Below are 57,671 nucleotides of genomic sequence, written 5' to 3'. Positions count from 1 at the left end.
GCCAAAGCTGGCCTAGATGTCTTCTCAAAATGTGTTGGGAAAGAGCAAGGAGATGGTGCCTTTGCAGTTAAAGTACTATCTGTTTGGCCGGGGATGATTGACACTTCCTTACAGGAAGAAGCACGAAGTGCCAATAAAAATGTTTTTGCCGCCTCTGAACTATTTAATAGGGTAAAGGATAAAGGGATGCTCGCCTCACCTGCGACTATTGCCGAGAAGTTAGTGGATTTATTACTTAGTGACCAATTTGCCCAAGGTATTGTCGTTGAAGAGCTTTGAAAATCCAAAATGAAAGAAGATGTAAATTTGGAAATTACCTCTCGCCGTAAGAAGCTTCTAGCTGTTTATGCTGTCGTTATCATCATTTTTTGCTTTCTTGCCGTTCCTGTTGATTATTTCCAAATATCGAATAGTCCGTTTCCTTTTCCTGAAAAACAAGGTTATGTACAAAGTACAACTTTACACAGATGTGTAAACGAATGTTTCAACATTTCGTCGGGAATTATCATTATAATCCAATATTTTCTTTCACTTTGCTCCAATAATAACTCAATGCATTAACAAATGTTTAAAAAACCACGATGTAGTAAGAGAATGGTAGTAAATCAATGAATCGTATGATTGTAAGCGAATTATTGAGTGAATGTGGTGGTTGGAGTTATATTTTTAAGTTTTTTCAATCCTTTACTATGCTGCAAGAAGAGAGTAGTATTCAACTCGTACGTTATAGTTGAATATTTCGCTTAATTTTCTTATTAGAAAAGCGGGGGAACCACAAGTTTCATGGGGTGAGTAAAGGTGCTTAAGTGTATGGCACCATTTAGGGCAGATTCTCGCGGCCCGAACCCGACAGCTAACCTCGTAAGCGACCGTGGGAAGGAGAACATGTGTATAAACACAAGGTCTATCCTTGTGTTTTTTTGCGTCCTAAAACGCAAGTTTATGTCAGATATTAGGTTTAATTGGGGGAACTAGCACGAATGACAAGCGACTCATTGAAAAAAATTATGTTTGGCAAACCGCTTAAATCCAGCGAAATTGAATCTGAAAAAATGCAGGTTTGGAAAGGACTGCCGATCCTATCCTCGGATGCCTTATCGTCAGTTGCCTACGGGACTGAGCAGATTCTTTTAGAACTCGCGACTGTTGGGATTGCCGCTTTTGCGTTCTCTTTGCCCATTGCGATATCCATTATCGCTCTCATTATGCTGCTAGTTTTGAGCTATAGACAAGTGATAGAGGCCTATCCGCAAGGTGGCGGAGCCTATATGGTTTCCAAAGAAAACCTAGGTATGGTGTGGGGGAGGCTGACTGGGGTTTCGCTGCTTATTGACTACACACTCACCGTTGCCGTTTCGATCTCTGCCGGTGTGCAGGCGATTACTTCAGCTTTTCCCTCGGCGGTGCCATATATTGTTCCGATTACTTTAGTTCTTGTGTGGATCATGGTTTGGCTTAATTTGCGAGGAACTTCGGAATCAGGTACGATTTTCGCTATTCCAACGTACTTTTTTATTCTTTGTATTTTGCTGCTAGTGGGCAAAGGCATATACGATATGCTGACGGGATCCATTAATACGCATCCCATTGCATTTGCTCCGAGTTCAATGACGAGCTCATTAACGTTATTCGTCCTTTTAAAAGCATTTTCCTCCGGGTGTTCAGCCGTGACAGGAATCGAGGCCATCTCCGATGCCGTGCCGCATTTCCGCTCACCGTCCGTGCAGAACGCGAAGCGCACGTTAGTATCCTTAGGGACACTTTTGGCTATCGTGTTTGGAGGCGTAACGGTGTTAGCTTTGGGTTATGGTATTGTACCTGATCCTAATGGCCATACATCCGTATTATCGATGGTGACAGAGCAGGCTTTTGGTCGTGGGGCGATGTACTACGCAACTCAAATTGGTACCATGCTCATTCTGGTTTTGGCTGCTAATACTAGCTTCAACGGGTTTCCAATCTTAGCATCCATTATGGCACAGGATAAAAACTTCCCGCGTATGTTCTCATTCCGAGGAGACCGTCTTTCGTTTCATTATGGTATTATCACACTTGGTGTGCTTGCCAGTATTCTTCTGATTGGTTTCAAAGGTAAGACCGATGCACTCATTCCTCTATATGCGATAGGCGTGTTTTTATCTTTTACACTTGCGCAAGGCGGCTTGGTTCGTAAATGGTTGAGAGAGCGAGTGAAAGGTTGGATCGGAAAGCTGCTCATCAATGGTTTAGGCGGGATCGTTTCTCTAGCTGTTTTACTTATATTTTCTATAACTAAATTTACCGAAGGTGCATGGATTGTTATTATTATAACCCCGCTGCTGCTTTGGTTAATTACGAAAATTAGTCATCACTACGATGATGTAGCGAAGCAATTGCGTATTGATATAACGATTGAGCGGGTTTGCACGAAGGAACCTTTGATTATTGTGCCTGTGGCGGGCATTCATCGGGTTGTGGCACAGTCCTTGAACTATGCGAAATCGTTGTCGCCAAATGTGATTGCCTTCTACGTATCATTCTCAGATGAAGATGAAGAATTGATGCAGGAGAAGTGGGATAAGTGGGATCCCGGCGTTCGATTGGTTGTTTTTAAATCACGTTATCGGACGATACTGAAGCCTCTGGCTGAATTTATTGAGAGAATTGACACGCATGTTTCGGAAAAACAAAACATTATGGTCATTTTACCGCAATTTATGCCGAAAAAATGGTGGCATCGATTGCTCCATAACCAGTCTGCTGCACGCATTCGTTCGAAGCTGCAAGCCGATAAAGATATCGTCGTGGCGACGGTACCGTATCATTTGCATGAGTAGAAGTGGTACAATAAAGGGGAGAAACTGAACTGAGGTGAACCCATTATGGCTAAGAAAAAATGGTCGTCTACTCCTGCTGTAACCAGCGTGCAAGATAAACCTGCAACACTTAAGGATTTACTGCGTCCGGAAATACTTGAAGGACTCAAAGCGCAGGCTGATGCCATGAAAGCAGAGGAACAAGCGAAGAAAGATGCAGAGAGAGCGAAGGCGGAAGCTGCTCGCAAAGCAGAAGAAAAGCGGCTTGAGAATGATTTTGGACATCTGCTCAGTAAGAGCAGTCTGGATTGGCGTAAGCACAAATGAGGGAGCGCACAGTGTGCCTCCTTTTCTTTCTTTTTGCAATGATAGCGCTGTCATCCTGTGAGGTGGGCAATAGAGAGGCAGCTCAAGGGACTGCTGAGGTAAGTGGTGCACCGGTAGCGACAACAATACCACCACCAATTTCAACACCAATAGAAACACCAATGACAACAAATATATCAAAAGAAATATCAAAAGAAATATCAAAAGAGACACCAATACCAACAGCAATAGAAACACCAAAAGAGACCACGGCGGTATCTGCAACAGCCCCAACAGCAATGGATACACTGACGATTCCATCGTCGGAGCCAAGCGACCCAAGTTCATTGGCTATTCCGGCTTTTTTGTCTTTGGAAAAGACCTTGATCGAGCGTTACGGAAACGCTAAACCAAAGAAATGGGGCGAAAATGTCCCTGGTGTTCGGACACATCTTACTACGAAGGAACAAGTGATTGCGCTGACTTTTGACGCATGTGGGGGGAAGGAGGGCAGTGGGTACGATGAGAAGTTGATCAACTATTTGATCAAGGAGAACATCCCGGCTACCTTATTTATCAATGCGAGATGGATAACGGCCAATAAGGACATATTTGCCAAATTAGCCGCAAACCCACTGTTTGAGATTGAAAATCATGGGACTGAGCATAGGCCCTTGTCCGTAAATGGCAAGTTGGCGTATGGCATCGCGGGAACCAAGAATGTGAATGAAGTTATTCATGAAGTGAAAGACAATGCTGACCAGATCGAGAAGCTGACTGGACGGCGTCCTTTATTTTTTCGTTCGGGCACAGCCTATTATGATGATATTGCAGCAGGAGTTGTTCATGATTTAGGCTTTCAGTTGGCTGGTTACAATGTACTCGGAGACGCTGGAGCGACTTATAACACGGAGCAGGTCTACAAAGCGCTGCTAAAAGCCCGAAGCGGTTCTATCGTACTAGCTCATATGAATCACCCAGAGAAAGATACGGCAGAAGGTATTATGAAAGCTATTCCTGAGCTTCAAAAAGCGGGCTACCGCTTCGTTCTTTTAACTTCCTATACATTAAACTAAGCGATAGCTGCAGCAGCTATCGTTTTTTCATTTCAAAAAATTCACAAACCTCTCGATCATAATACGTCAAATCACTAACACGAGTTTGTACGACAACCGTTTTTTCACTGAAACGCAATACAACCGCATTCGAATCTACAATGTGATCATCTTTGAAAACACGGACGACAGCCTGTCTTTCAACAGCATCTTGAAAATCTGTATCCGTTACTAAGCGTTCATTTCTAGCCATCCTCGGCATTCCCCTAACTTGGTTAAAATAGTTCTTCTATTGTACCACAAGGTGTCGCTCAACCCGAATTCACACGAACTCCTCCGCCCAGCCTAGCATACAATGTAGCACCAAATGCTGTATGGGCAGAGAGGATGCGTGATCTAGGGTGGACATTCAATTATTGCCGATTCATTGGGTCTATTTAGTATTTATCGGTTTTATTCTTACCCTTTTAATCAAGCGCAGAGATACAACGATGATTTGCGTGGTTGGTATTTTCGCGCTTGGCTTGCTGGCAACGGAAACGTTGAGCGGCTCCGTTTCCGGTATTTTCAACAGCTTCATTTATGCGACCAAAGAGCTGATGGGTACCATCATGATCATCTCTATAATTGTAGCAATGAGCCGCGTGCTCATTCGAACAGGCATTAATGAAATCATGGTCGCTCCGCTAACCCGCTTTCTGCGAACGCCTGCTTTAGCTTTCTGGGGTATCGGTATCATTATGATGGTGACGTCATGGTTTTTCTGGCCGTCTCCCGGTGTTGCGCTCATTGGTGCTGTTCTGTTGCCTGTGGCCGTCCGCGTTGGTCTGCCAGCGCTAGGTGCGGCTATGGCAATGAACTTATTCGGACATGGGATTGCGCTTTCGGGGGATTACATTATACAGGGAGCTCCTAAATTAACAGCAGATGCAGCTGGATTACCGGTGACTGCCGTCATGGAGGCAAGCATTCCGCTGGTTATCGTGATGGGGCTTGTCACGACGATCACCGCTTTTTGGATGATGCGGCGGGACATGAAGAACGGGACGTGGCGAAATGGCCTCGTGGCGAGTGGTCCAGGGGATAGCGGTTCACTTATTTCGGCTACTTGGCAGGCCAAGGTCAATTTAGCGCCACGTCTGAAAAAGACTTTGGCAATTATGATTCCTCTACTCTTCGCCTTAGACGTAATTGCGATGTTCGTGCTTGATCTGCAAGGGGGAGATGCGACAGCGCTCGTTGGGGGCACCGCCGTATTCATTCTCATTGCGGTGACGCTGCTCGCGCATCGGAATCAAGGACTAGAACAAACGACCTCCTACCTCATCGAAGGTTTTGTATTCGGTTTCAAAGTATTCGGCCCCGTGATCCCGATCGCCGCTTTCTTCTACCTAGGCGACTCCGCGTTCGCGGAGCTGTTTGGCAAAGTACTTCCGCAAGGCTCGCACGGGATCGTGAACGATCTGGGTGTGGCACTCGCGGGGCAAGTGCCGCTGAACGGCGCGGTCGGTGCCGTGACGCTTACCGTCGTAGGCGCCATAACGGGCCTCGACGGCTCCGGCTTCTCCGGAATCTCCCTCGCGGGCTCGATTGCGCAGCTCTTCGCAACCGCCATTGGCTCCGGCGCGGCTGTGCTCACAGCGCTCGGCCAAGTGGCCGCCATCTGGGTCGGCGGCGGCACGTTGATTCCGTGGGCGCTGATTCCAGCAGCAGCCATCTGCGGCGTGAGTCCGTTCGAGCTGGCGCGACGGAATCTGCTGCCTGTGCTCATCGGCCTCGCGGTGACGACGGTCGTGGCGATGTTTTTGGTGTAGACTAGGCATAGGCATCTAACCCGTTACATCTGTGGAAGTGTCCATGGGTGTGGCGGGTTTTTATGTCTTGGGTGGTACCCAAACCACCCAAACCGTCAAAACTATCAAAACTATCAAAACCATCAAAACCATCAAAACCCGTCAACCCCATCAACCCCGTCAAAACTGTCAAACTCACCCGGCATTAGCACTTTTGAAGCAAAATTGTATGTCTGTAAACAAGAAGATGTAAAAAGTGCAGCAAAATACAGTAATTTTCCGCTTTGAGTAATAATAATGTATTTTGTGCGTTTGAGGAGCCGAAAAGCGAGCCGAAAGCGCCTTTGTGGCGCTCTCAGGCGGTGGTGAGGTTTGTTATAGCGCTGAGAGCGCCGAAAGGCGCTTAAAGCTGTAGGTTTTGAAGTTTTGTGAGTTTGGTGGCGGATGGCGGCGCCTGAGAGAACTTGTATGGGACGAGTTTGCAGCAACTTTGATCTGGCCCCCAAATCTTTCTTGGGATGTCTAATTCAGCGATATCGCAAGACAAGCGCAGGAAGTATCGCCAATTTCCTATACAATGAACGGAAAACGTACGGGATCGGAGTTGCCTATTGCCCACTTTAAGCAGTAAGCTTACATACAGTGAACTCGAATGGAAGTTGGAATTGAGAAATAGGAAGTTGGAGATGAGATAGATGGAAGCCAAGTTTTGTATGACCTGCGGAGCCGCTATGGAGTCGCGCGATGTGGATGGCACGATAAGAAGAGCTTGTACGGAGTGCAGCTTTGTTCATTGGGGTAATTATAGCATCGGTGTAGGCGCACTCGTGATGAAGGATGAGAAGATGCTGCTTGTACGCAGGGCTCAGGAGCCAGGGAAAGGCCGATGGACCAACCCGGGCGGTTATATTGAGCAGCATGAGCTGATCCAAGATACGATTGAGCGCGAAGTGATGGAGGAAAGCGGAGTTAAAGCGGTTGTAACCCGCCTTGTAGCCGTGCGTGATTTGCCTAGAAGCATACATAATGTATACATTGCTTTTGAAATGGATTACATAAGCGGTGAGCCTCAGCCAGACGGCGTGGAGGTCGATGCAGCAGGGTTTTATAGTTTGGCCGAGATGGAATCGATGAATGTGGCAGATTTTACACGCTGGCTCATTGATGTTGCCCTGCATTCCGAAACGACCGGACTAGTTGAAGATAAAGATCCAATCATCAAAATGGATGGATACGGATTGTACCGTGCACCTAAAATATGACCAAGGCGATCCAGCTTCGGGGACATCACTTAATTTGTCTGCTAGGATACAGAGGAATGGGTTATTCGAAAGAGTTTTGCGAAAATATGACGAACGTCTACGAGGAATTGCGTCAAAAGCCCGAAACGATGATCCGCATTGTTCTTGGACCTGATGATCTTTGCGCAGCTTTCCCGAAGGATCAAGAAGCGCATTGTGAAAATAGGACGGTCTATCAGCGCGATGCAGAAATCGTCACCAAGCTTGGCTTGCAAGTGGAGATGGAGCTAAGCTGGTCGGAAATTTGTGGGCAAGTGGCTGATCGTGTGAGACCGGACGACATTGGTCACCTATGTGCCACATGCCGTTGGGAGCCTTACGGTGTTTGTGCGGAAGGTGTACGATTGATCGGGGAGGGTGGCGACTTGCCGCCCGTCATTACCAAATAAGAGGGCTTGCGTGTAGACGCAGCCCTCTTATTTTTATACAAAAACACTTACATCCGAGCCGCTTTCCAGCTTCTCCGCAGGAGAAGACAATACATTTGCAACCATGAGCAAATCATCTACAGGTCGAAGGATGGATCTGAGGAGTCTGCTGTCTTTCATCTCTGGCTGCAGCCACATCTCGCCCTGATCTTGGTCGAGTATCGCAGGCATTCTGCGTTGATAAGGAGAGACGAGTGAGTTCGCTTCTGTCATCAGCATCATACACGTACGAAGCTCCTCTTCACCAGATGGAGCCCGCCAGACATCATACAGTCCCGCGATGCCAAAGGTGCCGCTGCGCATTTTGAACTTAATCCACTCTGTCTCTTTTCCCTCTGTCACGCTAATATAAAATCCACTGCAAGGAATAATACAGCGCTGCTTTCTGACGATACGCTCGAAGACTACATTGGTGAAGATTGAATCGCGGTCCCCGCATACGGCATCTTTTGCCCAGAACGGCATCAGACCCCAACGGAATTCATCAAGGATGCGCTCTCCCTTTTTGTTCATCATCACAGCGGAAACAGACTCTGTCGGCCGCACCTCATAACGATTGGAGCTATACGATAGCAGCCGATCAATGCGGAATTGTTTAACCAGTTCGTTGACATCAGCAAGAATAGATATGGAATGACACATTTTTTTTACCACCTCATTTTGGTTTTGGCTATTATTTGCCTAATTAACCAAATACATGTATGAGGCCTATCTTTTTATTAACCTGTATTAACCCTGCTTCCTCACCTTACACAATCAACAGCTTCTGCATCGTTTCGGAAGAGGCGACTCATTTCATGAGGGTTTTCGTTTGGTAAGTAATGACATGGTAATCGGCAGCCAAAAAAAGCTAGAAGCTTTAGGGCTCCTAGCTGAAATAACCTATTCGGAAATATGCGAATGAATGCGATTTTTCCCATTTCTCTTGGCGGTATACAAACATTCATCAACAAGCTGGAACCAGGCTTTTTTCATCGTATTGCGATTATAGCTAGCGAGTCCGATACTCATCGTTAACGGTTGATCCGGCATCTCAGGAATTTCGGTATTCCGGATGACATCCATTAATTTTTCGCAAATATGTAAAACTTCCTCGTGTGATTTGCCTGCAAACAGAACGGCGAATTCCTCACCACCATATCGAAAAGACATATCGTCAGGGCCGAGCACGTCTTTCAGAATGGAGCCAATCGTTTTGAGAACCATGTCACCGACCCAATGCCCGTAGGTATCATTAATCCTTTTGAAATTATCGATATCGATAAGAGCAAGCTCAAGCGGTGTATCATGGGGCATATGTGAAATCAGATGATCGGTATGTTCTTGAAATGAACGATGATTAAACAGCTCGGTGAGCGCATCCACTTTGGAGAGTCGATCAATCATCACATTTCGAATAAGGAGATCCTGTTCGCGGACGACCGAATCTTTTAACTCTGTAATGAGAACGAGCCCTTTATTCATGATTGCAAAGCACACAAGCGCGGTTAAGGTGATGACTGTAATGGATACGATCACATCAGAGGGCGTTAGGGCATACCTTTGATATACCTGGCAAACTAGTATTGAAATTAAATATATAATCCCTAAACTATAAGCGTAAATAATATATTTCTTTTGGAAATAGGTAGAGGCTAAAATAATAGGGATACTAATTAATTCGTAGCTGCTCATCAGCTCGGGAATACAGATAATAAAGATACTAACCATGGTCATGGTCCATGTAATCATGATAAAATCGCTGTATCGTTTCAGAAAGTGAATAGCCAAATAACCGGCTCCCATTAAGATGAGCTGTAGACAAGTCGTAATGATTTGAACATGCAGGAACCTGTTAAACCATTGCGGAGGCTGATCATACAAATTAAAGAAGAATCCAAGGATAGCAACTACTCCATAGATGAATAGGATCCACCATAAAATATGTATAAGTTTTCGATTCCATATATGATCATTAGCCGGAAGTTGTTCCATGTAGAGGAGGCCACTTTCCTTTCGGGTTGGCAATTATTGGAAAAACATTTTGTGCCTTATCAAATCATTGTAAAGAATAACACCCCTTTTAGGCAAGCTGTTTACGAAGGGGAGGGTTGTATTTTTTTGTAAATATAGATCAGGGTTATCAGGAGGGGCTATGACAGCTCAAGGTTACGTACATGCATGGGAACATTATAAGGATGAGCTTACCTTGTTGGATAAAAAGCTTGAGCTTTTATATAAGCGTCGTCAAAAGCTAACGCCCGATCCGCAAACGGATTCGTTTCGCGGGATGTTCGTGTCCGAAGATGAGTTCATCCGTCTCATAGGCGGGGAAAATGAAGATGAGGAGCTTGACGGGGAAGAACTCGGGCTCTTGGCTAGTATTCGGAATTCGGAGGCGTTCATTGCCCTGCGACGTGAAGAAAGCCGCAAGGCAGGTGTGTTCTTGCCTCTGTCGTATGTATCTTCTGTGTTTGGGTTGTCCCTCGTAGAAGAGCGGTTCGTTATGCTAGGGCTCGCGGTAGAACTGGATCGCAAATATGAACGCATCTTCGGCTTTCTGCAAGATGATCTAACCAGCAAAACGCCTAATATTAGTCTGGCGCTGCAAATTGCTTGCAGCAGCCCTGAGGATATGCGGGCAGCACGGACGACATTCATGGCGCCTGAGGGTAAACTGGCGCGCTATGCGCTTCACCGCGAAGCGCAGGAAATTAGCGGCCAGACGTTATTGTCTAGGCCGCTGCTTCTCGATAAGCGAATCATCTCATTCATGCTGGATTCCGGTGAAATGGACCCGAAGCTGAAGCCGGCAGTCCGGATGGTTTACCCAGATGACGAGCTGGCCCCTCTGCTCGTCCATGAGGATTTTCAGCAGCGGCTGCGGGGCTTCATCCAAGCTGCGTTCCAGGCTCCGACGGCTGAGCGCAAACGGCTCGCCTTCCACTTGTGGGGGAATGCGGGCGCAGGCAAGAAGCTGCAGGTGGAGCACCTCAGCAGCCATTTCAATAAGCCGCTGCTGCTTGTTGATCTTGCTGATGTGCTTCTGCACGCAGCGAGTTTTGAAGAGCAGCTGAGCGCGATTGTTCGTGAAGCGATCCTGCACCAAGCCGTGCTGTGCTTTACACGGCTGGAGGCGCTCTATCCGGAGGAGCCGGATCTTGCGGCGCAGCGGCGACTCGGGTGGTTTCACGAGCTGCTGGAAGGCTACGGCGGCATGGTGTTTCTGCTGGCCGGGCGGTTCAACCGGCTAACGTGGAAGCCCAAGGAGCGGCTGCTCCTTGAGCACGAACTGCATGTGCCGGACGAAGGCGGGCGTGAGCGCCTTTGGGCGGCATTCGCGCGCGAGCTCAGCGTGAGCGCGGACGTGGACTGGCGGGTGATGAGCGGGAAATTCCGCTTCACCCCAGGGCAAATTCGCCGCGCGCTGACGCTGGCGCGCGGGTACTCCGCCTGGCAGCGTGAGACGCAGGCTGCTGTGGAGGGTTTCGGCGACGTGGCTGCGTCGAATACGCTGCGGGCCGATGCGCTCTACAAGGCGTGCTACCAGCAGGTGCAGCACAAGCTCGAGCGCAAGGCGACGCGCATTGAGCCTCGCTATGGGTGGGGGGATGTGATCCTCCCGCCTGAGCAGAAGGATCAGCTCCGCAATGCGTGCAATCAAGTGAAATACCGTGGCGTTGTCTACGGCGACTGGGGGTTCGAGAAGAAGCTGGCCTACGGCAAGGGGCTAAGTATGCTGTTTGCCGGTCCACCGGGTACGGGGAAGACGATGTCTGCACAGGTTGTCGCCGGTGAGCTTCAGCTGGAGCTATACAAGGTCGACCTCTCGCAGGTGATCAGCAAATATATTGGCGAGACCGAGAAGAATTTGCACGAAATCTTCGAGGAAGCGCAGCTCAGCAATGCGGTATTGTTCTTCGACGAAACCGATGCGCTATTCGGAAAGCGTTCGGAAGTCAAAGATTCGCATGATAAATATGCGAACATCGAAACCGCCTACCTGCTTCAGAAGATGGAGGAGTATCAAGGAATCACGGTGCTGGCAACGAATCTATTAAATAATATTGATGAAGCCTTCCTCAGGCGAATCAATTACGTCATTAAATTTCCGTTTCCGGATAGTGAATATCGTGAAAAGATTTGGCATTCCATGTTTCCATCTGCCGCCCCGCTTAGCGGTGATGTCGATTTCAAATATTTAGCTCAGCGCTATGAGATCGCCGGGGGGAATATCAAGAACGTCGTCCTTTCTTCGGCATTCCTAGCTGCTGAGGCTGGCGAACCCATCCGGATGCAGCATATTATCAAGTCGATTCGGCATGAGCTGCAGAAATCAGGTAAAATCCTTGCCCGCCAGGAGTGGGAAGAGTACTAATAATAGCTCCGAGAGACATATCGGAATTCATTGGACCGGATAGCCCGATCCCCCGAGTGCATCTTTCCTGTCTGGCACTGCATAACGATGATAAACATCGTTATGTATCCCTATTTATCAATGAAGCCCTCGCTAATGATGAAAAGCATCCTTAAGGTGAGAGCTTTTGAGTTTTGGCGCGAATTTTTTTGTCTGAAATGATGAAAAACACCGTTATAGCGACTAGTCTCTCACTATTCTCAAACTTAACGATGATAAACATCGTAAACGCTCAGCACAAGCTAGCCACCCAAATTGTTGACCAGCAGAATTATAAATAAATAATTTTTATCCCTATAGTCATCCTAGTAAATTGCAATTATAATAGAAAAAGATACACAATATGACATAATCCTTACCATCTTCATTACATTACATAGGTATTTTGAGGCAGGAAGTGACTCCTATTGGCGATTATTCTGTAATTGCAGATGTAAGCGCATCTTTAATCAAGCTTCTCAGAGAAAATATGACACCTGATCCCATTCCTCAACCAGAGATGATTGGGCTTGCTTCGCCTGTCGATAAAGGGGATTTCTACTTATCTCTTTATTTGTACAGCGTCCGCGAAAGCGGCGATAATCGTCGTACCCACATGATTGCCAGAGGGACGAATGAAATTCAGTATCCGCCTATGGTTGTAGATCTTAGCTACATGCTGACGGTACAATCACCAGCAGAGCTGCAATCCAGAGCGCTGGATGAGCATAGGATACTAGGAAGAGCGATGCAAGTGCTCTACGATCATTCTATACTTCGAGGTTCTATGACCCTCGGAACTCTAGCAGAGCAAGATGAAGAAGTGCGCATTGTCATGGAGCCTCTTAAAGGAGAAAGCATCCTGAATATGTGGAACTTTGCTGATACCCCTTACAGACTCTCTGTTAGCTATTCAGTTGGGCCAATAAATATCGATTCAACCCGCATCAAGACAACCAAAAGAGTTTCGGAAACCGATTTTCGTATACAGGGTTAGGGGGCTTAGGTTGTGGATCACATTCGCGTATCGCAATTGAAAACCCGCGTATCTTTGGTTGTATGCGTCATCGATGCAATTACCTCACAAACTCCTCTTGGCAACACGACCACTGTTTATCTGGAAGGCACCCGTTCGAAAGCAATTCGTAAATCGAATGGTTCCTATATATTCAACGATTTACCGCCCGGTGATTACCGTCTTATAGTAAGCAACGAGCACTATTTTCAGGAACAAACTCTCATCACAGTAGGAACCGGTAATTTTATAGAGGTTGTTCAGTTAAAGCCGCTGCCTTCTTATCCTTTTTCGCAAGGAACAGGACTTATCCGAGTCATGCTGCAGGATGCAGCCGGAGCTCCTTTGAGGGATGCCCAGCTGCAAGCGATGATACTATCGGAAGAGTGTGCCCGCGCTCGAATTATGGCAGATCAAGCCGACAAGGGAGCACTTGAAGTAACACTGGGTTCGTTTACAGGTGTTATCGCAGTTGGAGATTCTTACTTGCTTCGAGGACGCGGATCTAAAGCTGCCGAAGAGCAAATTCGAATTGTTGAGGTATTGGAGCATCAAAAGCGTTTTCGTCTAGAGAAAAAGCTGACTAAAGTATTCACTCGTGGTGCACTGCTGCTGCCCATCCAAGAAAGCCGAGTTACAGAAAAAGGAGAGGCTGTTGTAGCTTTTCGTGGCAATCGGATTCCGTCCTTTCAGACAGAGTTGGCTATTACATACGGCGAAGATCGGCGGCATATTATGAAGGAAGTAATAGTAGCAGAAGGAACAACGACGAACCTTGGCATCATTCGGCTCACTTAACCCTAATTAGTAGAATGGACACGTCCATCTTCTATACAAAAATGACAAGCAGAAAGGAGAGAACTGGTTTCATGTCTGTGGCCGTATTGATTTGCAAGAAGTGCCATCTGACTGAACTGGGGAACAATGGCTGACTATTTATCACCTGGAGTCTATGTGGAAGAGTTTGACAGCGGGGCGCAACCGCTTGAAGGTGCAAGCACAAGTACGGCCGGGTTTATAGGGCTTGCGCAAAGAGGGGAAATTGAAGGTGTCCCTCAACTGGTTACGAGCGTAGCTGATTTCCATCGTTTATTCGGCAGCTACTTGTCCGAGAATGAATTCGGTGAGTATCGTTTCCTTTCTTATGCGGTTGAGCATTTCTATTTAAACGGAGGTTCTCGCTGTTATGTCATGCGTGTAGCGCCAACTGACGCTAAGGTAGCAACGAACAAAGCGGCAACGAACAAAGAATCTGCGATTCTGGAGATTGCTTCCAAGAACCCAGGGACATGGGGTAACCAAGTTCGTATCGTGGTTGTTCCGTCAAGTAAAGCTAAGACGCAAATCTATGAAGTGCTGAGCGAGACCCAATATCGCGTGAAAAATAATGCTGGTTTCAATGTCGGCGATGTTGTTGCCTTCGAAGCCGCTGGCCAGAAGCAGTACAACAAAGTCGTTTCTTCCCAAGACAACATTATTGAGCTTGCTGAAGCGCTTGATGGGGATGTTGTGGATAGCGGTCTGCTTCCATCCAAAGTGTTAACAACTAGCGAATTCACGTTGCATGTATTCTACGGCGATGAAGCAGAGACTTATGAGAAAGTGTCCCTAAATATCTCTGCAGCGAACCACATTGAGAAAATTGTTTCCCGTTCGAACATCATTACGGTGAAAGATTTGACAGATGGTAAGGATCTGGGTGCTGTTGCTCCGTTCGAAGTGCTCTCAGGTGAGAGTGAAACGGTTGGCAAATTCCAAATCGCATTGTCTGGCGGAAGCAACGGTTCAATCGCGCAAGTGACTCCTGATATCTTCATGGGTGTAGACCGTGGACCTGGTAAACGTACAGGTATCCAGTCTTTCATCGACAACGATGTTGTTAGCATCATCGCGATTCCGGGCGTAACTGAGCCTACGGTTCAATTATCTCTTGTAGCACATTGCGAAAACTTGGGCAGCCGTTTTGCCGTTCTTGATATTCCACGAGAGAAAACAAAAGTAGCCGATGTAATGACGCACCGTAACATCTTTGACAGCAGTTACGCAGCGATGTACAATCCGTGGCTTCAAGTGTTCGATCCATTAGACAAAAGAAATATATACATACCGCCATCTGGCTCTGTTATTGGTATCTACTCCCGTTCCGACCAAACGCGTGGCGTTCAAAAAGCGCCTGCTAATGAAGTCGTTCGTGGCGCAGTGGGTCTTGATTGCCAATATAACAAAGGCGAGCAAGATATCCTGAACCCACAAGGCGTCAACTTGATTCGTGCTTTTGCCGGACAAGGTATTCGTGTATGGGGTGCTCGTACAACGTCGTCGAACGGTTTATGGAAATATGTGAACGTGAGACGTTTGTTCATCTTCATTGAAGAGTCCATCAAGAATGGCACGAACTGGGTCGTATTCGAACCGAATGATGAACAGCTTTGGGCTCGTGTACAACGAACCATTGATGCGTTCTTAACTCGTGTCTGGAGAGACGGTGCCTTAATGGGCGGAAGTCCTTCCGAAGCGTTCTATATCAATATCGGACGCAGCACAATGACGCAGGATGACATCGACAACGGTCGACTTATCTGTGTGATCGGGGTAGCTCCGGTCAAACCTGCCGAGTTCGTCATCTTCCGTATTACTCAGAAAACAAGAGAAGAATAGTCGAAACGTTAGATATTTCTCATATTAGGAAAGGGGTATTATATGGCTGGCGAACGTAGGGATCCATACCGCAATTTTAGATTTAGAATTGAAGTAGAAGGTATTCAGCAAGCTGGTTTCAGCGAAATCTCTGGATTTGACGCATCCCTGTCGGTAATTGAATACCGCGAAGGAAACGAAACCATTACGCCTCGGAAGCTTCCGGGACTTGCGAAATATGGCAACATCTCACTAAAGTGGGGTGTTACTGACTCCATGGACATGTATAACTGGATGTCGGAGTCGATTCAGGGGAAAGTTTCCCGCAAAACGGTCACGATCATCGCAATCAACGAAGAAGGCGCAGACGTAGCGACTTGGCAGGTTATTGAAGCATGGCCGTCCAAGTACTCTGCTCCAAGCTTCAAAGGTACAGGCAATGAAATTGCCATTGAGAGCCTAGAGCTTGCCCACGAAGGCATGACACGCACGAAGTAATGCAGCACTAGAGTAGGCGCCGGAGCACGAAGTCTCCGGTTCCTAACTCTTCTTTTTTTCAGGCGCTAAGCTAGTTTGCTTACGCAGTAAGTTTTCTTTGATAATGCTAAGGGGGTAACATCATGGCTTTCAAAACGGAATATGAATTCGAGCTGCCTAGAGGATATGTGGATGACAACGGTACGCTGCACAAGAGAGGCGTTATGCGGTTAGCAACAGCTGCGGATGAAATCCTACCCATGCGTGACCAACGCGTCCAGCAAAATCCGGGCTATTTAACGATCATCTTACTTACTCGTGTGATTACCAACCTAGGTGATCTGCGTGCGATTGATACACGTGTGGTTGAGAAGTTCTTCACGGCCGATCTAGCCTTCTTGCAAAACTTTTATCGTCAAATTAATGAAATGGAAGTGCCGAGAGTACACACTAGCTGTCCGAAATGTGAGCATGAGTTTGATGTGGATGTGTCTTTTTTGGACGAGATGGCGGGGGCATAACGGGTTATCCCATTGACAAGATCTATGAGGAAGCGGGCTTTATTGCTTACTACTTTCATTGGACACATGATGAAATCATGTCAATGGAGCACCGGGAGCGCCGAACGTGGTGTGAGGAAATATCCCGCATCAACCGCAATCTGAACGACGATGGTAAAAAGCAGCCTGACAATCCGTTTGATGTGTTCGGTAAGAGGTGAGTAACAAGTGAAACAGTCCAAATTGCATAACGTAGGTGGCGCATTCCGGTTCGAGGTAGAGCTGGACGGACTCATTGTCGGCGGTTTTTCTGAAGTAACTGGCATGAAGTCTGAAACGGAAGTTAAGCCCTTGTGGGAAGGCGGCGTGAACACGCACCCCCACTATATGATCGAACATACGAAGTATCCCAATATTGTGCTAAAAAGAGGCATCACCACTTCCAGCGAGCTCTGGGAATGGTACAATGGTGTCGCCCAAGGCAAAATAAAGCGTAAAAATGGCTCCATTATTTTACACAACCAGGCAGGCACGGAGATGTGCCGATGGAATTTTTTTAGTGCTTTTCCGGTGAAATGGAACGGACCTGATTTGAATGCCAGCAGCGGTAATGTAGCTATCGAGTCGATCGAGCTGGTGCATGCCGGTTTGAAAACTATTTTCAAAAAATAAGTGTGCTCAGTAAATGCTTACGATGCTAGTTTTGCTAAAGCAAAACTTTTAGGGGGATTGTTCATGAAATCTCGACAATCGCATAAACCCCGAGTGAAGAGAACCAAGGGCCTATTACAGATTTCTGCCGCAAGCAGTAGTTCTGCAGGACGTGCAGCCAGGCAGTCCAAACAGTTTGCATCCGGTATTATGGGTAAATACGGATTTTGGCGTAATAACTATTTAGGTCTATTAGCTCTAATTTTTAAACAAAAAGGAATTCTTACGGATAAGGAATTATCGGCCTTAACGGAGTCGAATGATCAGTCGTGGGTTATCCAGCTGCAACTGCAGCTTCAAAGCTTGCAGCATCCCGAATCAGCACCGCTTATTACGAAAAAGCAAACGATTCGTCAGTTACAGCAGCTGATTACGAATAGTGGATATAGGCTTGCTTCACAGACGACTGTTGATCATTTTTCAAGCCAACCGGATGTACAATCTTCTCACCAACAGATGCAAGTACTTGCTGACAAGCAGAGCAAGAAAAAAGGACGAAAAAGCAAAAAGAATGCGGACCTATCCGTAAATCAAATGAATCTTCAAGCTACCGCTGCTCATGAGATATTGGGTGAGAAGCAGGCGATGCCGCCAAAGAATTCAAATTCATTTAACTACGTTAACAAAGGGATATCACCGTTAATCCAGCGTTCTATTCGGCAAATTACCGCTTCAATTGGGATGCTTTCACATGCCCAAAGCAGTAACCCGAATCAACAATCGCAATCGGTGAATGGACCTCAACATACAAAAATACATACGCAGCGCTCAATCGTGCATAGAGCTGCACCTCTGGTTAATCATGTGCAGGTAGTTAAACATGTGGATGCTATTCGGCATACATCGCAATGGATAGAGGAGTTCCAAGAAGGGAAACCAAGCGCTGGTTTGCCTGATGCCAAGGCAGGTCATTCTGCTATTGCTCCTTCTGTGGTATCTACAACTGGGATGCAGCCTTCACTACTGCATGCAGCTAAGCTCTATTTAAATGGTGTGGCCCAAACACAAACGCTGCAAAGGGGAAAACAAAGCTTACAACCGCGGTATGTGAACTCATTGCCGAAGCTTGGTGAGGGGCCTTTTTCGAATGCGGAAGCACCTGCTTCTGTACATTTTATTAGAAGCTTACTTGTCAGAAATATGGCTAATGTCAATGATATGGAGGATGTTTCGCCAACTGCTCTATTGTCGCCGATAGGTGAGCCAAAGAGCGATGGGAAACTAAATCGCAAGGAAGAAGCTTCAACTGCTAGAGGTTTTCTGGCTGCTAGTCAGCAACCGTTAGCTATTAATGCAGCGCGGTTGACTTCAACTTTGCCTTTTGCTATGCATGCTTCCACATCAAGGGGAGCCCGGCAGAGTGTGCCACATGTTTGGCGTAAGCGGGAAGAGCAGCTAGAAGGATTAGGACAAGAACGACTAATAGATCAAGTGGTGCATCAAGTTGATGCTTTGGCTTTGGTGAGAAGGCAAGAGCAAGAGGAACTAGTAGAGCGAATTCGTGATCTAGAGCAGGAAAGAGTGCTAGAAAGATCGCAGGAGCGTGATCAGGGTAGCGAGCAAGTGCAAGATCGAGCGCAGGAACGATCACTGGAGCAAGATCAGGGTATAGAGCAATGGCAAGATAGAGTACAAGAACAAGTAGAAGAACTTGTACATATGCGAGAACAAGAACAGTTGCAAGAACGACTGCGAGGGCAAGAACAGGAAAAAATGCAAGAGTGGGATCACGCCCAAGATAATGAGCAGATTCAAGTGCAGAATCAGGTGCAAAATCGAGCTCAGAATCAAGTACAGAATCAAGTACAGGATCAGGTACCGAATCAAAATCGAAACCAGGATCAAGTACTGAATCAATTGTTGCAATATGAACATACACACCAACAAGTGCTGCTAGAGGCAATCTCTTCTGCCGGTCAAAAGCTTGAGATGGGAACTGGGCAGCAGCCGATTTCGGAAGCTAGCTCATATGAAAATTGGGAAACTCGTTCAAGCTCGCGTGAAGGTAACAAGAGGAATCGAGGCTCCTCCATGATGGAACGCCTCATCAAGTTAGTTACTAAGCAAGTGGCTGAGCAGGGTATTGAATCAACTCCATACAATGAGGCTGCTTTTCCTTCACAGATACATAGAAAACCTAATGTGATGGAAAATGGACTAGAATCTGTTGTGAAAATTCAAAGCAACGAGAAATTGCTAAAGCAGCTGGTCCAACGACAAAAACAAAGACAAAACTCTTCTAATGATTCATTTGTTGGGAGTATACATACAGTTTCAAAAAAAAAATTACAGGTGATTTATGATCATCTAGCAATGACTACTCACATTCCGCGGATTATGCGCAGGGAGAATATCATGCTAAGTAACGCTGATAATCCCCTAGCCATCACGAGATCAGCTGCGAATCCGAATGTGGAATTGAGAATGCAGTCACACTCTGAGTCAGTGCCACTACAACCAAATAGGAGTACAAGAGCAGCTGTAGAAGCTGATCTTGGTACTGATATTTATGTAAAAGCACAAGGGAAATCCGGGAGTGCACAACTATCTTCCAAGCCTAGTGCTATTAGAGTGACATACCAAAAAGGAAATCCCCGTGAGGGATACCTGGCCAGTCTTCAAGCCAGTTCTTTTTTACAGGATTCACAGCGTGTTCTCAGAGCTGCTTCGAAACCTGAAGAGCAAAATGAAACAAGCATGAAAATGGGTCGGAATTTCCCAGTAGCTGCAAGGTCAGTGATACTTAGGGACCAAACATCAGATGCACTGGGTGCTATGAAGCCGCTTGAGGGATATCGAGCTAGCTTGCAAGCCAGTATTCAGCTGCAAGAGGTTGGGCGTGTATTTCGTAAGGCGGCAGGAAACGAAGTGAATAGTGAGTTAATGAAGCAACAATATGCGTCACAAGTGGAAGAAAAATTAACTCCTGCTGTGGGAAGCATACGTTCAACTCCAACTTTGGGTTCTGAACTAGCTGCAAAAATGGCCGAATCCAGTGTCAAGAAAATAGGAACAAGCCTGAACTTGGCGGCAGAAGCTAAAAGGAAAGCTGATTCAGAGAATCGACTTGATGGTTTTCAAACTAGCCTACAAGCTAGAGCAGGATCACTTAAGCAGGAGACTCGGCGGATTTTTCGTACTCCTGTTGAGTCAGAAGGCTCGAGACAGTCGGAAAAGGGCAGACAACAACGTGCAAGGGCGAACGAAGACAGATTAGGGACTAAGCCGCACAGTGTCCTCCCCTCCTCCCAAAGTTTAGCTTCTGAGATAGCTACAAAAGTAGTTGAAAACAGTTTGAAGAAGATTGGTCCCAGTCTTACAGTGAATGCAGGTCAAATAGGCTTACAGCGCAGCTTCTCCCATAATACTGAGCTATCAGAGCCAGCTTCCGTTCGGGCCATTTGGAGGCAAGCTGAAAAAAGGCCGATAGGTGAGACTGGAACGACTATAGAGGCAGTAATGGGAACCATCCGAGAAAGAGCTAATGAAAAGGTTGGTAACAAAGCTAGCAAAAAAGTTAGTAATGACAGTACAAGTAGTGATAGTGCAAGTAATGAAGAAGCAAGCCATACCTCATTGGAACTTGTTAGAGGAACTATAAGCCGGACACCTGTGGACATGGTAAGAAGAACGGGCAGGCCGACGGGAATCGATCGAGTAAGAGAACAACAAGCTGCGATACAAAGAAAGATCGATACCGAGGTAGCGACGACAATTCGACCAGAGATTGGCGGGGCTAGACAATCGATGACTCAAACTGGGACGGGGGAAGCAATGACCCGACAAGTGAAGAGTCGAACAAGCTCAGGAGAAGCCGGGCGAACAGCGGATATTCACACAGGTGCAAGAAAAACCAGTCAAAGGTTGGATTATCGAGCAGCAGGCGAAGGGGTTGCTGGGCAAACGACGAGTCAGACCGGCCGAGCCGTTTGGCGCAGGGCGCAAGTCGAGCATGTTCAGAGACAAGTCATTGTCGATGACAGCGAGCGCGAGCTGCAGGCAGGGAATGGTTCGGAGAATCGAGTGGAAGCCGGAGGCTTGCAGTCAGATTCAGCGGAACGAACCATTCGGGCTAGAGTGAGCGCGCTGGAAGAGGAGCGCGCTCAAGGGTTTGAGGCTGCTGCCGCTTCGCGGGCAGCAGGGAGTGTCGGCGGCGCGCGTGCTGCGCTCGCGCCGACGGCTCGCCAGCCCGTGAGCATGACACCGCGTGTCATGCCGCTGCTGGCGAGCAGCGCAGGAGCGCTTCGCGCTGCTCCTGCGGGTCTCACCCAGGCGGCTGCCATCGGCAGCGCCGCCTGGGCAACTACAGCTGGCGCTCAGCGCAGCGCCAGCATGACCCACAGCAGCAGCGTAAGCTTGGCTGCTGCAGCAATCAAGCCGCTGCCCACGCAGGTGCAGCGGCAAACACTAGCCGGCGGCGTGCCGAACGCCGGCCAACCAAACCAAGGCGCGCCGCTGTTCAGCGGCACGCCAAGCGCGAGGCAAGATTACTTAGCCTCGCAACAACTTCAACCCACGCTGGAGCACAAGCAAGCTCCAGCCGTAGAGATCAGCAGCGCGCTAGCCGAATCGCCGCTGGAGATGGACTGGCTGCGCACCAAAGCAAGCGCAGATGAAGCCTCAACCCCAGAAGCGCCGGTTCATCAGGCGGCGCCGGAGCTAAGTGCGGAGCAGCTGCAGGAGCTGATGAAACAGCTCCCGCAGCTGGACATAGCCAAAATCGCGGACAAAGTTTACCGCGAAATTGAGAAAAAGATGAAGTTCGAGCGGCAGCGTCGAGGCATCTAATTATTTCCATCGTGAATCGTTAATAACGTTAAGTATATAGATAAAAGCAGAAAGGACAGACACCTATGGCGCTCAAGAAAGCAATGATTATCGTTCATAAGGGAAGCAAAACAGAAAATGTACAAGTGATGTTCAATCCGGGTGAGTATACCCTAGATACGAATAACAGCTATTCTTGGAAAACAGTGCCGGGTCTGTCCATGCCCATCGCTCAATTCGTGAGCGGAGGGACAACGACGCTGTCCATGGATTTTTATTTTGACACCTACGAAAAAGGGACGGACGTCCGTTTGCTTACGAAGAAAATCTCAGGTCTCCTGGATGTTGAGAAGGAGATTCATGCACCGCCGCTTTGCCGGTTTGTTTGGGGTTCTCTGGACTTCAAGGGGGTAGTTGTGGCGGTTAATCAGCACTTCACGATGTTTCTAGAAACCGGAGTTCCGGTTCGTGCCAAGCTGAAAGTGACCTTTAAATCCACGCTGAGCAAGAAAGACCAGCTTAAGCAGATACCCCGCCATTCGGCCGACCGGACGAAGTTGAAGATGCTGAATCAAGGGGAACAGCTTTGGATGATTGCTGCAACGGAATACGAGGATCCAACCTTATGGCGGGAAATCGCCAAAGCCAATCAGATAGATAATCCAATGAAAGTCGCAACGGGACGCCGCATTTCAGTCCCGAGGCTGGATTAAGCCGATGCCCTTAGAATTAGAAACGAGCTCCTTTCCCTATGACGAGTTGGCCAAAAAGTACAAAGAATTTTATGCGCCTTCCTATCTAATTAGCGTAGATGGAACGAAAATATCGGACACGATTGCCATTGATATTCTTCGCGTTGAAACATCTATCGATGGAACCGCAGACTCCTTTTCGTTTCGAATTGCGAATGCGTACGATATTACAAATAATGAGTTCCAGTGGCTGTCTACGTTCTCATTAGGCAAAGCCATTGAGATCAGTTTAGGTTATGTAGACAAAATGACCGCTGTATTTTCGGGACATATTACATCCGTTGTTGTTGATTTCCCGGAAGAGGGTGCTCCTGGCCTCGTCGTGCGGGGGATGGACATTTCTTATCTTATGATGAAAGGGACCAAGTCTCGCTCGTGGAATAAGAAGAAATATAGTGATGTTGTTGATGAAATCGCCAAATCGTATGGCTTCAAAACACATATTGATGCAACGACGACGGAATTTCCTGCGCTTTCGCAGAGTCAGATTAATGACTATCACTTTATTCAAAATTTAGCTAATTTGGTTAACTATGATTTCTTTGTTGTGGGGAAGAACTTATATTTCCGTAAGCCGCTCACGGCTATGACGGCATTGATGACACTAGAAATGGGGAAAACCCTCCGTAGTTTAATGATTGATATGAATTTAGCCGAGCAAATTACGGGAGTAACCGTTCGGGCCTGGGATAATAAAGAGCTGAAAGTGATCGAAGGTAAATCGGCTAGCATTACGAAGCTGGGCTCGAACAGCAAGACGGGCAAGGATATCTTGGCATCTAAAGGTGATTTCGTCGAGCATATGTACACGAATGTGACCTCCGTGGAAGAAGCGCAAAGCTATGCAAATGCGATCCTGAATCGCCGAGCGATGAAGCTGATTAGCGGTAACGGGGAATGTATTGGGATTCCTGAGATACGAGCAGGGCGATATATCAAGCTCAGTGGTGTTGGGAAATCGTTCGACCAGACTTATTATATTACTGGGGCGACACACATTTTTGACGATGAAGGCTATACTACACGGTTTCAGTTGGGAGGAAATGCGGTCTAATGTTCAAAACTCCCGATATTACCATAGGTGGCGTGTCTGATTTTGCTAGTCAGAAGTTAGATGGCGTCATGGTTGCTATTGTAACGAATAATGCCGATCCTGATAAAATGGGACGAGTGAAGCTCAAGCTTCCCATGCAGGAAACAGAGACCGAAACGGATTGGTGCCGCATCGCGACGTTAATGGGCGGCAATAATATGGGCAGTCTTTTTATCCCGGAAGTGAATGATGAGGTTTTAGTTGCTTTCCATCTGGGAGAACTCCGCCAGCCCTACGTCATAGGCATGCTGTGGAATCCGAAGAATAAGCCGCCTGCTCCCGCGGAGAAAAATGATCTGCGCATGATTAAAACACGCTCTGGCCATGAATTATCGTTCAATGATAAAAGCGGTGATGAGAGCATTACGATTAAAACGAAAAAAGGCCAAATCATCGAGCTGAAGGATAAGGATGAGAGTATTTCGATCGCGGATTCAAGCGGGAATAACAAGATATTGATCAAGGGCGGCTCGGCAAATGAAATTTCGGTTGTGAGCCAAACCTCGAAGATCACCTTGAATGCCAAAGGCGAGGTCAGCATTGAGAGCACGAAGGAAATCAAAATCAAATCCACCCAAATTAGCATAGAAGCTTCTGCCACGATGGCTCTGAAGGCTGGGGCAACACTGGATCTGAAGTCCGACGGTATCATTAATATTAAGGGCAGTATGGTCAAAATCAATTAACGAGAGGAGCGTGACGAGGTGTCGGAAGCTTTTTTGGGACGAGGCTGGAAATTCCCCATTCAGGTTGATCCTGCAACAGGGCGAATCCGAATGTCTGAGTATGAGGAAGACATCGCCGAAGCGATCCGCGTTATTCTGGGGACCACACAAGGGGAGCGGGTTATGCGCCCGAGCTTTGGATGCGGTGTTCAGGAATTTATTTTCGGATTAACGGACGATACAACGCTTCATTTGCTCCAAAGTAATATTGAGGAAGCCATTCGCAACTGGGAACCTAGGGTTCACGAAGTTGATGTACAAGCCATTCCGGAAGCAGATGACCCTGCTAAGGTGATGATTCATATTTCCTATTTGGTACGTACGACCAATAACTTATTTAACCAAGTATATCCATTTTATTTATTTGAAGGATCGAAATAGAGAGAGGCTGGCTGCGGTAGCGATGACGATACGTACAGAGAGGAGGTGGAGCTGTGCAACCTCCCAAAATTGATTCCAGAGATTTACCCGAGTTGATCGCGCAAATGAAGGAAATGGCGCCGTACTATACGCCAGAGTGGCGGTTTACGCCTGACAATCCGGACCCGGGTTCCGCGCTGTTCTTGATGTTTGCTGATATGTTTCAGGACAATATCAAACGGTTGAACCGAGTGCCTACGAAAAATTTGATATCGTTTCTCAACATGTTCGATGTGACGCTGCTTCCGGCACGTCCTGCCCGAAGTTACTTAACGTTTGCACTGAACGAGGGTACGAAGGAATCCGTGTTCATCTCGGCAGGCACGCAAGTTGCCGCTGCAGCAGAAGAAGGCAGTATCCTGTATGAGACAGCACGGAGTAGCTTATTGACACCCGCGTTACTTACAGATATATACATGACGAGCCGCAAACAGGATATGATCATTCGCATTTCTGATGAGTTCGTCACGGCATCCCGGCAAGGATATGCAGCACCGACAGCGCTTTTCCGCTTGCAGGATGGCGACAATTTACAGGAGCATGCCATTTATTTGGAGCACAGCTCACTTTTCACCGTGTATCATACGGCACGTATCGAAATCGAATTCCGTAACTCGAAGCGACGTTTTGACGAACTTTCGATGTCCAGCCAATTGGCGGATCCTGAACTAACCGAGTGGCTGTATGCCACAGAGGAAGGTTGGAAGGCTTTTGACCACGTAGAGGCTAGAGGTAATCGGGTTATTTTATTGAAAGCAGTGGCGGGTGAGATTGCTCTGCGAGAAGTGAACGGGGCATCCGGGCGCTGGATACAATGCCGTTTAAAGCCGCTCATAAGCGGTGGTAAAACGCTGTCGGACAGCAGGTTGTCCATGGATAACATCTCATTTAAAACCGATTATGTCGATACACTGGAAACAGGTGGCGTTCGGCCTGATCAGATGTTTTACAATGATATTGGCGCGGACCCATCGGGGTTCTATCCGTTTGGTGATCAGTTTGCGCTATATGGTTCTTTTTACATCGGGAGTCAGGAAGTGTTTACGAAAAAAGACGGCGATATTAAGCTGAGCTTCGGGCTGCAAGCGATTCAGAATCGGTTTCAACCGGAGCTGACGGAACAAGTCGATTGGAAAATGGTGATGAAAAAGTCCAAGTTCGATAAACCGCCAGTTACTCACGTCACCGTTGTGGAGGTTGCTTGGGAGTATTGGAATGGGGCAACTTGGTTGCGGCTGGATGTGGGGAAGGAAGCAGAGAAGCTGTTTTATTATCCGCAGGAGCAGAAGGTACGCAAAGAAATTCACTTCCGCTGTCCGGATGATCTAGAAGCGACTTATGTGAACGGCAATGAAAACTGCTGGATCCGGGCGAGGATTTTACATATTGAGAATGCGTATGTGGCGCAAGCGATCTATCTTTCACCTTGGGTGGATGATGTGTCCCTAACCTATAAGTATGATGATCGTCTGTATCCAGCCGAACGTTGCTTAGCGCTGAATAATACGGTGTTTGAGGATCGGACTCGGCATAGCCGTCAGTTTGAGGGCGGGTTTGAGCCCTTTCAACCTTTGGAGGGCCGTCATCCTGCCTTGCATCTTTCTTTTGATACACCGCCAGTAAAAGGCCCGATATCGATGTTCGTTTCAGTGAAACAGCAGCGTTTTTCGGAGCAGGACATGCCATTACTCGAATGGGAGTATTTGCGTACCGGTTTGATGCCGGGAAGTCTTCCCGAATGGGCAGCGCTTAAAGTTATTGATGATACGAACGGTTTGACCCAGAGCGGTACCGTGCAATTCGTTGGTCCATCTGATTTTGCTGGAGCGTCATTGTTTGGTAAAGATGGCTACTGGATTCGTGCAGTTAATCGTGATGATAAATATGATGATAGTTCCGATCGGATACAAATTCCTACCATTCAAGGTCTGTACATGAATACGGTTCAAGTGCTTCAGCAGGAGACGATTATCGGGGAAATACCCGATTCCAAAGGTCTAGAAGAAACGGAATATCAGCTCAGTAGGAGCGGGATCGTCTCCGAAGAGGTATGGGTGGATGAGACGGAGTTTGTGACTGAAGAGGAAATAGCCGAGTACGAACGTGCAGGAGCGCCTCTTATGGATATAAGTCGAGATTCCGAAGGAAACTTACTTCAACTTTGGGTTCGTTGGACAGCGGTTCGTCAGATGGCAGATTCCGGAAATCGAGATCGTCATTATATGATCGATCGTACGTTTGGACGTATTCGTGTAGGTGACGGTATCCATGGCATGCGTCCGCCAAAGGGTGGGCTGGAGCAGCTGAAAGTAACTTACCAAGTTACGTCCGGACAAATCGGAAACGTAGGGGCTAGGCAGATTAACCAGATGCAGGACTCTATTGCATTCGTCGGTGAGGTTTATAACCCAGAACCAGCGTCAGGCGGTTGCCAAGCCGAAAAGCTGGAGTCAGCCTTGCAGCGCGGACCAGAAATGTTGAAGCATCGGGACCGAGCTGTATCGTCCAAAGACTACGAGTGGCTGGCGCGTGAGGCTTATCCGAACATTGCAAAAGTCACGTGCATCCCGAATCGGAACGCCTATATGCACAAAGAAATTGGGGCTATGACTTTAGTGGTGCTTCCAAAAGAAGGGCAGAAGGGAAGCTCCGCGTTTCCAGAGCTGAAGAAGCAGGTAGAGAGGTATATTCTACAGCGGGCTTCCAGCCTGGTTGCTTTCCCGGAACGGCTTCAAGTGATTGAGCCGGTCTATATGGAAATTTCCGTTTCGGCGATCGTTGCTGTTGAGGGGATGGACGCTGTCGTAGCTACTGAAATTCAGGCGTTGGAGAAGCTGAACCGTTTCCTCGATCCGCTAACCGGCAATTTCGACGGCAAAGGTTGGGAAATTGGAAAACAAATTCACCCCTCCGTTTTCTATGCGTTGCTGAAATCAATTCGAGTGATCAGTCATGTAGAGAAGCTTTACATGACCGTATACAAGATTGAGGACGCCGAGCGTACGGAACTCGACGTGAACCGCCTTCCGGCGCTCCCGCACGGGATCATTGTGAGCGGCAAGCACAAGGTGGTTGTGAACGCTTTGTAGTGAGGGAGTCGAGGATGGGGGAAAGTGGGGCCTCGGCCCACGGACCCCCGGACCCCCGGACTCCCGGACTCCCGGACTCCCGGACTCCCGGACTCCCGGACTCCCGGACTCCCGGACTCCCGGACCCCCGGACTCCCCAGCAACATTGGAAGTCAGCCATACTGACGAAAGGGTTCTGGCAAATAAGAGTCTTTAAAGACTTCTATTTTCTGTTTTTTAGCTGAATTTGCTGTAATAGAAGCCTCTAGAGACTCTTATTTCGGCAATATCATATAAAAAGAGGGGATTTAACAGAAATAAGGGTCCTTAGAGACTGCTAATCAGTAGCTCCAACGGAAAAGAGCAAATAATAGGAGCTTCTAGAGACTTCTATTTGGTTGGTAAGTGATGTTTTACATCGCTAAAGTAGGAATAAATGGGCTGGTTGGCGGGTTAGCAATGTTTTTCATCGTTAAAGTAGCCGATGAGTGGTTGCACGGGAGACTTGAGCAACTTTAAGGATGTTTTACATCGCTAAAGTAGGATTAAATGAGCTAGTTGGCGGGTTAACGATGTTTTTCATCGTTAAAGTAGCTGATTAGTGGTTGAGAGTGAGTATCGAGCAACTTTAACGATGGTTTGCATCGTTAAAGTAGGAATAAATGAGCTGGCTGGTGGGTTAGCGATGTTTTATATCGTTAAAGTAGCTGATTGGTGATGGATGGTCTTGTTGGTGGGGGTTAGTAATAATCGAAGGAGGTGAGCACAAGTGCTGCCAATACCCAATTTGGATGATCGTATGTTTGAACAGATGGTACAGGAGGCTCGGAAGTCGATACCGAAGCTTTTTCCGGAGTGGACGGATGAGAATGAACATGACCCGGGGATTACGCTGCTGGAATTGATGTCTTGGATGACGGAGATGCAGCAGTATTACTTAAACCGGGTGACGGAGCGCAGTGAGCGGAAGTTTCTGAAGCTGCTTGGGATTAGCCCTCGTGAAGCCGTATCTGCGGTTTGTGATGTAGCGTTTGCTGGATTACAGCAGCAGCTTGTGCTCCCCAAGGGGACACCGCTGCAAGCGATGGACCAGCGGTTTGAGACAGTAGACACGGTGCATCTTGTTCCTTCCGAGCTTGAGAAAGTGCTAGTCCGTACGGAGACGGCGGCTGGCGATTTTACATCCAATAATCAGGCTAAGATTGCTTATTATGCTTTTGGACCTGAAGCGCGTAAGGGTGCGCATTTGTATCTCGGTTTCGATAGAGCGCTGACTGAGCAAACGGAGATCTCGATCTTCTTTAAGTTATTTGACCGCTATCCGGTAACCGTGGGTCACCGTGAAGATGGGACAACGCCGATGATTTCGTCTGCTAAAGTGGCTTGGACGTTCGCGGGGGCTGGGCAGCAGGGGCAAAGCGAAAGCTGGCTGCCGATCGAACAGATAAGCGACTCAACGGTTCATCTGTCACAAAGCGGCGAGCTCCGGTTTCGGATCACGTCGGAGATGAAGCCGATTGCTCTTTACCCTGCGGATGATCGCAGCCGATTCTGGATTTGCTGTACACTCGAGGAGGACGGCTATGAACTGTCTCCGAAGATTGAGAAGGTTAGTCTCAATGCGGTGAAAGCAGCAGAGCAGGAAACCTTCAGCGAAGTCACTGCTTTCAACAGTTCTGGAGAGCCTGATCAGAGCTTCGAAGTAAGCTCGTATCTCGCTTACAACGGCCTGCACACTGTGCAGGTGCAGGACGAGCAAGGGCACTGGCGCGACTGGCACATCGTCGCGGAGCTCGAGGACTGCGAGCCGGATGATCGCTGCTGCCAGCTGCAGCAGGACTCGGCTCTGCGCACCACCCGTCTGCGCTTTGGCGACGGGGTGAACGGGAGTATCCCGCCGCAGGGTCCGCAGCGGGTACGGCTCATTGCCTATACGGCCGAGTTCGACTACGGCCGTTTTGTCGGGGGCAGCAGAGGTCTGCCCGGGCAGACCTTTGAAGTCAGCCGTGGCCGGATGTATAAGCCCAGCAGCATGCTGCTGCAGGTTGGTTACCGGCCACGCGGTGAAAGAGACGTCGTTTGGGACGACTGGCAGTCCGTGGATGACTTCGATAATTCGAAGTCTACGGACAGGCATTACGTCTACGACGCTGCAGCAGGAACGATCCGCTTCGGCAATAACGAAGCGGGTCTCACTCCGCCCAAGTCCGTGGAACCGAACATTCGGTTCCTGGCGCTGCAAGCGGGCGGAGGTGTGCGAGGCAACGTGAAGGATGGCCTCGTGACCGGCTTCACGAATACCAAAGGCGTGCGTGTGACGAATCCGTTCCCGGCGCGAGGCGGCCTCGAAGCGGAGACGCTCACGCAGGCGAAGCTTCGCGTGCGGCGCGAGCTCGACACGCCGACACGGGCCGTGACTGGCGAGGACTACGAGGCGATCGCGAAGGCGACGCCGGGTCTGCGTGTCGCGCGTGTAAAGGCAATCCCGTTATACAAGCTAGGCATGCGGGATTATCCGAAGGTCAAAGCGCCCGCTCAGATGACCGTCGTGGTCGTCCCTTACAGCGAGAGCGATAAGCCGAAAGCTGGCAAGGGTTTCTTGCAAACGATCAAGCAGCATCTAGATCGGCATCGTCTTTTGACCACAGAACTACATGTGATTCCCGCCGAATATATTAAAATAACGGTTCACGCTGTCGTGGTGATGGAACCCAAGCACAAAGATGAACAGCGCCGAATTATGCAAGAGCTCAGACTATTGCTACAGCCGATGGATCATGGGCAAGGATCGGAAGGCTGGCGTTTTGGCCGAACCGTGTATAAGGGCGATATTTATGGCGTTATTTCCCGGATAAAAGGGGTTGTCTATGTGCAGGACATTTGGATAGACGCCGAGGGCACAGGCTTCCACAAGGATGGCGCTGGTGACATTCATATCCCGCCTTATGCCTTGGTCTATTCCGGTGAGCATGAAGTGGAAACCATTAGTCAGACGGATTTATAATCCTTATTTAGGAAAAGAGGTGTCGAACGATGCAGGATGGACAAACGTTTTTCTCACTTAACAAACCGCTTGACTGGGAACAGGGATATGAAGCCAATATTCATATGCAGAGCGAAGGATTTTCGATTCAGCAGACAGAAAAATACAGCATTCATCGCATCGTTCGCACAGACGAGCTGGAAGGCATTCATCCTATTCAAGAGATGACGGTCGGGCCAGGTCGGAAACTATTTTTGCTAGACGAGGCTTCGAATGTATGGATTTATGATGATGAAAGTCGTCATCGGGAGTCGTTATTTCGTCAGGGTCATCAGTTATTTAGCCATCAAGCGATGCTGGCTTCTATGTCAGATCTTTTGGTGATAGCAGATGCCCACGTTGAAAGCGAGAGAAGACTTGCAGTTTATTCGATTTCCAATGGACAGACGATGTGGGCTATCCATGATTGGGGAGGGCTAGAATTATTCCCTCTCGCGGTTAATACGAGATTAACAACGGCGAATTCGCTTTACGTGGCGGTCCCTTTGGACATTGCGATTGGTATGAATGGAAGTCCTGAAGTCCCTAAAGGCGGCAGGATTGGCATTATACAGTGGAACGCGGCAGGTGATGTGGTACATGTGTACGAGCATGAAGCACACCGTTTGGAAGAAGCAGTTGAAATTGCTGCACTTCGAGGGCGTTATTACACCGCTGCTGCGGATGGTAAATTAGTTCTATTGGATGCACAGCTCAGAACGGTAACGGTGTTCCATGAAGATGGTCGGGAGCCGTTTCATTTTAAGCTGGAGCAGGAAGGGCGCTTTGCCGGTATTTCCATTGATACGAATCATAATATCTATATAGGGGACAGCGGATACGCACAGCAAGAGGGAGTAACGGAGCGGTTTATTCTAAAGTTTCGCGGAAATGGTGAGCAGTTTGATAAAGTGACTAGCTTCCGAGGGCGAACGGATAAATTGCTCCATGATGGGCGCAATCGGTTGTATGTTTTTGATCGGATAAGTGGTCAGATTAGCCTGCTTGATCTTCGTGCCCGTACGATGCTGCTTGAGGGGACTCAGCTTCCTGAGGCCATCTATTTCTCGGCTGAGCTGGATACGACGGAGACGGAGACACAGTGGCATAAGATTCGTCTAGAAGCCGATATTCCGGAGGAAACGCAGGTTCGTTTTTCCTATTTTACATCGGATGAAAGTGAAGGATTCATTGATGGCGAATACGTAAATTATACGGGCTATTTGACGGATCCAAGCATTTCGATTCGAGATAAGCTGGCTGCGACGCGTGACTTATGGTCGGAGTCCATTCTGAATCCGAAGGATGCTCTTCTGATGAATGCCAGAGGCCGTTATCTATGGTTCAAAATCGAGCTGGTAGGCAGCGAGCAAAAATCGCCTTACATCCGAAAGCTTCGGGTCTACTTCCCGAGAACGTCACTGATTGCCTACTTGCCGCCGATTTATCAGCAGGACGAGGATCATAGCCCTTTTCTGGAGCGGTTTCTGGCGATGTTCAGCACGTTCTTTGACGATATGGAGGATAAAATAGACCGTATTTCCTCTCATTTTGATCCGGATGCAGTATCCGGCACTTATCTGGAATGGTTAGGTCGCTGGCTGGCTATCACGGATCATGAGGCATGGGGCGAGACGAAGCTAAGATTGCTGATCAAACAGGCCCCTGAGCTTTACAAATTGCGGGGTACTCGCGAGGGCATGATGAACATGCTTAAGATTTACACAGGGTCTGAACCGTTTTTGCTGGAATATTTTCAGTTTAAACAAATGCAGGAGACATCGGAGCTGCGGCAGCTTTTTGCCCAGTTATATGGGGATAATCCTTATTGCTTCTGCATTATGTTAAAGCCTGAATTCGTACAGACAGACGCACAGCGGCTAACCATCGAGCAAATCATCGAAGACCAAAAACCAGCCTATACCGAAGGCAAATTAATCGTTCTACAACCGTGGATGTACGCGGACATGCATACCTATCTTGGCATTAATACTTACTTATCAGAGCCTACCCTGTTAACACTTGATCAGCGTTCGTCGATGCCTTACAATACGGTGCTGATTGACGTAGATCGCGATAAACGAATGGACATACATACTCGCTTGGAATTGGATTCCGAAATCGAATAAACGAAATGAGTCTTGGAAGGTGAGGGGATACTTATGAAAAAAACACGCTATTACCCGTTTGAGCGCAATCGGTATTTCTATGGAAAGCTGCTGACGGTAAGGGATTTCGAGTCTGAGCAAAAGTATTTCAACGATAAGCGCAGAATGATGAACCGTTTGCTGCATGGTTCGGGGGTACTTACGGGTCTGCAAGTTGTCGCGGTCGATGAAAAGTCAGTTTCTGTAGAGATGGGAGCTGCGATCGACACGCTTGGCCGGGAAATTGTCGTGCCTTCTCCGATGACATTGAAGCTATCGATGATGGACGGTTTCAGCAATAATCAGTATGCCAAGAACGTATACCTATGTATTGCCTATGACGAAAAGGAAAAAGAACCCGTTCACGCGGTGGCTAATTCTTCTATTCGTTCCGACGAAATTAATGACTATAATCGTGTTTTGGAAAGCTATCGTTTGTTTATCCGGGAAGATGCGCCTGATCCAGCCTCACTGCCTTTGGCAAATCTGTCCGATCAGACGGTTGTACTTTATCAAGATTCTGGGGTGCGCGTGCTTCAAACAACACCTCGTTATGTGAATCCAGGTCAGCTCTTCGAAATGAAGCTGCGCTTCGAGAAGACTCTTAAGGCCGGCAGACTGTCCTTTCAATATGAGCTGGCTGCTGAACGCGTAGAGGCGATTGAAGGAGCAACGATTGAGTTCCAAGAGCCGCAGGATGGGCAAGAGAGCGAGTATGAAATGAAGGTGCTTTTGCGAGCGGATAGTACGACTTCCGTGAAGGGCACGATTGGTGTGCAGGTGAGCACGGCTGTTTTGAAGTTGGACGACAGGCAGTTGGAGCTGCAGACTCAAGCTATTGGCGAAGTGCAGATTATTGGCGAATCCGTGCGGGAACGGTTGATGTCCGACTTCGTGAAACAATCTTTGGAAGCTTCCTTAGAAGCCCCTTCAGAACCTTGTATTTATTTGGCTAAAATATGCCTTGTTCAAGTGGGACCAACCTATGTCATTGAAAGTGTCGAGCAAGTGCCATTTGGCGAATACGTGTACAATTCCTCGGTTATGTACAGGCTTGCTCAAGCGAACGAGTACCGCGAGGAAACATCCGGTCAGTTCGTAACGAAGTCCAAAGTGAAAACCTTGGCGCCAGGACAGCCTCCGGAATTCAAGGTTAACTTCAATAAAGCGATTAGCGAGCTTTCATTTGATTTAAGCATTCCAGCAGGCGGTGGCAGCGGCATTGCGGGTATGCTGAGCGGTGTCGTGGACATTCCGATCGAGCCTTTCACGAAGATTGCTGTGTCCCCATTCGGGAGAGCAACGAAAAGCTTCTTCTCCGGCGAAATCGCACATGGACTTGGCGAGGGCAACGTGCTGATCATCACTAGCTTGGAAGAGAGCAGCGGTGAAGCTTTTTCCGAAATGCTATCCAGCGGGGACCGCGTATACGGCGGAGCCTCCGATGTGTTCAAAGGCAGCGAGTTTGAACCCGATGCGCCAGAAGTGAAGATTGGCACGATTGCCTATCCACAAAAAGGCACGTTCCGCATTGGTGTGAAGGTACAGCAAACTTCGGAGCCGGGGAATGTACGTGTGCGTTGGTGGGCGTATAGCGCGGAAATGGCCAGTACTGCACTGGGAAGTGCCAGTGGTGGCGTTGATTCACTAGACGAAGCGCTTTCGGCTATGAGAGAAGCTGCATCGGCGGGCAGCGGGGCTGAGTAGTACTAGTGTGCTCTCTCCTATAGGACATAGGATGAGTTCGTAATATGGATGGTTCGGTTGGCTCAAAGGCATCCACAAAAAAACAAAATTTATACACGCCAAGTAAGGCGTGTTTTTTTGTGTTTGGTGGAGTCACTGTAGGAAGCGAAATCCGGAGTTTTCCAAAAGCTTAAGATCAATACGCTTAGTTTGGCCGCAGTTCCTCTTTTACATATTGCATTAAAAGATTTTTGGATGATGAAGTATACTCCGTGTTACGTAATTGCAGCAGGCCGACCGGGATGGATGAATCCTTCAGTTCGACGTGTATTTTCACGACATTCGGGGGTAACGCCGTGGAATCGAGAACGGCTCCTACGGAAGGGATTCGCTGAACGAACCCAGGAATAGCCGAGATTTGACTCACTGTATATAGAAAAGGAGTTTCGGTGTAATGGGAATATTGCTTAGATAACCTCAGGTAATACAAGCAGGTATTTCCGCCAACGATCATCGGATAGTTAAGCAGTTCTTCAAAGGGTATTATTTCGTTTCTTTCGGCCAAGGGATGGCTGTTCGCTACAATAAAGGAGATATTCTCGTTATATAGCGGTTCGAAGCGAAAAGAAGAAAGATCGGTAGGCTCTCCGCATATGGCAAAGTCCAATTGATTCTGGAGTACCGCGCGTGATAGGGAGTCGGTGTTTCCATTGACAAAGTGACACGATACTTTTGGTTTATGTTCCCGAAATCGTCGCAGTGAGTTGGGTAGCACATGCTCTATCAACGATTCAAGCCCTCCGACGCGCAGGGAGCCGATATCCTCTCTTTGCAAAGCTTTCGCTTGCTCAGTTACATGGTTCCAGTGTTGAATGAGCTTGTTAATTTCCGCGGCAAAAATTTGTCCAGAAGCCGTTAACTCCGCATCCCATCCTCGCTTGAATAGCTGGATGCCCAATTCCCTCTCCAGCCGCTGGACTTGATTTGTAATCGTAGACTGTGCGTAATTCAATTTCGTGGCTGCTTTGGTGAAGTTTCCTTCTTGAATAATGGTTTGAAACGTAGTTAGTTCCTTTAAGTCCATGGCATTCTCTCCATCGATTAATTTGAATTAGTATATCATTTTATTCAATTATACAAATAAAGAAGTGAGAAGTACAATTAGGGTATCTTGCTGAAGGAGTGATATAAAAATGCCATTCATCAGAGTAAGCTACATGGAAAATCAATATGGGACACAGCAACTGCCCATCATTAGCCAAGCGATTATGAGCGCTCTAATCCAGCATTTCACTGTGCCGGAAGACGATTACTTTCAAGTGTTCCACTCGCACAAAGCAAGCGAATTTTATTATAGTCGGAATTACTTAAACATAGAGCGAAGTGACGGGCTGCTCTATATTCAAATCGCGCTCAAATCCGGAAGAAGCACCGAGCAGAAAATAAGCTTTTACGGAAAGTTAGCCGAACTATTATCAGATACGCTTAACATGAGGAAAGAAGACATATTCGTCGTACTGGTCGATACGGAATTCGAGGACTGGACATTCGGTAACGGCGTTGCGCAAATGATCGAACGTCCAGACAACAAGGAGGGAGGCATAAGTATGAAGCATCGAAAAATTGTATTAAACGCCCGTGAATTGTTTGGGGATATTGCCCCTTCTTTCGTACGTTATTCGGAAGATGTGCTCTTCGAGGACGTTTGGAGAAGAGCACAATTATCGCTTCGGGAACGTAGTCTCCTTACGATATCAGTGCTAGTCACCGGAGGACTTACAGGGCAGCTTCCTTATCATCTCCGCTTAGCAAAAGAGAACGGTTTGACCGAAGAAGAACTGATCGAAGCGTTGACCCATCTCGCGTTTTACGCCGGATGGCCGCGTGCCGCATCTGCGATTCAAGTTGCGAAGGATGTATTCGAGGACAACTCATAAAGACAGGATAAGGTGTGTAACTAACCACTGCGGGAGCGCGCATCACTGGCAGCGATGCGTCAGGAGCTCAGCCCTCGCGGACTGCCGCTTGCGGTGGACAATAGAAAAAATAACAAGTTAGGTTATCATCTCGTTTACCCAGTTTATTACATAATAGTACTGGGTAAACGTCAAAAAGACCCCATCTTCGTTGGGTAGTCATGGATATATCGTACTTTATCATTTCAGTTGGCGCTTGAATGGTAAGAAAGTATGAATAACCGTAACACAGAAGAGATGGAATTTATTTATATGCCGAATTCTTAAACCACATTGTTTCAGTTGGATTTTTTCAATATCAAATGAAATAAAAAGAAATGTATCTTTCATTTGGTATGATGTTATGCAAAAAAAGCACCATTTTCAAGACAGGGTCTTGAAAATGGTGCTTCGTTTTGAACTACAAATTTTGATTTATATTATTTATAGTAAGAAGTAGTTAAAGGTACAAAAATACCTGATTTATCGTTATTTTCATATGAATAAATGACAGTAACTTCATTTAGTCCAGCCACATTAACTTCGATTGTTTTTAATCCATCATCTATCTTCACTGTGTCTTGTTTAAGTAAAATGCTATTTTTGTCTTGAATTTTTATTTCAACATCTGAACCTATAGCAGCAACTTGTAAATAAAGTTTTTGATACTTCCCTTTCGGCTCTAATGTGAAATTCGATCCTGAATATGCTGTATCCTTAATGACTTCCCCATAATCCTTATTTTTATATTTGGTTAAATTAGGGTCTTTAATAGCTTGATAAAAAGTTTGAAAAGCATTAACAGGAGTACCCTCGACTTTTTCTCCAAACAAAACACTGTTTGATGCAGCATCATAATCTACAGCTACGTTCAGTGAACTTGCAATAGCTCTTGCAGGTAAATAAGTACTTCCATCGTATGTAATTGGAGTTACTACATTCCCTTGAGCATCCAATAACTGAACTGTATTTCCGTTAACCTTTACTTTAATATCGTTGTTCAGATAAGCTTTAATTTCTTGCAAATTAGCTCCTGCGTAAACTCCACCTGCTGCGCCAAAAATCATCGAAAGCCCTACAATAGAAACTATCGTTCTTTTCACAAATATCTCTCCCTTGCTTCCTTTTTTCCATACATTTCCTTTCTTAATATATATGACAAATAAAGGAAACACAAGTGATGTTATGGGTAAACGTTAAATAGCCCCCATCTTTTCAAGTTGGGGGCTATTTGACGTTTACGGAGGAGCATGGCATTTATATCTACGGTTAAACTTGTCAACCGGATCAGGATCCCGTATTAGGTACTGTAATCTGGCAGTAACGAGCTGACTATCATTGACAACGTTAGCCTGTATACGGAATGGGCCGATTGCACATCTCCCAAGTGTCCACCCATGTAAAGATGAATAACGCCATGGAGAGAGGCCCAGACTATTCGTACAACGGATTCCGTGTCGTACTGGCCAGGAATCAGTCCTTGCTCTTGCGCGTTGCTGATCAAGGTCAATAATTGCCGCATGGCTGTTGCGGTGCCATGCAGGCTTTCCTCGTCCGGTTTGAAATCTGCGAAGGCTCCTCCGAACATCAGCTTATAATAGCTGGAGTAACGTTGCCCGAATTGCCAAAAGGTTTCCCCTAGATTCAGCAAATGCTGCACCGGATCAGCAGCTTGCGGCGTCCCCTCGAATTCGTTAGCGAGAAGCTTACAACCTTCCAGATACAACTGCTGAGCCAATCCCTCTTTATTGACAAATAAGCTATAAATGATTTTTGTCGAGCAATCCATTTTCTGCGCTACTTTACGCACCGCTAACGGCTTCCGGTCCCTCTTCTTGCAAGAGCGTGGCTGCAGCATCAACAACGAGCTTGCGGAGATTTTCAATATTCTGTAAGCGAGCCTCTTGATAGGTTTTCAACACTCGTGTGTTCGTATTAACGGAGTTATCCTGGTCGCTCATAATCATCACCTTCGGTTATCGTGTTTTCGTCAGGAAACAAAGTTTCTTAATTTCTTACAAAGAATTTTATACAGTGAATGGATAGTTGTCAATGAGACATGTGATGTTCCAAAATCGTATTGACTTTCTAAAAAAGTGTAGTTACAATGAAATCAATGGGAAACACTGTTACCGAATGACGGATGACTCTTAATTTTCTTGGAAATTGAGGATTACTTTTAAACACTTGGTAACATTGTTTCTATGTCATAACACAGTATCTAAAAGGAGAGTAACACTATGACATTTCAAGGAAAATGGGCACTCGTCACGGGAGCTTCTTCCGGTATTGGAGAGCAATTCGCGAGACAACTGGCCAAACAAGGCAGCCATTTGGTACTCGTGGCCCGATCGGAGAGCAAGCTTGAGAGCCTGGCATCAGAGCTCAAAAAGATGTATAGCATCAAAGCCGAGGTTATCTCAATGGATCTTGCGAAAGAGGGCGCGCCCAGCGAGTTATATCAGCAATGTCAACTTTTGAAAGTGGATATCGAACTGCTGATCAACAATGCAGGCTTTGCTACACATGGTTTGTTTGAACAAGTGTCAGGTGAGCGTCAACATGAAGAAGTGATGCTCAATGTCGCCGCTGTTGTAGATATGACCCACTTGTTCTTGCCGGACATGTTGCGCAAAAGCTCAGGTGCAGTTATCAATGTTGCATCAACCGCTGGATTTCAGCCGCTTCCCTATATGGCCGTATATGGGGCAACGAAAGCATTCGTCTTGTCGTTTACTCAAGCGTTATGGTGGGAAAATCGCGACCGCGGTGTGAAATTCTTCGTACTTTGTCCCGGTTCGACGGACACCAGCTTCTTTAATGTTGTAGGAACGGAAGAAGCCTCCGTTGGAAAGAAAGATACGCCGGAAAGAGTCGTAGAGGTTGCACTTCGTGCGTTGAAGGAAGGGAAAATATATGTCGTTCCGGGTATGCAGAATTATATCGGGGCGCAGTTATCGCGATTCATAACACGCAAGCAAGGTCTTCGACTTGTTGGAGGCATGCTTCGTCCACGCGGAGGATCCGGCAATACTAATAATTATAAGAATACAGGTAATCAATCTGATCTTGCAGGGAGGACAATTCGATGAAAGCTATACAACTGACAAACGGCTTCGGCTTTGAGGAATTAACCTTAACGGAGCTCGAGATTCCAACACCAGGCCCCCATGAGGTGCTGATCCGCATGAGGGCAGCTTCTCTGAATTACCGGGATCTAGTGATCCTCAGCGGATTAATGCCGATTGAAATCAAATTCCCCTTCATTCCAATATCAGACGGAGCGGGAGAAATTGTAGCCGTTGGCCAAGGAGTAACAAGGTTTCAGGTCGGACACCGAGTAGCGGGTAATTTGCAACAGCGATTTTTTGCCGGCAACCCAAGACCGGGGGTATTAGAAGATAGTCTGGGAGGTCCGTTGAACGGAGTAGCGGCGGAGTATGTCGTTCTACATGAAGACGGAATCGTCCATATTCCCGATCACCTCACTTGGGAGGAGGCTGCCACCTTGCCGATCGCGGCATTAACCGCATGGAGCATGCTAATCGAATACGGTGGTTTGCAAGCGGGCGATACCGTGCTGCTGCAAGGAACAGGCGGTGTTTCCATCTTCGGGCTTCAATTCGCTCTTATGGCCGGAGCACGAGCGATCATCACATCGAGCAGCAACGACAAGCTGGAACGAGCAAAAGCTCTCGGTGCATGGCAAACGATCAACTATTCGGAAGTTCCCGATTGGGATAAAGCAGTGTTAGAACTGACTGGCGGCGTGGATCATGTTCTGGATGTTGGAGGAGCGGCAACGATGGTTAAATCCATAAATGCGCTTCGCATTGGAGGAACCTTGAGTATGGTCGGGTTCTTATCGGGCTTGACCATTCCAGAATATGATGTCACGGGCATCTTGCAGAAAGCCGCAACGGTTCGCGGCAGTCAAGTCGGCAACCGGAATCACTTTGAAAATATGAATCGAGCGATTGCCCATCATCGTTTACATCCCGTCGTCGACCGTGTATTCCCTCTAGATCGAATTGGCGAAGCATTCGCGCTCTTGGCTGAAGGAAAGCAATATTTCGGAAAAATCGTAGTCCAAATTTAAATCTCACTTAAAAGACATAGGAGGCACTCTAATGCCAAATGCTCAAATTCGTTCCGTTAAATCTACTGAAGGCGTGAATCGTCCAAAACGCTCACCACGTAAAATGCGCAGAGCGGGGCTATCGCTGCTTGCGGTGCTCCTTCTTGGAGTCATTGTTTTCTTACTAGTTCCTTCACCTATCGAACCGGTAAAATGGCTGGCACCGACGGCTCCCTCTTTTCAAGAAGCGGGCCCTTGGAAACAGAACAACAAACTCAGCTCTGCTCAGCTTGTTACAGATGCCCCGCAATTCCCGGAATTCATTACATTCGATAAAGACGGCCAGCTATATACAGGGGATTCGGACGGGAAAATTTACAAGGTTCCTTTCGATGCAGAGGGCAATCCGCAAAAGGCCCAAGTGTTTGCAGACACCAAAGGAACGCCTAATGGACTTAAATTTGATGCCAAAGGCGATTTGATCGTTACTGATATCAAGAGGGGACTGCTGTCTATAAACCAATCCAGGAACATAGAGGTATTGGCCGATCAAGTGGACAGCAAGCCGATCTATTTAGCTAACGAGCTTGATATTGCCCGGGACGGCTCCATTTATTTTTCGGATACCTCGAACTATGGACGTGTGACATTCAGAGAAATTGCCGAGAACAAGCCGCATGGACGCTTGCTGAAGTACGATCCAATGACCAAACAGACGACCGTCCTGTTAGAAGGCCTCTATTTTGCGAACGGGGTTGCCTTGTCTGCGGATGAAGATTTCGTGCTTGTGGCGGAATCGTATCATTATCAGTTGACCAGATACTGGCTCAAGGGTCCAAAGAAAGGGACATCTGATATTTTTGCGGACAATCTCGCAGGCTTTCCAGATAACATTACGCGTGATGAACAGGGTCATTTCTGGGTCGGGATCTTTACGACTCGCCTTTCTTTTGCAGATCAGATGCATCGCAGCCCGTGGTTGGCCGGTATCATGGCCAAAGTACCAGAGTCGCTGCTTAGCGGCGCAAGCGCACCGGCGAAGCAGGGGCTTGCTGCGGAGTTTGGCCCACAGGGAGAACTTATCGGAAGCTGGCATGATCCGGAAGGTTCGCTGAATGGCGTAACTACGGCTGCAAACCATAACGGATATTTATATATAGGAACGGCACCTGGAGGCAGTAAAGGCGTTCATCGCGTGCTTTTAACAAAATAATGCTCCGAGAAACCCTAATTACGTACCAGTTGGGGTTTCTTTAGATATTTGGTTGAAGGAATTAAGGATTGACATTCTCCTCATCAGTGAAACTAAATGCAACAAGTTGGGTTTCTAAAGTAATTATGAAAGTGACTCAGTTTTGATGCTTTTTAATAGATAGAAAGAGTCCCATCTTTTAGATCTAAACTAATTTTCCCCCGCAAGTTAGTCATAATATTTAACTGTTTTGCTTTGCGTTCTAGCAATTTAATCCATTCTTCATTTTATTTTATTCATTAATCTATAGATGACAACGGCAGCCTTTGCTCTTGAGCTATCATCCTTAGATGCAAATTTCCCCCGCTAGTTCCACTGAGTAGACCCATTGATCAGCAACTCCGAAATTCAAAATAAACCACACAGACGGAATGGAATGGATTTCGCTGGACGATATACTTCACATCCGCCTTCAGTCTGACGGAACGCGATCTTGAATAATTTCTTTACTGGTCTCCGAGCCGGGAATGCAGTTGTCGCAGAGACTCCTCTGTGATGGCTGCTTGTTCTTTTGCGAACGGCCCTTCAGCATCTTCTGTTCAAGGTCGCACCTCAGCTTCTCCAGCAGCATCGAATTCGATCCCCCGTTCGCAACGACGTTGACGGCATTGGTGATATGCCGTTCCACGCCATTCAGGCTTTTTTCAAGCCGTTTTATTGCTTCTCTCGCGTATTCGGAAACGAGCCGACCACCGAAATCCCAGAATATCCCGGTAGCATTCGCTGAATTTGATTTAACACCAGCGCCTTGTCATCCACCAATATAATCTTCATGTATTTCACACGCTCCATAATAATGTATGTATTTTTTATCGGTTCCATTTGCGTGAGTGAAAACAGTGTGTGAAAGTACCCATAGCTTGTAGAGATTTTGTATAGTTCCTTATGTTACGATCATACCCGTCGAAAGAACAAGGATTTTAGCAATATATCGGGAGTGAGGTGCTTTGGTTCCCTTCAGATAGGAGCTGAGAGCGGAAGAGAATAAGAATGGTCGGATGTTTTACTGTAGTTGGAGTTGAACTCCTGATTTTGACGAGGTGCGGCTATGAAAACGTATTGGAACTGCTAAGTCTCCACAGGTTATCCTGCTACAAGGCCGCCAAGTCTTTACGTGTATGATAAAACCAAATTGAACGGGGGATTTGGCGATGCAACTAAATCTGCTTGAGATAATTGGGAAACTCCGAATGATGTGTTATTGCTTAACACCTGGAAAACCATGTAGCAGCTACATTTAATAGAACAATTTGTTCGTGTATGTGAACGGGATTAAAATGTATTCTACTATCGTTTGGGGAAAATGTTGAACTATGGCGTAATTTGTTATTTGGTAGAGATGGAATTCGCACAGATTAATCGTATTAGGAGATGATGAAATGATGTTTGTGAGGAATGGTAGGATGAATTGGAAGAAGCCGCTCAAGCTGCTGCTGGTCGGCGCCTTGACCATAGGTTTATGGCCTACGGTGTTGGCTCCGCAGACGGCCAAAGCGGCGGCGGCAGCAGCGCCGGGCGGGGTTACCACAAATCTTCATCTATGGCTTCGTGCTGATACCGGCGTGACTACGGCGAACGGTACTGTTTCAGCATGGAACGATCAGAGTGGTAATAACCGTGATTTCTCTCAAACCGATGCTACCAAACAGCCTGTTTATAATGATGGAAGCAACCGGATTAACTTTAATGAGGCAGTAACTTTTGACGGGACGAATGATTATTTATTAAATGCGAATGGTGTTCTGGGAAGCAGCGCCTACAATAATTTTAATGTATTTTTAATGTCGGATCTAGGAAGTGGTTCGAATTCCATTTTATGGGAAGAAACGTCCGGTGGGGGCAGATTAAATGTGCATCTGCCTTATAGTGGAGCTGTTTATTGGGATGCAGGAAGCCAAGGTACTGAACGAGTATCTGCTTCTGCAGGAACAGTGGGTCCAAAGTATATTTGGAATTTTAATTATGGAATCAATGGTTCCGGAGACGCAGGTCAATCCATTTATCGTGATGGGAATGCGCTTGTTTCTGCACCCAGCCGAACGATTCCTCTAACAGGTATTAACCACAAAATATCATTCGGCTCACAATATGATACGAATGGAAATCCAGTAAGTTATTATAACGGCCAAGTAGGCGAATTAATTTTCTATTCAGGTCCATTGACGGCAATAGACAGACTTAAAATCAATTCCTATTTAGCGATTAAATACGGAAAATCATTAAACAATCTCAATTATTTGGATTCGAATGCCACTCCAATTTGGAATGCAGATCTGAATTATAATAGTAATATTGCAGGTATTGCCCGTGACGATGCACAAGGTTTGTATCAAAAGCAAAGCCGTTCGGCGAACGTTGCATCGAAGATAACAATTGGCATCGGAGCACAGTTGTCAATGAAAAATGAGAGTATTTCAGAAACGCTTGCAGATAAACAGTCGTTAATCTGGGGCGATAACGGACAACCCCTAAAATTTGATAAGCAAATTGGCACGACAGACAAAAACCATGCAGAACGTATCTGGAAAGTTCAGAACACTGGGAATGTCGGCGAAGTGCTAATTGCGATTCCGAAGAATATGATTCCAGCAAATTCGACGTTGCTTGTAAATGATAACGGCTCCGATTTCACGAATGCCACAGAGCATCAATTAACAGTAGTAAGCTTTGAGGGAATAGATTATTTTACGACAAAAGCAGCCTTAGCGAATGGACAATTCTTCACCTTTGCTGCTCCAGTGCCAGTACCGAATAATGCAGTGCTCGAACATGCGGCAGCGGGCGGGAATAAAATTATTCTTACGTTCGACAAAGAGGTGGGGTGGACAAATTCAACCGGGTTGACAATTACAATTGACGGTACACCAATAACACCGGTCATTAATGCTGACCCAACTGACGCTAAGAAAATGATTTTCACTTTACCAACAGGAACGGATGTCACCGGTAAAACAGTGAATGTGTCCTACAATGGCATTGGTAACTTAATAGGTACGAACAGTGTACCTGTGAATCGATTCTCAATAGATGCAAAAACAGGCACGTTAGCTAGTGCGGCGAACAACAGTGTCAACGAAAGCCCTAGCAGCGTCACGGTAGGCGGTTCGGTGACGCTAACGGCAGCGGGAGATCGGCAGTCGGAAATAGGAGCGGTGTACGGGGATGAAAGGTACATCCCGACAAGCTGGTCATCGACGGAAAGCGGCAAATCGGGAACGTTCAGCGTAAGCGGAGTCACCTATACCTCAACTTATACGCCTGCGACAGCAGGCAGTTACACGGTAACGGCTACTTTCACGAAGCAAACGTGGGATGGCAGCGCATGGACAGATACGACCACGACGGACGTGAAGACGACCACCGTTACGGCTGCTCTTCCTGTGATAGGAGGCAGTGTAGCGATCAGCGGTACTGCCAAGGTTGGTCAAACGTTGACGGTGGACTTAACGGGAATCACGTATTCGGCTACAACGAATGATAATCCGACTTACCAATGGTATCGTAACGGAGTCGCTATCGCGAGTGTGACAGGTTCCAGCTACGCGTTAACCGCAGACAACATCGGTGCGGTCATCACGGTGAAGGTCACCGCCGACGGTGTGCATGCGACAGGCAGCGTAACGAGCGCGGCGACCGGTGCGGTAGCCGCAGCGGACGGAGCGGCGGCTCCAACCAATGTGATTTTGGACGCAAGTGCGAAGACGCTGACGTGGAACAATGTATCGGGATATGCCAATGTTTCCGATTATGAATATACGGTGGACGGCGGGACAACATGGACGGCAGCAACTGCCAACCCACAGCCGCTGGCAAGCGTGCCGAATCCTGTTTCCAATGCTCAAGTTCGCGTAAAAGGAGACTCCAGCGCCGGTCGGGCTCCCGGTGTAATCGGTACAGCTGCTCTTCCGGCTATGGGGGGGAGCGTAGCGATCAACGGTGTCGCCAAGGTTGGTCAAACGTTGACGGCGGACTTATCGGGGATCACGTATACGCCGAGCACATCGGGTAACATGCCGACTTACCAGTGGTATCGCGACGGAGTCGCTATCGCAAATGCGACGGGTTCAAGCTACACGTTAACCGCAGCCGACCTCGGCACGGCCATCACCGTGAAGGTCACCGCCGACGGCACACATGCGACAGGCAGCGTAACGAGTTCGGCGACCGCTGCGGTAGCCGCAGCGGCGGCTCCGGCAGCACCTGATGTAGCAAGTAAAACAACAACGAGCATCACGTTGCTGGCCGTCGCTGGTCAGGAATACAGCAAAGACGGCGGTGTGACCTGGCAGGATAGCCCAACGTTCAGCGGACTGACACCGAATACGGACTATACGATTGTAACCCGTGTGAAAGCGACAGCGACGCAGAACGCGTCCGCTATCAGCGCGGGAACAACGATTCGTACATTGGCTTCGACGTCTACAACAAACCTGTCTGGCGGAATGATGTATGAAGATACAACCTATCCTACACAAGCAACAATCACTGTGGCTGGCGTTACAGGCAGTGTCTATCAATATACTGGCAAATACGCTGTAAACGGTGTACCGGTAGGGGTGTATCCTGCAAGTATTACGATTACGAACCCTGTCAACGCATCACTTAACGCAACATTTACGGCTACTGCTACCGTAGATAACGCTGGTAACGTCACATATGGGCCATTTAAGCCAAATGCGGGAGCACCTGCGGGAATGAGCGTTACAAGCGATGACAAGGGAAACATTATTGTGCATCCTTCTACTGCTGTTTCAAAGGTAGCCAGTGATATGACAGCTGCTATCCGCACGAATACTTTAGAGGCTTTACAAGCAGCACATGACGAATTTACGGCTCTCACACCGGAAGAACAATTGCAAATAAGCCGGACAACGGTAGAGAATGTATCCAATGCGATATTGAATTTACTCCAGGCTTCATTAAAGATTAGCAGTGCCGTAAGCGGTGTTGCAAACCCTGCTGCCACAAGAAATCAATTGGATAATCAAAAGGGTATGCTGCTTACGCCTGCAGAAATTGCTCAGCTACTGGGTGGCCAATCTTTGAATGTCACTCTTAATCTGAATGCAGCGGATGTGTCTACTAGCACAACTCCAGGAGTATCAGCCGACAAAGGCTTAATTGAAACCCGCGTTACCTCAAGTGCGGCAATCATTGGCTTTATGTATGATATTAACATTACAAAAAAAGTAGATGTACTAAACAGCAGCGGCACAGTAATCACTCCAGGCGCTTCACAGCTTGTGCCTGTAGTGCCGGAGCCGATTAGTATTACACTGCCCATTCCGACAAACCTGCTGGGTTATAAGTATTTCGCTATTGTGAGAGTTCATGGCGGCGTTGCGGAATTCATACCAGCCTCTGTCAATGGAACAACGGTAACGTTCTCCTCAACCAAGTTTTCGACTTATGGTTTGGTTTACTCCAACCAAATGATATTTGCGGATAACTTGCCGGGCACAGGACCTTCACTGCCATCAACGGATGGCGGAAGTGGAGGCGGAGGTTTCATCAGCCCCACCGTTACGATTGATAATGCCGCAGGCGGAAAAGTTACTGTAGATAATAATAGCGCTACATCCGGTACAAAAGTGACCATTACTGTTACACCTGATGCCGGATATACTCTGGACAAGTTATCGATTACAGATGATAAAGGTAATGTAATCAACTATACAGACCTTGGCAACGGTACTTACACGTATGTCCAACCGAGTGGTTCAGTTAAGATTAACGCTGCGTTCAAAGCTTTAGACAAGGCACCAGCATCGGCTGCCGATACGGGAGTATCCAAGTTGCTCAATACGATGGAACATTTAACATATTTAAGCGGGTATGAGGATGGAACCTTTAGGTCGGACGGCTCAATAACCCGTGCTGAAGTCGCTCAAATGTTCTATAATCTTCTAAAAAATCAGGATGTAAATACTTCAGGAAAGCACTTTGCTGACGTACCTGAAAAGGCATGGTATGCAAAAGCTGTGAACACCTTAGCTAGCCTCGGTATTATTAACGGCTATAAAGATGGCTCCTTCGCACCTAATAAGGCCATCACTCGCGCAGAGTTTACAATAATAGCAGTAAGCTTTTCGAATAAAGCTCCTGGCAATAAGAGTTTTACAGATGTATCGAACACCCATTGGGCATATTCCAACATAACAACCTCAGCGGAATATGGATGGGTAAATGGCTATCCGAACGGCACCTTTGAACCGAATAAAACCATCACTCGTGCAGAGTCTGCTACGATTGTAAACAGAATGCTTAATCGTCAGCCTGACAAGAAAGCCATCGATGCGTCTACCAGCTTCAAAGTTTTCAAAGACGTTTCAAGTGGCTACTGGGCATACTATGATATCATGGAAGCAACCCATGCCCATAAATACAAAAAATCAAACGGTATGGAAATTTGGATACCGTAACAAAACGTCATTGATTAAGTAAGCTCAAAATAAGAAAGCCCACCAATGTTTCGTATATTGGAGGGCTTTCTTTACATTCCAGACTTTATTATCCGATTGCGGCAGAAGGAATTCACGCTGTTCTTGTCGAAAATATGAGCCCCAGCATTTGCAAGCAGATGGTGGAGTTGCTCGGCGAAATGTTGGGAGTGAGCTTCTTTATGATACGGATAAAAAACAAAAACGCCCTGAAATATGCTGCCACGTTCATCCTGTTTCTTTTCATACTTCTCGGCATCCGGTGGCTTTGGTCCGGGTTTTTTCTTACGCCTGAACATCCTCGAGCGGTTCAAGGCGTGCTCGATCTGCGCGGCTGGGACTTCGCGAAATCCCGTTCCATTACGCTGAAAGGCGAGTGGGAGTTTTATCCGGAAGCGTTCATCACGCATGAAGACAAGGGCCGGGAATCTCTTGGCAAGCGTTATATACAGGTTCCGGGGGATTGGCGAAGCGCTTTGCCGTCAGGGTCAAAGTCATCTTTCGGATACGGGACGTACCGGCTGCGCATTCTTGTCAGTCCTTTTCTGCAGCAGTCTTTCGAATTCTGGATTCAGGAAATTCAAGCCTCTTCAACAGTTGAATTCAACGGTCAGCTAGCAGGAGTCGGCCAACCGACTGAGCAAGCGAAAACGTATACGCCCCGCCGGATTTCTTATACCCCGCTCTATAAGGCGAACGGAGTGAGTGAGATCGAGCTGCTTGTACGCGTTGCCAATTTCGAAAATCCGTTTAATGGCGGCATTGTCAGGGACATCCGCTTCGGGTCGGATGCGGTCATCGATACCGAACGCTGGAGCTCCATTGGCTTTCAGGTTGTGACATTCATGATACTGATGTTGCATGGCTTGTACGCATTGATGTTATACATGTTCAATCGGCAAAAATCGTTGCTCGTCTTCTTCATGCTGCTTTTGGTCTCTGGTCTTTCGATTGTGTCCGATAACGATAGCCTGCTGTTGGTAGGCATGCCTTTCATCAACTATGCATGGGCGTTGAAAATCAAGGTACTCTCGTACTTGTCTTTTTCCTTTTTTTTCCTATTACTGATTGGAATATTTGCCAAGATCAAAACAAACACTGGATTGTTCCGTACGTACGTCGGCGTTTTCACTTTATATTGGGGGTTTGTGGCGGTCATGCCGCCACCGCTCATTTACCATTCGATCGATGCTAATGTATTCACGCTGATTAGCTGGTTCCCATGGGGCTGGATTGTCTATCTAGTCGGCAAAATGATAGCAAGAAACCAGTCTGGCGCCATCTTTCTGGTGCTTGCCACCACGAGCATCTTATCCAACTCTGTCTGGGGGGCGTTTAATACTCGCTCGGAAGTAACGAGCGTATACTACCCGGTTGACGTGCTGGCAGCTATTGTCTGTTTTTCCGCTTACTGGTTCAAGCAGTACTTCCGCAATTCCGAAGAAAACGCTAAACTGAATGAGCAGTTAAGGATGGCAGACAAATTGAAGGACGATTTCCTGGCCAACACATCGCATGAATTGCGCAATCCGCTGCACGGGATACTGAATATGGCGCAAACGGTACTTGACAGCGAAAAACATGCGCTGAGCGATAAGAGCGCCAAAAATTTGGAGTTGATGATCATCGTCGGCCGGCGCATGTCGTTTATGTTAAATGACCTGCTCGATTTGACGCGTCTCAAGGAGGGTATCGTCCGCCTGCATCTGCAAAGTGTTCAGTTGCAAGCGGTCACTTCCGGCGTATTCGACATGGTTCGCTTCATGACCGAAGGTAAACCGATCCGTCTCATCAGCGAGATTCCAAACGAGTATCCCCCTGTGATGGCCGACGAAAACCGGCTCGTTCAAATTGTGTTCAATCTAGTTCACAATGCGGTCAAATTTACTAATGAAGGGACAATCACCATCCGGGCAGCCGTTAAGGGCGGGAAAGCGTACATTAGCGTTGCGGATACAGGCGTAGGCATGGACGCGGAAACGCTGCAAAGAATCTTTAAGCCCTACGAGCAAGGCGACACCGGCATGACGGCGGCTCCAGGCGGCGGCATCGGACTCGGGCTTGGCATTTGCAAGCAGCTCGTAGAGCTGCATGGCGAAGCGTTAGAGGTCATCTCTGCCCCCGGCGAAGGCACAGTATTCACGTTTTCATTGGCGCTGTCCGATTCGCTTTTCGTTCAACCGGAAATGGAAGCTGCGTCGATTCTATTGCCCGCTTATATGGAAACAGGCGCTGCCGGCTCGAACATTCAATACGGTGAAGATACGGAGATGCCAAGTTCCAGATCTACGGATAGACCGATCGTATTGGCTGTGGACGATGATCCGTTTAACCTGAAAGTATTGGAGGACATTTTAACTGCGAAAAGCTTCGATATCGTTGCGGTTACGAGCGGCAAAGAAGCGTTGTCTCAACTAAATTCGAGAGTGTGGGATCTGGTTATTACCGACGTCATGATGCCTCACATGTCGGGATATGAGTTAACGCACGCGATCCGCGAGCGCTATTCGAGCTCAGAACTGCCCATTCTGCTTCTGACCGCACGCAACAATTCTGAAGATATTGCCGCGGGATTTTTGGCAGGCGCCAACGATTACGTTGTAAAACCTGCGGATACGATGGAGTTGATAGCTCGGGTCAGGGCATTAACCGATGTGCACCGTTCGATGCGCGAACGGCTGCGTATGGAAGCTGCATGGCTGCAAGCGCAAATACAGCCGCATTTTTTATTCAACGCGCTCAACGCGATAGCGGCGCTCAGCGACATCAATCTGAACAGAATGCGCCTTCTGCTTGACGAGTTCGGAAATTATTTGCGATCCAGCTTCAACTTTCAAAATTCCGAGCAGCTTGTTCCGCTTGAACAGGAGCTTGCTCTCGTCCGTTCCTATTTGTATATCGAGAATGAACGTTTCAACGGCAATTTGGATATTGTATGGGAAATTGATGTGGGCATGAGGCTGAAGATTCCTCCGCTTTCCATCCAGCCTCTCGTGGAAAACGCAGTACGGCACGGTATAACGAGGCGTTCGTCGGGAGGAAAGATCCTTATTCAAATCACCGAATATGAAGACCGTTCAGAAGCAACCATTACCGATAACGGTGTTGGAATGGATGAAGAAACGGTGAAAGGATTATTGCGCACACATTCGAGCGGCAGGCAAGGAGTTGGTCTGCGCAATATCGATCGGCGGTTGAAACAAATGTATGGGAATGGATTGCAAATTCAGAGTTATCCGGAGCAAGGTACGACCGTTTCCTTTGTCATGCCGAAGTGAAGTGTGAGGAGTATCAAGCTTTAGCGTTTGCAGGCTGTTGGCTTGGAGAGAGGCGAACGATGTGATTGCCTTCCTCCTCAAAGCCAAGTGTGCACCTCAAGATCTACTTTGAAAATGGCTCGAACGAGCTGTAGCGAAGCATTGTTAGGGGCGCCTCGCAGCGGCATGGATAGTTACCAAGGTTTCTGCTTCTATGTCCTCCTTCGTCACTCTCATTGTGTTATGGGAAATTTCATTCTCGATTAATTCGAACCAGTCTACGAGCTTGTCGGTCAAGCCGATCTGCAGCTCTTTGGAAAACAGATGATTCAGCTTACGGAAGTGCTTCTCCGCTTCTTTGCGCCGTCCGCTTGCCGTATAAAGCTTCATCAGCGCAAGTCCGTTGTCTTCGTTATACGGATCCGCATCCTGAATCCGTTCGTACATCGCGAGCGCTTCCTCCAGCAATCCGGCTTTCTCATAGAATCGGGCTATCGAACTGGCGTGCTTATACCATAGCTTCCGTAGTCTTTCGCGCTCGGTCTCCGCCCATCCAAACCCGTACTCCTGAAAATAGTCCCCTTCATAAAGCTCAAGCAGCCGCAGCAGCTCGGAATGACTGTCGGCCAAATTTCCTCCGCTCGCCTGCCGCAAACCGTTCTCCCATTCATCCACGTCAATCCGAATGCGGCTTGTGTCCAGCACGTAGCCTTCCTGAATAGTCAGATTGCGGATGGGGATATCGATGACCATTTGCTTCAAGCATTGTCTGATGTGATAAATCGATGTGTACAGTTGACTCGTCGCCTGTTTCACGTCAAGCTCCGGCCACAGCAGCTCCAGAAGCGTTTCCTTGAGGACGATATTGCCGCGATGGTGCAGCAGATAAGCAAACAGCTCTTGCGTTTTAGTCGTCCGCCATTTCGGAATTTCCGGAGACCCGCTGCTGTTCTGAAAACGGAGAGACCGAAAACAGAGAACACGGGAAGGCGCCGTTGATTGGATGTCTTCTTGTTTATGCAATCTTCTTTGCATTAGTCGCTTTATCGTATGATCCAAACGAGCTTGATGCAGCGGCTTAAGCAAATAATCGACCGCATTCAGTTCGAACGCTTGGATAGCATATTCGTTATATGCCGTTACAAACACAATATCGATTCCCGGGCAAGCCTCCTGTGCCAATTCTACTGCATCAATGCCCGACAGCTCCGGCAAGTGAATATCGAAAAATATGACGTCCGGCTGAAGTTCCGGCATTCGCGCAATAGCCTCCCGCGCATTCTGAAATGAGCCGACCACCGAAATCCCGGAATACCCCGATAGCATTCGCTGAATCTGATTTAGCACCAGTACTTCGTCATCCACCAACATAATCTTCATGTATTTCACGCTCCATAAAAATGTATTACATTGTTTTTCAGTGCCATTTGACCCGTTATACCAATACTATCGGGATTTTGGTAATGGATGATTAGAGCTTGTCCGAACAAGCCGCGCAGATGCGGAAAAAAAGCGCTGTTATTCGCTATATCATCATTGGGGTACTGTTCCCATAAAATTTAAAAGGGGTACCGCCACATGCCTATCAAGCTAAGAACAAAGATACGGGATGCATATTATCAGTTCACCCTTGAGCCTGGTCCAGTTCAGCTCTAAACGGAATTTCGTGCAGACCTAAATAAGCCTTTTCAGGCTGTCTTTTTTAATATTTAAAAAGTGAAATTAAGAAAGCCCATGCAACTATGCATAGGCCTTCTTAATTTTGTCGATTAGTTCTAAATATTCGGTAAAGCCCTTGTCTCAGACTCCTTCAAGACTACAGTCTTCTTTTGCTTCTTTCTACCAAACGAGAAATAGTAAATAGCTAGAATAACCAGTTGCAATGCGGCTATAACCAAACAGATATTACTGAAAATAAAGCCAGATGAATAGCTGTAAAAGGGGTTCCAGTTTGGAATGCCTTGGGATCCAAGATCAACAATTTTACTGTATATGCCAATAGCAATCCCTTGCGAAATAAAGTTGACCATCGCCAGCATGCCCATCCCCACGCCGACCTGTTCCTTAGGCAGGGTTCTTGAAACCGAGTTGGATAACGCAATGACAATGAAAGATTGCCCGACGTTGCCAAGAATCAGAAATACAGCAATAAACAGGGGGGATCCTCCAGTAAAAGTGGAGAGTAAAATAAAACAAGCCAGCAGTAGGCTTGAAGCCACATAAACGACGAACGAATTGCCTTTTAGATCCGCGAGTCTACCGCCTCTACGTCCAAATACAGCAGAAGCAACAGCTGCAGGGACCATCGCGAAACCGATCCAAACGGATGGCAACTTCTGAATATTTGCTAATAGCAGAGGACTGAGTACATAGAGTGAGCAGCAAGTACCGCTGATGAGGAATGAAATGGTTAGTCCGAGCGTGTACTTATTATTTCGAAAGAGTTTTGGCGCAATAAAGGGCTCCCCAGCCGTGTAAATTCGAGCAATGAATAACCCTAAAGCGAGTAAGCCACCTAACAAAAGCCAGATTCCCTTCGTAACACTCAGCAGAAATAAGGCTATTGTGATGGCCAACAGACTACCGCCAATCCAGTCAAATTTCCCTGTTGTTCCAGGCAGTTCATTTCCTAAATATTTGCGGTAAAAAGGGAGGGTCGCCAAAATAAGCAAGGGTACAGCAAATAACCAGCGCCAGTGTACCGTGCTAACGATTAAAGCAGCGACAACAGGCCCAAGTGCATTACCAAAAGCTAAGCCTACAGCGGTCATACCAAGAGCTGCACCTCTGCGCTCCGGAGCGAAATACCGCAAGGGTATGATCATCGCAATCGCGGGAATAACCGCAGCTCCGGATGCTTGCAGACATCTGCCAACTAGCGCCATTCCGAATGTTTGTGAGGTCAGCCCGATGAGAGACCCGGTTGTAAATAAAAGGAGTCCGAAGGTTATCAAACTTTTCAGCCTATAGCGGTCTGCCAGCTTTCCGTAGGTGACTGCGCCAATCGCGTAGATCAGAATGTAGGCAGAAGAAAGCCAGCTGACCTGGGAAATCGTAAGGGAGAAGTCTTCACTAATCTTGGGCAAGACGATGTTGAACATGATGCCGCTCATCATGGATATAATCAGGGTGAACATCAAAATACGCATTAATTTGTCACCGGCTTGCTGCGGTTCTTGGGTTTGGGTAGTCATACGTTACCACATCCTTTTTAAAATTTGACTGTCAGTACTGACTGACATTGACTCTGTAAAAAAACTAGGGTTGTAAGGCCCTAGCAAAAATCTTTACGCTCTCTTGAATAAATGGCTCCAACGAAATGGTTGAGTAATTTTTATGGCTATCGAGATCGTTCATGAACGCCCCGAAATTCATCATCATAAAGGAGAAGGCGTGCATCTCCGGATTCGTGGGAATCATTTTGCCTTTCTCGGACATCGTGATGAAATAATTCGTTAAGATTTCCAACAATTGCAGAGGATGCTTATGCGTACGCTCGCTGAATCCGGGCAGTTGGCCTTCTTCTTTGAGGCTGATCTGGATCAATTTGCGATTACGGTTCATAATCTCATGATAGGTTTTACTAACCAGAAGCAGATCCTTCTCCAGATCCCACACGAGCTTTTCACTAAACAGCTTTTTCATCTCTTCGGCATAATGATAGCGGTCAAATGCGGCTTCGAGAAGCTTCTGTTTACTGCCGAATTGGCGAAATAATGTCTTCTCACTAAGACCTGCTTCTGTGGCAATTTCAAGGGTGGTTACCCCATTGTAGCCTTTAGCCGCGATCAAATTGAGCGCCGCTAAGAGAAGTCTATCGCTGCTTCCCAGCTTGCTGCCGTCCATGTTATTATCCCTCTTCCACAACGATGTCAGTACTCACTGACATTATAATATGATGGATATGAAATAAAGTCAATGTATGTATATCCTGTTATAAAGAATTTTCTGCAAAATTACGCTTTTATCCGCATGGCACCACTGTTTAGCCAAAAAAGCTAATGATCAGAATGCCGATCAGGATAAGAATCGAGCAAATAATTCGTAGTGTGCCTTGCTTTTCTTTGAGCACAACAATGCCCAGAATCGTAGCAAAGACAGTGCCAATCTCACGAATTGGTGAGATATGGGCGACAGGAGCATATTTCATGGCGATCAAAAATAACAAATAAGATCCGGGATTGAGGATCGCACCCAGTAAAATGATCTTGGCGTTCAGCTTCCATTCGACGCGAAGTTGTTTAGAAGCGAGTACAATCGGCGTCAGTGCAGCCATGAACCCAATATTCGTAACCTCTAATAAAGAGATAGCTGAAACATGCTGAAGGTTGATGCGATCAACAAAAACGTAGCATGTCGTGCATAGGCCGACACTAAGGGCCATAAGGAATGCTTTAACCGTTCCGGCGGATGCTTGTTTACGGGTGAAAATACCGCTAAGCCAAATGAAACCGAAGACCATGCAGAGCAGACCTATCCAACCGTATATCGATAAGGATTCACGAAGGAACAAGACGCTGCCAATGGGAATGAAGAGCGTGCTGGTGCCTCTCATAATCGGATACACCTGGGACAGGTCGCCCATATTGTAGGTGCGTGCCAACAACAGGGAGTAGACGCTTTGCAAACAAGCAGATAAAAGTAAGAATCCGTAGGCTTTTAGAGATAAAGGGGTAAGCCATAGTTCTCTGATTAAATAAGGAAGAAGTCCGATTGTGGTTACCATCATGATGGACCATAGGAAGACGCTTTTATTCTGGCTTCTTTTGGTGAATAAGCTCCAGACCGCGTGCGTAAGACCAGAAGCTACGACTAGTAAAATTGAAACGATAAACAAGCGATCATCTCCAAACCTTGAGAGAAGTTAAACGTTGGGGTTGTGTTCGGGTTGATCGATGATTACCGTACCGTCAGCCAGTCGCAGCCAGGATTCGAAAGAACGCTCGCCTTCGCGGAGTCGAATCATCCGGGCACCACGTGGATAGCCGTCTTTGCCATAGGTATTGTAACCGGTTGCTCTTCCGTAGCAGAGACGTACTCCGTAAAGCTCGCCCCAATAATCGTTGACGTGGTCGTGTCCGCAGAAGGTCCCTACGATATCGCCCATTTCAACCATTGCTGTAAATAGTCCTGAATTGACGGGAGAGCAGCAGACATTTTCAAACTTGTTGCCGTAGCAGGTCTCATTGTCCCAAACTTGTTTATACTCCGGAAGCGGGATGTGAAAGAAGGCCAAGGCAGGGTACGCCTGCGCCCCGATGCTCAATTGGAGCTTACGGGATTCCTCCCTGTACCAGTCGATCTGATTGCTGCGAATCCAATCATAACCTTGGATATGCGGCAGCACAGAGCGATCCCCGGAATCAAAGAAGTACAAAGCGGCAGCGGTCTGACCATCGGGACCGGAAATGGATAACGTATAGTTGCCAACACCGTTAATTCCTTCTGGTCCTCGCTGGGTAATGGTATGGGAATGCTCAAGCACTGTATGCATAAGTTCATCTCTAGTGATGGTAGTTTCTGTATCATGGTTGCCGAACACAACAGCCCATGGAATACCGCGAGATTCGGCCGTGTGAACGGCATCGCGAAACGCTTGATGCGGATTCTCGCAAA

General features: G+C 47.3%; 42 protein-coding genes, 2 pseudogenes and 1 riboswitch (2 of these 45 only partly in view). Of the genes and pseudogenes, 31 read left to right on the top strand and 13 right to left on the bottom strand.

The window, feature by feature from the left end; genetic code table 11:
• The 3 genes from QFZ81_RS30940 to QFZ81_RS30930 all read left to right on the top strand — a co-directional run.
• On the top strand, positions 1–279 hold the end of the coding sequence (locus tag QFZ81_RS30940) for a (S)-benzoin forming benzil reductase (protein WP_307438280.1). It extends 456 nt beyond the left edge of the window; the window shows 279 of its 735 coding nt (coding positions 457–735); its start codon lies off the left edge, out of view; the stop codon is at positions 277–279.
• Positions 280–730: 451 nt separating this feature from the next.
• Positions 731–883: riboswitch (cyclic di-AMP (ydaO/yuaA leader) on the top strand.
• 97 nt (positions 884–980) lie between these two features.
• Complete coding sequence (locus QFZ81_RS30935) at positions 981–2,816, top strand: APC family permease (RefSeq protein WP_307438282.1); 1,836 nt, start codon at positions 981–983, stop codon at positions 2,814–2,816.
• A 45-nt stretch (positions 2,817–2,861) separates the two neighbouring features.
• Positions 2,862–3,122, top strand: coding sequence for a YqkE family protein (locus QFZ81_RS30930; RefSeq protein WP_057304082.1), 261 nt, complete (start codon positions 2,862–2,864; stop codon positions 3,120–3,122).
• A gap of 82 nt (positions 3,123–3,204) precedes the next feature.
• On the opposite strand, the gene QFZ81_RS30925 is transcribed toward QFZ81_RS30930, so the two are convergent.
• Positions 3,205–3,372 carry a hypothetical protein gene (locus tag QFZ81_RS30925; protein WP_307605738.1) on the bottom strand — a complete coding sequence of 56 codons (168 nt, stop codon included), beginning with the start codon at positions 3,370–3,372 and terminating at the stop codon, positions 3,205–3,207.
• A gap of 28 nt (positions 3,373–3,400) precedes the next feature.
• On the opposite strand from QFZ81_RS30925, the gene QFZ81_RS30920 reads away from it, so the two are divergent.
• A complete protein-coding gene (locus QFZ81_RS30920) occupies positions 3,401–4,177 on the top strand; it encodes a polysaccharide deacetylase family protein (RefSeq protein ID WP_307605737.1) in 777 nt (258 codons plus the stop codon).
• A 16-nt stretch (positions 4,178–4,193) separates the two neighbouring features.
• Here QFZ81_RS30920 and QFZ81_RS30915 read toward each other — a convergent pair whose 3' ends face one another.
• Positions 4,194–4,409 (bottom strand): hypothetical protein, encoded by a 216-nt coding sequence (locus QFZ81_RS30915; protein ID WP_307438289.1) that lies wholly within the window; start codon positions 4,407–4,409, stop codon positions 4,194–4,196.
• 148 nt (positions 4,410–4,557) lie between these two features.
• Here QFZ81_RS30915 and QFZ81_RS30910 point away from each other — a divergent pair, with 148 nt between their 5' ends.
• Complete coding sequence (locus tag QFZ81_RS30910) at positions 4,558–5,970, top strand: hypothetical protein (RefSeq protein WP_307605736.1); 1,413 nt, start codon at positions 4,558–4,560, stop codon at positions 5,968–5,970.
• Between the two features lies 1 nt (position 5,971).
• Here QFZ81_RS30910 and QFZ81_RS30905 read toward each other — a convergent pair whose 3' ends face one another.
• A complete protein-coding gene (locus QFZ81_RS30905) occupies positions 5,972–6,115 on the bottom strand; it encodes a hypothetical protein (RefSeq protein WP_307605735.1) in 144 nt (47 codons plus the stop codon).
• 529 nt (positions 6,116–6,644) lie between these two features.
• On the opposite strand from QFZ81_RS30905, the gene QFZ81_RS30900 reads away from it, so the two are divergent.
• Both QFZ81_RS30900 and QFZ81_RS30895 read left to right on the top strand, forming a co-directional pair.
• Positions 6,645–7,211: an NUDIX domain-containing protein gene (locus QFZ81_RS30900; protein ID WP_307438292.1), complete on the top strand. Its 567-nt coding sequence runs from the start codon at positions 6,645–6,647 to the stop codon at positions 7,209–7,211.
• Between the two features lie 56 nt (positions 7,212–7,267).
• Positions 7,268–7,639, top strand: coding sequence for a DUF1284 domain-containing protein (locus tag QFZ81_RS30895; RefSeq protein WP_307438293.1), 372 nt, complete (start codon positions 7,268–7,270; stop codon positions 7,637–7,639).
• A gap of 33 nt (positions 7,640–7,672) precedes the next feature.
• Here QFZ81_RS30895 and QFZ81_RS30890 read toward each other — a convergent pair whose 3' ends face one another.
• Both QFZ81_RS30890 and QFZ81_RS30885 read right to left on the bottom strand, forming a co-directional pair.
• Complete coding sequence (locus tag QFZ81_RS30890) at positions 7,673–8,320, bottom strand: SOS response-associated peptidase (RefSeq protein ID WP_307438295.1); 648 nt, start codon at positions 8,318–8,320, stop codon at positions 7,673–7,675.
• A 240-nt stretch (positions 8,321–8,560) separates the two neighbouring features.
• Positions 8,561–9,652, bottom strand: coding sequence for a GGDEF domain-containing protein (locus QFZ81_RS30885; protein ID WP_307605734.1), 1,092 nt, complete (start codon positions 9,650–9,652; stop codon positions 8,561–8,563).
• Positions 9,653–9,812: 160 nt separating this feature from the next.
• Between QFZ81_RS30885 and QFZ81_RS30880 the strand changes: the two genes are divergently transcribed.
• From QFZ81_RS30880 to QFZ81_RS30800, 17 genes are all read left to right on the top strand, one after another.
• A complete protein-coding gene (locus QFZ81_RS30880) occupies positions 9,813–12,035 on the top strand; it encodes an ATP-binding protein (RefSeq protein WP_307605733.1) in 2,223 nt (740 codons plus the stop codon).
• Between the two features lie 436 nt (positions 12,036–12,471).
• Positions 12,472–13,050, top strand: coding sequence for a Pvc16 family protein (locus QFZ81_RS30875; protein WP_307438300.1), 579 nt, complete (start codon positions 12,472–12,474; stop codon positions 13,048–13,050).
• Positions 13,051–13,062: 12 nt separating this feature from the next.
• On the top strand, positions 13,063–13,866 hold the full coding sequence (locus QFZ81_RS30870; protein ID WP_307605732.1) for a peptidase associated/transthyretin-like domain-containing protein: 804 nt from the start codon (positions 13,063–13,065) through the stop codon (positions 13,864–13,866).
• Between the two features lie 126 nt (positions 13,867–13,992).
• Positions 13,993–15,726: a phage tail sheath family protein gene (locus QFZ81_RS30865; RefSeq protein WP_171694288.1), complete on the top strand. Its 1,734-nt coding sequence runs from the start codon at positions 13,993–13,995 to the stop codon at positions 15,724–15,726.
• Between the two features lie 42 nt (positions 15,727–15,768).
• Positions 15,769–16,203, top strand: coding sequence for a phage tail protein (locus tag QFZ81_RS30860; RefSeq protein ID WP_057304094.1), 435 nt, complete (start codon positions 15,769–15,771; stop codon positions 16,201–16,203).
• 122 nt (positions 16,204–16,325) lie between these two features.
• A complete protein-coding gene (locus QFZ81_RS30855; protein ID WP_057304095.1) occupies positions 16,326–16,703 on the top strand; it encodes a hypothetical protein in 378 nt (125 codons plus the stop codon).
• A complete protein-coding gene (locus QFZ81_RS30850; RefSeq protein ID WP_079410461.1) occupies positions 16,700–16,903 on the top strand; it encodes a DUF6760 family protein in 204 nt (67 codons plus the stop codon). Before QFZ81_RS30855 ends, QFZ81_RS30850 begins: the two co-directional genes overlap by 4 nt.
• 7 nt (positions 16,904–16,910) lie before the next feature.
• Positions 16,911–17,354 (top strand): phage tail protein, encoded by a 444-nt coding sequence (locus tag QFZ81_RS30845; protein ID WP_307438307.1) that lies wholly within the window; start codon positions 16,911–16,913, stop codon positions 17,352–17,354.
• Positions 17,355–17,417: 63 nt separating this feature from the next.
• A complete protein-coding gene (locus QFZ81_RS30840; protein ID WP_307438309.1) occupies positions 17,418–22,181 on the top strand; it encodes a hypothetical protein in 4,764 nt (1,587 codons plus the stop codon).
• Between the two features lie 65 nt (positions 22,182–22,246).
• Entirely contained in the window at positions 22,247–22,873 is a 627-nt protein-coding gene (locus QFZ81_RS30835) for a CIS tube protein (protein ID WP_307438311.1), read from the top strand.
• A 4-nt stretch (positions 22,874–22,877) separates the two neighbouring features.
• Complete coding sequence (locus QFZ81_RS30830) at positions 22,878–23,966, top strand: phage late control D family protein (RefSeq protein WP_307438313.1); 1,089 nt, start codon at positions 22,878–22,880, stop codon at positions 23,964–23,966.
• Entirely contained in the window at positions 23,966–24,691 is a 726-nt protein-coding gene (locus QFZ81_RS30825; protein ID WP_307438315.1) for a phage baseplate assembly protein V, read from the top strand. Before QFZ81_RS30830 ends, QFZ81_RS30825 begins: the two co-directional genes overlap by 1 nt.
• Before the next feature lie 18 nt (positions 24,692–24,709).
• Positions 24,710–25,111: a GPW/gp25 family protein gene (locus QFZ81_RS30820; protein WP_057304100.1), complete on the top strand. Its 402-nt coding sequence runs from the start codon at positions 24,710–24,712 to the stop codon at positions 25,109–25,111.
• Positions 25,112–25,164: 53 nt separating this feature from the next.
• Positions 25,165–28,239, top strand: coding sequence for a baseplate J/gp47 family protein (locus tag QFZ81_RS30815; RefSeq protein WP_307438318.1), 3,075 nt, complete (start codon positions 25,165–25,167; stop codon positions 28,237–28,239).
• Positions 28,240–28,987: 748 nt separating this feature from the next.
• Positions 28,988–31,222: a putative baseplate assembly protein gene (locus tag QFZ81_RS30810; protein WP_307438320.1), complete on the top strand. Its 2,235-nt coding sequence runs from the start codon at positions 28,988–28,990 to the stop codon at positions 31,220–31,222.
• Positions 31,223–31,251: 29 nt separating this feature from the next.
• Complete coding sequence (locus tag QFZ81_RS30805; RefSeq protein WP_307438322.1) at positions 31,252–33,369, top strand: phage tail protein; 2,118 nt, start codon at positions 31,252–31,254, stop codon at positions 33,367–33,369.
• A gap of 33 nt (positions 33,370–33,402) precedes the next feature.
• Entirely contained in the window at positions 33,403–35,094 is a 1,692-nt protein-coding gene (locus QFZ81_RS30800) for a hypothetical protein (RefSeq protein ID WP_307438324.1), read from the top strand.
• Positions 35,095–35,278: 184 nt separating this feature from the next.
• Here the strand turns inward: QFZ81_RS30800 and QFZ81_RS30795 are convergent, their stop codons facing one another.
• A complete protein-coding gene (locus QFZ81_RS30795) occupies positions 35,279–36,157 on the bottom strand; it encodes a LysR family transcriptional regulator (RefSeq protein WP_307438327.1) in 879 nt (292 codons plus the stop codon).
• Between the two features lie 109 nt (positions 36,158–36,266).
• On the opposite strand from QFZ81_RS30795, the pseudogene QFZ81_RS30790 reads away from it, so the two are divergent.
• Both QFZ81_RS30790 and QFZ81_RS30785 read left to right on the top strand, forming a co-directional pair.
• Positions 36,267–36,647: pseudogene (locus QFZ81_RS30790) on the top strand (tautomerase family protein); the annotation flags it as partial.
• Positions 36,648–36,680: 33 nt separating this feature from the next.
• On the top strand, positions 36,681–37,010 hold the full coding sequence (locus QFZ81_RS30785) for a carboxymuconolactone decarboxylase family protein (RefSeq protein ID WP_307449328.1): 330 nt from the start codon (positions 36,681–36,683) through the stop codon (positions 37,008–37,010).
• 458 nt (positions 37,011–37,468) lie between these two features.
• On the opposite strand, the gene QFZ81_RS30780 is transcribed toward QFZ81_RS30785, so the two are convergent.
• Both QFZ81_RS30780 and QFZ81_RS30775 read right to left on the bottom strand, forming a co-directional pair.
• Positions 37,469–38,131: a stalk domain-containing protein gene (locus QFZ81_RS30780; protein WP_307438329.1), complete on the bottom strand. Its 663-nt coding sequence runs from the start codon at positions 38,129–38,131 to the stop codon at positions 37,469–37,471.
• Between the two features lie 197 nt (positions 38,132–38,328).
• Positions 38,329–38,989, bottom strand: a pseudogene (locus QFZ81_RS30775) (TetR/AcrR family transcriptional regulator).
• Positions 38,990–39,268: 279 nt separating this feature from the next.
• Here QFZ81_RS30775 and QFZ81_RS30765 point away from each other — a divergent pair.
• The 5 genes from QFZ81_RS30765 to QFZ81_RS30745 all read left to right on the top strand — a co-directional run bounded on the left by QFZ81_RS30765 (position 39,269) and on the right by QFZ81_RS30745 (position 52,076).
• Entirely contained in the window at positions 39,269–40,120 is an 852-nt protein-coding gene (locus tag QFZ81_RS30765; RefSeq protein ID WP_307438334.1) for an SDR family NAD(P)-dependent oxidoreductase, read from the top strand.
• Complete coding sequence (locus QFZ81_RS30760; RefSeq protein WP_307438336.1) at positions 40,117–41,127, top strand: zinc-dependent alcohol dehydrogenase family protein; 1,011 nt, start codon at positions 40,117–40,119, stop codon at positions 41,125–41,127. The genes QFZ81_RS30765 and QFZ81_RS30760 overlap by 4 nt, the downstream gene beginning before the upstream one ends.
• Positions 41,128–41,158: 31 nt before the next feature.
• Positions 41,159–42,319, top strand: coding sequence for an SMP-30/gluconolactonase/LRE family protein (locus QFZ81_RS30755; protein WP_307438337.1), 1,161 nt, complete (start codon positions 41,159–41,161; stop codon positions 42,317–42,319).
• A gap of 1,442 nt (positions 42,320–43,761) precedes the next feature.
• Positions 43,762–48,780 (top strand): DUF8202 domain-containing protein, encoded by a 5,019-nt coding sequence (locus QFZ81_RS30750; RefSeq protein ID WP_307438338.1) that lies wholly within the window; start codon positions 43,762–43,764, stop codon positions 48,778–48,780.
• Between the two features lie 200 nt (positions 48,781–48,980).
• Positions 48,981–52,076: an ATP-binding response regulator gene (locus QFZ81_RS30745; protein ID WP_307438341.1), complete on the top strand. Its 3,096-nt coding sequence runs from the start codon at positions 48,981–48,983 to the stop codon at positions 52,074–52,076.
• A gap of 144 nt (positions 52,077–52,220) precedes the next feature.
• On the opposite strand, the gene QFZ81_RS30740 is transcribed toward QFZ81_RS30745, so the two are convergent.
• From QFZ81_RS30740 to QFZ81_RS30720, 5 genes are all read right to left on the bottom strand, one after another.
• On the bottom strand, positions 52,221–53,435 hold the full coding sequence (locus QFZ81_RS30740; protein ID WP_307438342.1) for a response regulator: 1,215 nt from the start codon (positions 53,433–53,435) through the stop codon (positions 52,221–52,223).
• Positions 53,436–53,830: 395 nt separating this feature from the next.
• Positions 53,831–55,249, bottom strand: coding sequence for an MFS transporter (locus QFZ81_RS30735; RefSeq protein ID WP_307438344.1), 1,419 nt, complete (start codon positions 55,247–55,249; stop codon positions 53,831–53,833).
• Between the two features lie 64 nt (positions 55,250–55,313).
• Positions 55,314–55,901: a TetR/AcrR family transcriptional regulator gene (locus QFZ81_RS30730; RefSeq protein ID WP_307438347.1), complete on the bottom strand. Its 588-nt coding sequence runs from the start codon at positions 55,899–55,901 to the stop codon at positions 55,314–55,316.
• Between the two features lie 139 nt (positions 55,902–56,040).
• Positions 56,041–56,892 carry a DMT family transporter gene (locus QFZ81_RS30725; protein ID WP_307438349.1) on the bottom strand — a complete coding sequence of 284 codons (852 nt, stop codon included), beginning with the start codon at positions 56,890–56,892 and terminating at the stop codon, positions 56,041–56,043.
• Positions 56,893–56,919: 27 nt separating this feature from the next.
• On the bottom strand, positions 56,920–57,671 hold the 3' portion of the coding sequence (locus QFZ81_RS30720) for a metallophosphoesterase family protein (RefSeq protein WP_307438351.1). 199 nt of this gene lie beyond the right edge of the window; the window shows 752 of its 951 coding nt (coding positions 200–951); its start codon lies off the right edge, out of view; the stop codon is at positions 56,920–56,922.

The organism is Paenibacillus sp. V4I9, from assembly GCF_030817295.1.
Classification (GTDB): Bacteria; Bacillota; Bacilli; order Paenibacillales; family NBRC-103111; genus Paenibacillus_E.
The sequence above is the reverse complement of the archived record's forward strand: the minus strand, read 5'-3'. Positions and strand labels throughout refer to the sequence as shown.

Coding starts and splice junctions, on each gene's coding strand:
- QFZ81_RS30935 (WP_307438282.1), top strand. CDS start 981: ATGACAAGCGACTCATTGAAAAAAATTATGTTTGGCAAACCGCTTAAA.
- QFZ81_RS30930 (WP_057304082.1), top strand. CDS start 2,862: ATGGCTAAGAAAAAATGGTCGTCTACTCCTGCTGTAACCAGCGTGCAA.
- QFZ81_RS30920 (WP_307605737.1), top strand. CDS start 3,401: ATGGATACACTGACGATTCCATCGTCGGAGCCAAGCGACCCAAGTTCA.
- QFZ81_RS30915 (WP_307438289.1), bottom strand. CDS start 4,409: ATGGCTAGAAATGAACGCTTAGTAACGGATACAGATTTTCAAGATGCT.
- QFZ81_RS30900 (WP_307438292.1), top strand. CDS start 6,645: ATGGAAGCCAAGTTTTGTATGACCTGCGGAGCCGCTATGGAGTCGCGC.
- QFZ81_RS30895 (WP_307438293.1), top strand. CDS start 7,268: ATGGGTTATTCGAAAGAGTTTTGCGAAAATATGACGAACGTCTACGAG.
- QFZ81_RS30890 (WP_307438295.1), bottom strand. CDS start 8,320: ATGTGTCATTCCATATCTATTCTTGCTGATGTCAACGAACTGGTTAAA.
- QFZ81_RS30885 (WP_307605734.1), bottom strand. CDS start 9,652: ATGGAACAACTTCCGGCTAATGATCATATATGGAATCGAAAACTTATA.
- QFZ81_RS30880 (WP_307605733.1), top strand. CDS start 9,813: ATGACAGCTCAAGGTTACGTACATGCATGGGAACATTATAAGGATGAG.
- QFZ81_RS30865 (WP_171694288.1), top strand. CDS start 13,993: ATGGCTGACTATTTATCACCTGGAGTCTATGTGGAAGAGTTTGACAGC.
- QFZ81_RS30860 (WP_057304094.1), top strand. CDS start 15,769: ATGGCTGGCGAACGTAGGGATCCATACCGCAATTTTAGATTTAGAATT.
- QFZ81_RS30855 (WP_057304095.1), top strand. CDS start 16,326: ATGGCTTTCAAAACGGAATATGAATTCGAGCTGCCTAGAGGATATGTG.
- QFZ81_RS30840 (WP_307438309.1), top strand. CDS start 17,418: ATGAAATCTCGACAATCGCATAAACCCCGAGTGAAGAGAACCAAGGGC.
- QFZ81_RS30835 (WP_307438311.1), top strand. CDS start 22,247: ATGGCGCTCAAGAAAGCAATGATTATCGTTCATAAGGGAAGCAAAACA.
- QFZ81_RS30830 (WP_307438313.1), top strand. CDS start 22,878: ATGCCCTTAGAATTAGAAACGAGCTCCTTTCCCTATGACGAGTTGGCC.
- QFZ81_RS30825 (WP_307438315.1), top strand. CDS start 23,966: ATGTTCAAAACTCCCGATATTACCATAGGTGGCGTGTCTGATTTTGCT.
- QFZ81_RS30805 (WP_307438322.1), top strand. CDS start 31,252: ATGCAGGATGGACAAACGTTTTTCTCACTTAACAAACCGCTTGACTGG.
- QFZ81_RS30800 (WP_307438324.1), top strand. CDS start 33,403: ATGAAAAAAACACGCTATTACCCGTTTGAGCGCAATCGGTATTTCTAT.
- QFZ81_RS30795 (WP_307438327.1), bottom strand. CDS start 36,157: ATGGACTTAAAGGAACTAACTACGTTTCAAACCATTATTCAAGAAGGA.
- QFZ81_RS30785 (WP_307449328.1), top strand. CDS start 36,681: ATGAAGCATCGAAAAATTGTATTAAACGCCCGTGAATTGTTTGGGGAT.
- QFZ81_RS30765 (WP_307438334.1), top strand. CDS start 39,269: ATGACATTTCAAGGAAAATGGGCACTCGTCACGGGAGCTTCTTCCGGT.
- QFZ81_RS30760 (WP_307438336.1), top strand. CDS start 40,117: ATGAAAGCTATACAACTGACAAACGGCTTCGGCTTTGAGGAATTAACC.
- QFZ81_RS30755 (WP_307438337.1), top strand. CDS start 41,159: ATGCCAAATGCTCAAATTCGTTCCGTTAAATCTACTGAAGGCGTGAAT.
- QFZ81_RS30750 (WP_307438338.1), top strand. CDS start 43,762: ATGAATTGGAAGAAGCCGCTCAAGCTGCTGCTGGTCGGCGCCTTGACC.
- QFZ81_RS30745 (WP_307438341.1), top strand. CDS start 48,981: ATGATACGGATAAAAAACAAAAACGCCCTGAAATATGCTGCCACGTTC.
- QFZ81_RS30740 (WP_307438342.1), bottom strand. CDS start 53,435: ATGAAGATTATGTTGGTGGATGACGAAGTACTGGTGCTAAATCAGATT.
- QFZ81_RS30735 (WP_307438344.1), bottom strand. CDS start 55,249: ATGACTACCCAAACCCAAGAACCGCAGCAAGCCGGTGACAAATTAATG.
- QFZ81_RS30730 (WP_307438347.1), bottom strand. CDS start 55,901: ATGGACGGCAGCAAGCTGGGAAGCAGCGATAGACTTCTCTTAGCGGCG.